This window comes from Azonexus sp. GW821-FHT04F04, from assembly GCF_059420025.1.
The window spans coordinates 1-56,926 of record NZ_JBWKSX010000011.1 but is presented as its reverse complement, the minus strand read 5'-3'; the positions used below and the strand labels follow the sequence as shown (position 1 = coordinate 56,926).

Genomic DNA, 56,926 nt, shown 5'->3' with positions numbered 1-56,926 from the left:
GTACATCAGCAGTTCATCGGCTTTCTTCAGCAGCTTGATGTAGTGAGTCTGCATCGGGGAGACCACAACAGCACGATGTTGAATCGGCTTGTTGTAGCTGGCCATGACAGCAATACCGGCGTCGAGCATGACGGCCTTGGCGGCTTCGATCTTGCGGTCCAGTGCCTTGGTGATTTCGGCGATGCGATCATAGACGTGGGTTTCGGCCAAGGAGACCTGATCTTCGCCGAGCATGATGCGGCCACGTACCGAAATGAAGAACGCGTTACGACCCAGATGGTCGAAATTGCGCTTGAACATGTGATTGACCTTGGGGCTGCCAAATTCCGGCTCCAGGACCAGTGTGGCGCCCTGGAATGATTGCAGCCATTCTTCTTTCGCGGTGGAATCCATTGAAAACTCCGATAGTTGATGGAACGGAGCCTCAACGTTACGGAGTCGTGAACGGATTTTCGCGGTGCTAAAACCCGTGAATCTGATAGATGATTTACGGGCGGTACATGTTGCCGTTGTGCTAGAGAGGGGTGATGCCGGTAGAATCGGATTCCATTTTATTTCCCTCAATTAAAGGAACACGGCATGGCTACGAGCTCAGAATTACTGGAAGTCACCAATGCGATGATCAAGAAACTGCATGGCGACATCAACCTCCTACAGGAACAGGCGTTGCGTCACTCGGCAGCCGGCGACTATGAGAAATGCGGGGATGCACTGCAAAAGCAGCGCGAGGCCATTGGTGCCCAGATTGCCATGGTGGAGGCTGCGAAGTATCTGACCAATCAGTAATGGGCGATTTTGTAAGACCCTTAACATTGGTGTTGACAGCCGATTTGGAAATCGGCACAGTAGCCACATCGCCGTTCATGACGGTGGTCGAGTAGCTGGAACTTGCGCCATTTCGAGCATATTCAGAAACGCGCCGCGACGGTGGCCGTGATCCTAGCAGGATTCTATTTAGAGCGTCGGGCCTGCCCCATTGTGAGCGCAGGCCCGCGAATCTTCCAAAAAGCCAAAGAGATTTGCCGGAGAGACGGCTGATCAGGATGTCTAGTTCAACTGGATATCGTGGTCAGACGATTTTTCTGGTGAGGCATTGTGTCTCCCGAAAAGCTGGTGCTTTGCGCACCACTGCCTCCTAAGAGGCCTGCGGTCTTGGAGCCGCCATTCAGAGAGGATCTCTTGATCCCACCGGGCCATTGGCCTGTCCTTCCTGCTCCGTGCAGTGTTCTTGAGTTGCTGTAAGACCTTGCTTGCAAGGCTTGTGATTCCGTGACCCTGCGTTAAGGGGCAATCGCGTTGCCGGTCCACGTTCCGTTTCGGAATGGCGGGTCAACTGGCCAGTGCCCCCGCTCGGCGGGGGCCAGAATTCCACACCCGTCGGGGACATCTTCCCCGGCGGGGTTGATGTCCACCGGGAGACAGGTTTTTAACGGGCTACGGCCCAACTTTCCGGAGAAACATCATGTCGCTCATTCTTATCGCTTGTATCGCCACTGGTAGCGCTGCCGCCATCCCCGCGATTGCGTGGAAGCGCCGTGTCTTTGGCTGAGCATTTGAACGACTACAGGGGTTTTCCCCTGTAGCCCTAACGGTCTCATGGGATCGTTAGGGCTGCAGGGGTACCTCCAGGTACCTCCCGCAGTGACCTAACAATCACTCAGGAGCTCACCATGCAAACCACCAACGCAACTCGTAAGGTCCATCAGATGTACTGCAAACTGCCGATGGTTGAGGCGTGCGAACTGCACGAACGCCTGATGCAGGGCAAGACCGATAACGAAACGCGCCACCGCCTGCGCAATGCTCTCCGTAAAACCGGTCTGCATCGTGCAAGGGAGTGGCAGTAAAACGATGGCGCACCGGCGGCAACGCCGGCGCTATCCAGAACCGATTGATGAGTCGTTTCTGGATAGCGGTAGCCGACAGTTCTTTTGGCAAATGACCAGCTGGGGCCGCCAAACGGGTAACCGAAATCCAGCATAGCCAAAGACCTTAACGGGTCTTTTTTCATTAAACCCCCTGGGGAACCACGTTCCCTGGAGGGGAGTGGTCCCCCAAAATTTTGGGAGAACCACCATGCCGAAATCAATTTGGCTAACAGTGGCTGAATGGCAGGGACGGAATCCGGTCCTGAATACAGCTACGATCCAGGGGCCGGGAAACCGGCGCACCTTGGTGTGGGAAACCATTGCGGGTAATGGCGTGGCAGTCATCGAGAAAATCGGTGATAGCCGCAGGGGGCGTTTCGTGGATGTCAAAATCCTCGATAAGCCCTTCAAAACCGTAGTGGCCAAGGTCAAGCGCTCCCACACGCTGGAGCGCAAACGCATTGAGAGGGAGGGACAGCTATGCTGAACCAACAACCTCGCTTGCTGGCAACGACCTACATCCCCATCAAACCGGTACTCGTAATGCCCAGGGAAGTGAAGCGTCAGCAGAGGATCGCGACGCTGCAACGGAACAAGGAAAAACGATTACGGGAACAAGCGCTCAAAGCCTTGCAGATTCCTCTGAGTACCGAGGATATGTGGGACTGGTTTGCTGAAAATCGCGAGTCCGTCGAAGTAGTCATGGAGACGGTCGGACCTGATGCCGTTGGCGTCGGGCCTGAAATCGATGAGCCGGTTGTTTGGACCAACGATGGAATTCTGCAACTTCATTCGGTGTTGCTTGAGGAAAGCCTGAAAGCCCTTGCGGCCAAGGGTAATCCGACCGAGAAGATGGACATCCTTGAATGGATGTTCGAGCCGGATTTCGTTGCTGAGATCGTGAAGCAAACGCCCAATGGGCCACGCAAAACGATTGTCTACAACGACCAGGTTGCCTTCAGCTTTGCTTTCTGCTGCAAGCTTCAAGGACATGATCCAGCCCATTACCGGGCATTCGTACGTCGTGCGATTCCGGACGTGGCCAAGCGTTTCTTGTATCTGGATGGGGAAGACACCCCCTGTCTGCAGCAGGCGCTTAGCAAGTTCAACACACCCTACTAACCCTTTCGGGACCTCTCCCGAAGGGGAGGGGTTCTCCGAGTTATTTACGGAGAATCAGAATGTGCAATTTCGATTTGAAGGCAACATTTTCCCTGCCCAGCGAGATTCCTGACGGGATCACGGTGGTCGGGAATGATCAGCCGACCGAGTTCACCCCTGCGGTGGATCCGGACTACAAGTTCCGGGTCGATCTGATCCGCGACATGATGGGTTTCTGGGTAAGTGGCGAGCGGGCAATGCTGATCATTGGTCATTCCGGGAGCGGTAAAACCTCCATGATTGAACAATGGCATGCACGGCTCAATCTGACGCTACTGACCGTGGTGGCCCATCCGCGAATGGAAATCGCCGACCTCATTGGGCACTTCGTTCCGACTGCTTCCGGTGGGATGGAATTCCACTATGGGCCGGTCGCGCGAGCTGCCAAGGAAGGCCTCTCTGTTCTGATCGATGAATACTTCGTTCTGGATCCGGGGGTGGCTACAGGCCTGAATGCCCTTTTGCAAGGCGGAATGCTCTATATCCCGGAAACGGGTGAGGCGATCCGTCCCAAAGAGGGCTTCCGTGTGTTCGCGGCAACCAATCCAGCGGATATCGGCGCCGGCTATTTTGGGCGCAATACCCAGGATGCAGCCAACCAAGATCGGTTCTACACGATCCGCGTGGGGTACCCGAAACCCGAGGAGGAAACTCCACTGGTTCAGAAGGTGCTCATGCAGCAAGGCATCGAAGATGAGGCCGTGGCTCTGATGTTTGCTGAGCGCATGGTGGATGTGGCCAATCGTGTCCGCAATCTGTACTGCGGAGAATCGGACGATGCGGGAGCGATCGATATTACGTTGTCGACTCGTTCGCTCAAGCGTTGGGCAGCCCTGTTCATGATGTTCTCGCAGGTGGAAAAGCCGGAGCACTACGCTCTGCAGCGCGCAGTAACGAATCGAGCAAGCCGCGAAACGGCCAAGGCGATTCACGATGTGGTTGACCTGGTGTTTGGGGTCGCTGCATGACTGCTATGCAGGTCGTGGCAACGGTGACAAACGAAGGGACGACAGCCGAGCAAGTCGAAGCTGTTGTCCAGCGGCTAGGCAGAGCCCTGTCGGTACAGAAGGTAGCGGGAGGTCTTGCTGTCGGGGTATCCGATGGCGACCAACCGTTGCTGACTGTGCAGACAGTGGGTGAAGCCATGACGTTCGTGGTTCGAAACCGGCACGGTGAAATCGGGCTGTGGGTGGCGGCGGCAATTGCTGCCACTCTCGGTCAGCCGGTTGTCGATATGAGTGGGCAGGCACTGCCAGCCACTTCTGCCACTGTGAGCCAAATCCTGGGACGTAGCTTCTCCGAAGAAGGCAAGGATCTCGCTGAAAAGCTAGGTCTGATCCTTCCCAGAATTCGAAGCGCCGTCAATTCGATCAAATTCTGACACCAGTCAGTTTTCGCCTGCCTTCGGGGCAGGGGAAAGCTGATTTGTCTGGAGAGCGATCTCCGCAACCGTAGCTGACATCCGGGATCATTGAGGTCGAAGTCAGCAGTTCGTTTAACCGCAGCGCGGGTGCCAGTTCCGCGAATGCGGGACATGGTGCCCATTTTTTTCGGAGGAGCATCATGTATCAAACCAAAGGCAATAATCCGCCACGCCTCGATTTCTGGGAGTGGATGATCTACGTTCTGTTTGCTGGTACCAGCTTCCTGATCGGCCTGGTGGTGTATTGCGTCGGCAAGTCATTCGCCTGGCCGGTACGTCGCCTGATTGATCGGGTACGCGGGGAGAAGGTAGAAACAGACGAAAAAACTGAGGAAGTTATTCAGGTTGCCCCGATGGCTACTCCGGAAATCAACAGCGCGAAGGCGCCGGTGGTTGACTGGGATGAGCCGGAAATCGTGGAATCTGAAATTCGTCGGATCGAGCTGAAGAAAGGCTATGTCGTTTTCCGTTTTCACGAACAGAGCGGCACGGTAAAAGGGAAACTGACGGTGACTTCCAAGGCCCTTCACAAGGCAATTGGCAAAACCGTTCTCCTGAACCTGAAACAGTGCAAATCGCTCGCGGATGCCACAAACATCATGCGTGCAAAAGCTGAAGCAATTTTTGCAGCAGCAGCGGAAAACAAGGCGACTGCATCCAAAGTGGCGAAAGCCCCGATGGTGCCTGAGCTTTTGGAAGCTGGCATTCCCGATTCAATGGAAATGCCCATCATGGAAGATATGCCCTTTGCGGACATGCCTCCTGACATGCCGGCTTTCTTTTCCGACGAAGACTATGCCTCAATGGAACGCGATATAGGCGACCCCTACGAGCAGTTTGCGCCACCTGCAGCTCCGGTGGTGGCCGATCAGCCGAAGTGGAAGAAACCCCGTGGCAAACGGGAATTCGAGGTCAAGTATCGTGGAACACTGGTCAGTTACGGACTCGAGCCGCGGGTGTTGGAAGATCCCAAAAAAGGGAAGCGTGAAATCCAGCACTTTTGCGTTCGTATTCATGACGATGAACTTCAAGCAGAACATCCGCTGTGGGGGAATGACCTGCAACGAGTCATTACGGAAGCGAATGTCCAGGTCGGCGAGCGCGTCGAATTGGGTTTCGTTGGTTGGACCACCGTAATGGTTCATGGGAAATCAGAGCGTAAAAAGCTCTGGGCAGTTTCGAAGATCTAACTCCCGTCTGTCGCGGACGTATTCATTTACCCCGTGCGCGGACAGGCAGTGCCTGATCGGGGGTTTATTTTTTGGAGAAACATAATGGCATCAGTTAACAAATGGATTGGTATTGGCAATTTGGGTCGTGATCCGGAGATGCGCTATACCGCCAGCGGCGACGCAATTTGCAATTTCAGCATTGCATGTACCGACACTTGGAAGGACAAGCAAACGGGTGAAAAGAAGGAGCAAACCGAGTGGGTGCGAATTTCCTTCTTTGGCAAGCTGGCCGAAGTGTGTGGTCAGTATCTGAAAAAAGGTTCTCAGGTCTACATCGAGGGAAGCCTGCGCACGCGCAAGTGGACCGACAAGGACGGCCAGGAGAAATACACCACGGAAATTCGTGGCGATGAAATGAAGATGCTGGGTAGCCGCAGCGGCGGCAGCAGCGGCGGTTCCGATCAGGGCGACTACGGCTACGATCAGCGGCCGGCCGGTAACTCCGGTGGTGCTGGTGGCGGTGGTGGTAATGCACCGAAGCCGAAGCCGTCGTTCGACGATCTGGGCGACGATATTCCCTTCGTGGATTGTCACCTCGACATCGACAGCGTTCATCGCCGCATCCGTCGTACCTGCTAATTCAGCGTAACTGCAATCAACCCATCCGGGGCTACTCGTCCCGGATGGGACGAGCGGGCCCCATTTCGACTAGGAGAAACACCATGTACGGAATGCCAGGTAACCGCTTCGGCAATATGATCAAAGTATCCAACCCGAACGAAATGCCCGAGTTGGTCAAGGAAGCGCAAGTCGCCGGAAAGTCGGCTCGAGCCTTCATTGTTGGAAGCAAGGAACTGTCGTTGTCCTACGACGGCATGTTCCTGGTCGATACTCGCTCGGGAGAAATCGTGGAAGAGGATGCTTTTGCAACGCGGCAAATCTTCACACCGGTTCTGTCGTGAATTCTGACGCCTCACCCCGCAAGGGGTGAGGTATCGGGACTACCGACCAGCCAGAGCATCTTCAACCTTGAGTACGCCGGCGCCATCTTTTTTGACGTGGATGGCCAGGGACAACGAATCGCCTTCGGCGGTAGTAACGACGAAATCGCAGACGGTCTTGTCAGAGCGGTCAGCACAGCCGCGGTTCTTGAACCCAACGGTACCGGCCTTCGGGTCGGCCTGCAGGCGTTCGATACTGGCAGAACGGGAAGCCCATGCCGATTCGGCTTGCGATCCGTTGCGAGCGACCTTTTTCATTGCGTCGTTGTCATGACGAATGACGCTTTCCATATAGGCCATGGCAACGCTTTCGGGCGTCGTTGCGATTGAGGAAGATCCGCCTTGGGAACAAGCCGCAAGAATCAGGGCAGACACAGCAGCAACAAGCGTTTTCATGCAATTTATCTCCGGTAGTGAGTATTGGATAACCTTGTTACAACCATAACAGACGTAGCATCGTTATCAATGCCCATTCGCCGTGTATTGGGTTCCAAAAAATATACGGGTATGATGCAAGAACTTTCGTGGCGTAAGCCTGAACCGGTAGCTGGCAGCACCGGGACCATTGTGGTCAAAGCTAGCGTTCAAGTCTTAACCCCCGCGGGGCACTCGTCCCCGCATTGGGGATGGTGCGCTCCCGCAATTCTCATAGGAGTGCATCATGCAAGCACAACAAGTTCTACAGCAAGTCGTTTGCTTTTCCCTGGAAGAGATTTCCCTGTGGGGGGCGCGAAAGAAACTCCACACGGAGGATCTGAAGCTCACCCAGGGCGACGCCCTTCCGCCCAAGGATCTGGCATCTCTCGGTTCGAAGAAGATTTTCAACCCGAAGGCGTTGGCCAAGTTCGAGGCATTGAAAAAGCGGGCACATGTGGCCTGCGGTCGTGTCGGTATTCGTTTCATGGGGGGCTACGCCGTCCCTGATTCGGCAACCGACGAACTGGCAAAGGAACTCGACAAGATTGGCGCCGAGTTCGATGTCGCGAAGGCCGACTTCATTGCCACCTACACGGGCGAACTCGAAAGCTGGATTGCAAAACATCCTGGCTGGGAGCAGTGGATTCGTGCAGCGACAATTCCGGTGGACGAGGTCAAGGATCGAATCCGCTATGGTTGGACGCCGGCGAAGATCAGCACTCCGGACGAAAACAATCCGGATAGCCGTCTGAACCAGAAAATGACCAAGGAAGCGGGAGGTCTGTCTGGCCGTCTTTTCAAGGAAATTGGAGAGATGGCACAGAAGGTCCTCGAAGACAGCCTGCTCGGCAAGACGAAAGTTAATCGCCGGGTTCTGTCTCCGATTCGCAAGATCAGGGGCAAGCTCAATGGGCTGGCCTTCCTCGACAAGCGTGTCGGACCGCTGATAACCGCAATCGACGATACGGTGAGCCAGATGCCGGGGGATGCCCCGATTGAAGGGTTGGCGTTGACGGCCCTGCACGGCTTGATTCTGACACTCAGCGACAGCGAGCGAATGAAGCAATACGGGCAGGCGATTCTGGACGGAAGTCCGGTAGCGATGACGTGGGGTGTGGCAACGCCCAAGGCGGAAGCTGTGCAAGTCGAAGTTCAAGCAACGGTTGTCGAGGAAACTCATCAGCCGAATCTGTTCGACGACACGCCGGTTGTTCCGCGCGCAGCAATGCAACCGGAACAGAAGGCCCCGGAAGTCAAAGCGGAAACCGCAGCCGAGCCTGAAGCTGTAGCCGTCAAGGCAGCAGTCAAGGTAGAGGTTTTGGTGACCGAAGCGGTCAGTGCCGAACAAGCCGAGGTGGAGACACCCGCGGCTGAAGTCAAAGCACCGATCGTTGCAACCCCGATGGTTCGTGTCGTTGAAGTGGTGAAGGAAGTGGAAGCGGCATTGCCGACCATGATTCCGCCGCCGCCGAAGTCGATGCCGTTCCAGCGAATCAGGTTCTAAGCAGTACCTGGCCAGCAATGGTCAGTCAAACAATAAACCCGCAGGGATCAGCCTTCCCTGCGGGGGCTGGTTTCCGAGCGGAAATAACCCCCAAAGGAGATCAGTATGAAAGAAAAAGACAAAAAAAGATTAGATTGGGCTTTAGACAAGCTCAATGATGTTGCTCTTGCTGGCTATGGATTGCTTGCAGGAGAGAAATGGCTCAACGTTGTGACTGTAGGGGTAACCATCCCAGACGGCGCACAGCTGGTAGCTCTCACGGTAGTTCTGGTTGTGGTCTGGACTATCATTGGTTATCTCAAAGGACTCTTGGAGGAAATCTGATGAGCCAAGCAGAGGTCATAGGAGCAATCCTGTTGATTCTGGTGTTTGCAGGTCTTGGTGTGGTTGCTTGGGTAATTCACCGCAATCGCACCAATCACCGGAATACGTAATATTTCGAGAGTTTCAGCGTTGGCTGATAACTATCACAACGCCCAAGGGGATTTCCGTCCCCTCGGGGGCGGCTCCGAAGGCATCATGAGGACACAACCATGGATGAACTCGAGCTGTTCTTTGTAGTGAAGGTCAAGAACAACCAAGTTGTTGGCGTCGAAAGTGGTCCGCACGTGGACTTTGAAGTTGCCGACCAAGAAATCGGGCAACACAAGTACTCGGCCGACAAATATCGGGTCGCAAAGGTAAAATTGCCTTTCGAACTGGTCAGCTAGCGACAGCATTTGCCTTCAAAAAGGAATGAAGTCTGCTTCCGCCTGCCTTCGGGGTAGGTGAAAGTTGATTTGCCTGGAGAGAGATCTCCGCAACCGTAGCCGGCAGCCGGGACCATCGTGGTCAAAGCCAGCATTTTCTCAACCCACAGGGGATACCGTTCCCCAGGTGGGGCATGGTATTTCCCGGACTCTCTCTGGAGGAAACCATGAAAAATCGCCTGATCGAGGGCGCATTGCCGATTACGGCAAAGCTGCTTGCCGATGACCTCGGCTTGAAGCTTCATTTTGGAGCAACAGGGTTCAAATCGTCGGTAGACAAAACTGGCGTGAAGCACCTGCATGTTCCTGATCTTCCTCTGGATGACCGCATTGCAAGCGCCTTGGCGCTTGGTGGGATCGTTCATGAAGATACGCATTTCAACTTCACCAACTTCTCTGACGCAGCCATCTCGGATCCCGTCTTGAAGAAGATGACGAACATTCTGGAAGACGTTCGTTGTGAGCAGGCTGAAATCAATCGTTACCCAGGTGCTCGCGCAGTTTTGGCACGCATGGTGGGAGCGATGGTCGAACACGGCCAGTTCAGTCCGATTTCGGAAAAGGAAGGCCTGTCCGGCGCGCTCTGGTACGTACTGTATCGCTTGCGTGCCGACGTTCTTGGACAGATCGCTCTTCGGCCTCTGGCAATTGCCGCAGCTGACATCATCAAGCCGATGATGCCGGGTGCGTCGTTCCAGCGACTGACGGCAATGATGTTCGAGGTTATGCAATGCCGTAGCACGGCTGATTGCGTGGATCTTGCACAGCAAATTCTGGTGATGCTCAAAGAGGAAGCGGAAAACCCGACTCCTCCGGAGCAAGCGCCCGACCAGGAGCAGAACCAGAAACCGGAACCGGAACAGCAGCAACCGCAGGAGCAGGAAGCCGGCGGTGGCAATGGTGACGGTGATCAAGGGGAAGGCGAGCAACAGGACCAAGCCGGTGGTAATTCAGGCGCTGGCGATCAGGATGCTGGAAACGAACAAGGGGACGCCGGCGAGCAAGCCGGTGATGGAACGGAAGCCACCCCTGGTTCTGCAGCCGCAGCTGACGCAGCCAGCGATGACAATGCCAAAGGCGAAGCCATGAAGGAATTCTTGGCTGGAACTGGAGCAGGGGAATCGTCGATGGACATGGGAGAGATGTTGGCCCAAGCCCTGGACACGATTTCAAACAAAGAGGAGACGGTACGCCTCCCTGACGCAATTCCGCTGGATCGGGAATTGGGAAATGGTGAAGATGTGCTGTCGCGTCTGCGGGCCGAAACCAACGCCGTGAGGCGCAAGCTTCAGGGCCTGCTGGAGGCGAAGGCTCGCTCAACCATCATGAATGGGCGATCTGGTAGCCGGCTCGATGTAAAGCGCCTCTGGCGTACCCGAACGGGCGATGCAAGGGTGTTCGAGAAGCGGATTGAAGGGCACAAGCAGGATACTGCCATTCAGTTGTTGATCGATCGCTCGACATCGATGCGTAGGGACATTCAGATAGCGTGTGATGCGGCACTTGCCGTAGCGCTCGCCATGGATGGCGTCCAGGGAGTGTCCACATCGGTAGCTGCATTTCCGCATGTGAGCAACAACAAGGATGATGATGTTCTGACGATATCCGATTTCGGCGAGTCGTTCCGGAAGGTAGCTGCACGCTTTCCGGCTGTCGGTGTGCAAGGCTGCACGCCGATGGCACAGGCGATTCTCTGGGGTGGTTACCATCTGCACGCGACCAGCCAGGCTCGAAAGATTCTGTTGGTAGTGACGGATGGGAAGCCCGACAGTCAGTCGGCAACGGCTGATGTCATTGCCAAACTGGAGCAGTCCGGTGTGGAAGTGATGGGGCTCGGTATCAACATCGATGTCGGGTATCTGTTCTCGAAGTCGGGACGGATTTCTTCGGTAAGTGAATTGGCTGTAGCGATTTTTGGAATGCTGCAGGAAACACTTGCCAAAGCTGCCTGATAGTTTCAAAATGCGTGCAAACGCTTCCGCCCTTCGGGGCGGCTTTTCGATGCAGATGCAGAGCGTCTGAACCGAAAAGCCGCAACACGGCAACGGAATCTTTTGTCGCTCATTGTGAGTGGCTAAAAGTGGCAAGCTGGGCCAATCAGCCTTTTTAGAGATTTTTTAACCCGAGCGGGGAACCATGTTCCCCTCCGGGGCTTGGTTTATCCGCAACTCTCAGGAGTCGCAAAATGAACCATTCTCTCGTTTCTTCCTTCAAGTCTGCTGTTCTGATCATCGCAGCCCTCCTGGGGTTGCTCGCTGTTACTCAAGCTCACGCTTGGGATGGTGATCTGGGCGGTAATCAATACGGTGCTCCCGAAGCCCGTCGTTATCAGCGCGTTCAGGTTGGCGTCGTCGAAGACATCCGCGAGGTTGTCATCACGCGCGAAAGCCAAAGCGCTGGTTATATCGGCGGTGCTGTGGGTGCCATCCTCGGCGGGGTTGCTGGCAATACAGCCGGCAACGGCAAGGGTCGCATGATTGCTTCGGCACTCGGCGGCACCCTTGGTGGCCTCGCAGGCAAAATGGCTGGCGACTATGCTGGCCGTGAAGTCAAGCGTTCTGCGGAAATCATCGTATCCATGAAAAATGGCGACGTTATTTCTGTTGTCCAGGAACTGGACGGCGAAACCGCTCAACTGCAAGCTGGCGATCGCGTACGTCTCATTGAGGGACAAGCGATTCGCGTGGTGAAGATGCGCGGTAACGTCATGTAAGTATTTTCAACCCAGACGGGGAAACATCCCCGTCTGGGGGTGTTTCTTCTCTGGGAACCTAAACCCGGCTCCCTCCCCGGGGCCCACCAAAGTGGACCCCGCTGGGCCTACTTTGGTGGGCTCCGGGTTCGGGGCATAGACAGGAGAAGCACCATGGCTGAAGTCAGAGATCTTGCCTTGAACCACTGGCCGGAAATTCTCATGGCCGCTGGTATCGAAAAGGACCACCTCCGCAACAAGCATGGGCCTTGCCCGGTATGTGGCGGTACGGACCGATTCAGGTTCGACGACTTAGAAGGTTCGGGGAGTTATTTCTGCGGAAATCCCCACCACGGCGCTGGCGACGGTTTCAAGTTGCTGATGTCGTACAAAGAATGTACGTTTGCGGAAGCTGCGCAGTTCGTCCGAGATTACTTCGGAGATCGGCCGGTTGAAGCAGTGAAACACACACCACAGCCTACCCAGAAACGGGATGAGGCCAAAATCCGGGCCAGCCTCAACAAGGTCGCCCAAGCCTGCTTCCGGGTAATGCCGGGTGACACGGTTTGTGCATACCTCAAGGGTACTCGTGGCCTGGATCTACCAGCGATTCCGAGGGCCATCAAACTTCATCCGAATCTTGGCTACTATGAGTCAAAGCGGGAGGGCGGTGAAGAGAGGATGGTCAAGGTCGGGGAGTATCCGGCCATGATTGCAGTCGTCAGTGCGCCCGATGGGCGCCCTGTATCGCTGCACCGGACATACCTAACCAAGCATGGGAAAAAAGCCCAGGTGCCTGAGCCTAAAAAGCTCATGACAGGCCTCGGGGTGAAAGGCGGAGCAATTCGTCTTTATCCTGCTGGAAAGGTGTTGGCTATTGCCGAAGGTATTGAAACCGCCCTGGCGGTCCATTGCCTGACCGGTTATCCCGTGTGGGCAACGGTGTCTGCAACGCTGATGCAAACGATGGAGGTTCCAGAGTACGTGGAACACCTGTTGATTTTTGCTGACAACGACGTGCCTGATCAAAACGGCCGGCGAGCGGGGCAAGAGGCTGCGGAGATTCTGAAATCTCGGCTGGAGAAGAAGGGCATCAAAGTAACAGTGGTGCTTCCTTCGAAACCGGGAACGGACTTCGCAGACGTGTGGAACGAACGTCTTTCAAAAGGCCAAAAAATTGCGGCCTAAGTATTGGCAGGGGGGAAACCCCCTTGCCGATATCTTTCAATTTACCCCCTTGACGGTTCTCAAGTGCGTGATAAAAACGCCTGCACTAAAACAGGAACCTCAACATGAATCTTCTAACTACTTTTTGCCGGGCTGGGGCGAGTGAGAACACTTGGGATGTGTATTGGCGCAATGGCGTCCAGATCCAAGGGTTGATTACAGTATCCATTACAGCAAGCGTCGCTGATCCAGAAATCGTTGCGGAGTTATCCGCTCTTCAGTGGATTCTGGAACACCGATCCGTGTTTGGGGTTTCCCAAGCTGGCAAAGGTCTGTGCCTGACAGTTTCGGCAGGTGCAATCAAAAAGTTGGCGAAAGCCGCTGAAAAGACTGGTGGGCTGAGGGAGAGTTCTCTTGGCAAACCACATCTATTCCCATACGCCAGGTTTCTCGGTACCCGTTTTGTTGGGGCCGATATTCAGGTCTCAAAGGACGATTCATGGATTCGTCCTCGTGCTCAGAACGACATTGAAGAACTGGCTATCGCAGCGCCATTGCCTGAAATACTCGACTTGAAAGGCGTTGGTGTAGTCGCGCTATCGGCGCACGCGCTGCAGCAGTTTGCAAAACGCCAAGCCAATGCTGACCGGGAAGATCTCTGGCGGTTTTTGCGCAAGATCGCGACAAGTGGATTGCGACCGGCCAAATTCGACGGCGAACGCGCCCAAGCAATGCTGGAGCGCTACGGCAATGCGGGACAAGTCTGGGTACACGACGAAACGAAATGGGCTTTCGTGGTTGTGACCGAAGGGCAGATGCCGATCGTCACTACCGCTTATGCCATCCGAAAAAGCGTAGCTGGGTAACGTCAACTATGGTCGAAGTTCAATTTCGCAATTACCCGTCCAAGAACGGCAATGTCTTCGGCAGTAGCGTCGTCGGCAGATTTGATCTGGGACGGTTCGATAGTTTCAGCCGGGTATCGAGAGTTCTCACACAGGACGTCGATCAATTGATCGAGACGAATGCGAAGGCGACGAACAGCCAATCGGCCTGCGATGCGCAAAACGTACACGGCACCGGAGCGCACCTCGGTGTCGGTCAAATCAAAAAACACGCGGTCATTAGGTTCTGCATAGCCGCTCATTTCCGTGCCAGGCACTCTCAGTATCCCAAGGGGGCGGGTCGGATCATCAAAGGGTAGGAATGACGAGGGGATGTTGATATCAGCATTCCCGTTTTCCGAATAATAGGTAGCTCTATTCGTTTGATCTATGTCAATGGTTTCTCGTTCAACGGGAATTCTTCCTAGCAGTTCATCTAAAGTGCATGCGAAAATGCCACATAATAGGAAAAGATCTTCGATATCCGGGACGCCCTTTGCCGAAAGCCATCGGTGGGCGGTGCTGATCGGTCTGTTGATCAAGTCGGAAAAAGCTTGAACTCGACCATGCCTGGAAGCTGGCAGGCCGTGGATATCCAGCAGCTTGTTAAGGCTCTGAGCGAAAGCTTGGCGGGCATTTAGCTGCAAGAGGTTCATGGTTCCGAGTGGTTATGAAGATGTACTAGTGGGGCAATTATAGTAGGACGGGAAACACAGATTAATTTTTACTAACTGGTGGAAAAATGCTGACGATATCTCCCGAGCGCGTAATGGACATCCATTCCCTCAACGAAGAATTTTTGCAACTTGTTGCGAACGCCGAGTGCGGCGATGGTTTTGGAATTGACGACGATACATTTAACGACATTAAGTCGTTATCGCCCGATATTTTGAAGCGTATCGCAGCCACGGACCTCCTGCTTTTTACCATTAAAGACCACGTAAGCGACGCATCGGCCGACGCTTTGTGCCAGGGTTTGCCGCTTCTTGTGGAGCGTTTGCAAATTATTGCGCGTGATTTTGCCCGAGAAGATACCGGTTTGGCCGTAAGTTATCTCGGCGTAAGCAAAGAAAAATGCACGAAATTGCTGAAAATGGGGATGACCCAGATTAGGGAAACATCGCAATCCGGAACACTCAGGATTATTCCGCTTGGGACGACCGCTTTCCGTATGTTGGGAAAACTGGCCAGCCCAGCTGAAAGGACTCAGTATGTGGCTCTTGCAGCAAACGACTGAGGGACCGGCAGCTCGACATCTTGAAGATGTCGCGCGACGCCTCCGTAGGGAAGAGGACCTGGTGCAGTTATGTGCGCGGGGCGCTCGCATCCCAACAATCAGGAATCTGATCGGGAAAGTCTCGGACAGCAAGATAAAAGAGATCAACCGTCGCTTCCATGGGGACCGTAAGGGCGCAAAAACCAGGGGCAACGATTACTTCACTGAGACTAGCGCGCGCCGGCGCGACTCATCGGTGATCATTAGCCTTCACCGTCGTTTGGTGAAGGCCGAATTGCCTATGGTTTCCATGTACGTGCAGTTGCACAACATGTACATGCGTGAGCGAGTAGCCAATCCGGCTTTTGACATCGATGAGCTGATTCGGCTGACCTGCGCCATCGACATGGGCACGCTAAAAGTCGATCGCTGCCCTGATTGTGGCGCATTGATCGTCATGCAGTGCAATGAGGTGCATCCGGAAAAGTGCTGTTTTATGTGCAATCCGAACCCGGTTTCGAAGTCCCGTGTTCGCGTCAGCACTGCTGTTCCAATTGAATTCCCGTCTGCTGAGAAAATCGACGAAGTTGTTGAAGAACTCATTGGCCCAGTGCGAACTGCTACTGAGCTGGTGATGTATGGAGCCCGGCCACAGGAAGTTGAGATCTTCGCACCTGGTCAGGAAGCATTCGCGCGCAAGATGTGGCCGCTGCTACTTGGTATGGCAGCCCCGCAGGGAAGCCTCCCGTTTACGTCGCTCTACTACATCGAAAAAATCGAACGTCGTCGCCATGCGGCCTATGTCATAAAGACGTTCCGCCGGTTGAAGAAGGCCGGTTTGCAGGGCGCCAGCCTGTTCCTATCTCTGTATCGAAACTACCTGGGTGTATTTGGTGGTTCGCCTGAAACGATGCATTTCTCCCGAATCCGGGGAATCGTTCACTTCTACCTGCAGAACGAAATGAAGCTGATCTGTTGCCGTGAGTGCAATGCCAGCTATGTGATTCTTTCCGATGAACTGCCGGGGGATCAGACATGCCCGAATTGCCGGTTGTTTGCTGAAACCCGACGTCCGGAACCGGCCGTACGAGTTGAACCCGCCAATCCTGCCGCTTCCCTTGAGCTTCCTCCGCTCCCTGGTGATTTAAAGCGCCGCCGCCTGCAAAAAAAGCCCGGCGAAAACACCCGATTTAGCACCGCGAATTAGCGAGAGCAGGGGAGGATGATTCCTCCCCATGCTCAAAACAATCTTTCGCCTATTGGGAGCGGGGGGGCCAACCCCTTCCGTTAGAACCCCTTCAACAGGGCCAATGCCTGCGGCGCCGGCAAAACCTGTTCAGGCAGGTATTCCAATCTATCCGCCGGTTGATCACGGGATTTCCTACGGCAACGCTGAAGCCGTCCTGGCAACACAGTCCGAAATGATCAGGCGATTGAAACTGTTGGCAGGCCTGCCCGCCACAGATTTCGAACGGCTATACGGCGGAGTGTTGCGCTCCCTCGCCAAACATGTCGACCTTCTGCCAGCCTCGGAATCTGGAACGCACATGGGCGCTGGTGGTTTATTTCGGCTAGCTCTCGAAATCGGATTCTTTTCCCGCCAGGCCTGCGAGGCAGTTTTATTTGCCGGTCGTGCCGGAGTGGAATTGCGTCGTGATTTGGAGCCAAGGTGGCGATATGCAACTTTTCTCGCCGGCCTGTGTTGCGAATTGCATCGTCCCCTCAGTCGGATGATCGTTGTTACAGAAAACGGTACGGAGTGGCCGGTCCACCGCATGGGTTTGTCCGAGTGGCTCGAAAGTGTTGGTGCATCGCGCTATTTCATCCGGTGGGTGAAAGAAGGCGATTCCTTTGCCGGCGGTAGTGCAACCCTCCTTGCCACGAAGATCATTCCCGAAAGCTCACTGCAGTATCTGCAGGAAGGGCACCCGAACATCATTCCAGCAATGCTTGATGCGATTGTCGCGGAAGTGTCGAAGAATAAGGATAACCAGATATCCGAGATCCTCACCCGGATTCGCAAAAAGGTTATTGAACGTGATCAGGTTCTCGCACCGCAGAACTACGGCAAATTGACCGTCGGCAGCCAGTTGGAACCGCATCTCGTAGATGCGATGCGGCAGTTGGTGGCCAGTGGTGTGTGGACGATCAACGTAAAGAAGTCGCGCCTGTGGTTCGGTAAGGATGGGCTGTATGTCGTTTGGCGTACTGCGGCAAAGGAAATCATCGAAGTACTCGAGCGTGGATCGGTAAGCGGGATCCCTCGCGATGCTACGACCATTGCCGAAGTGCTGTTGCGGGCCGGCGTGTTGGTGGGCGACAAGAACAACGATTTGTACTGGAAGATCAAAACCCCGCTGTCCGATAACGAGCTTGTCGCGGTAAAGCTGGCGAATCCGGAAACCTTGTTGGTGGCAATCGAAGAGGATGCGCCTACGGCGCTTGATCATCAGCTGGCAGTTGGAGCAAGTACAGTTGCGGCCGGCGCCGGAGTCCAGAAGCCGTTGTCTCAGCCGCTACAGCAGCCGCACCGTCAGGATTCATCGGGCGGCGGCGATGCGCCAGCGGCCCCGGCAGCTACGCCGGCACCTCCGCCTCCTGCCGCACCACCACCTCCTGCAAACGCAGCAACCGAGCAGGGGCAACCTGCACCGAAGCCGGCAAGGATCAAGCCTCTTCCTGAAGAAACGCAACCCGGCGCAATTACGCCAGTCCAGGAGAGTCAGCCTGCATCGCTACCCGAGGATGTGGCCAAGCGCATGACTACCATCGTGCGTGAGGTGGTTGCTCAAGTGCTGAAGGACTATCACGCAGGAGACCTGGCCGACACAAGTGCCGTATCGGAAGACGGTCTGGCAATCTCCTTAGAGCAGATGGGGTCCTACGGCGTCGACCTGACCAAGGTAATGGCCGAACTGCATGGGCTTGGTTGGTTGTACGTCGATCCGGCAAACCCGAAGAAAAAGATTCACATGGCGCAGATTACTGGAAAGGCTGTGCAGTCTGCTGTGTTCAAACGTCAGGTCGCGCAAGACCTTGGATTCCCCATTTAGCGGACAGCCTATGAAAGCATATGAAAATCTCTTCCGGCCGGCCTACGAAGTTATTGCGGCAGTCGGCTGGAGTGTTGCGGCATTGGCAATGCTCTATGTGACAGTTTTCTCAAAAGCTCCATCCAGTGCTTTTTGGTACATGGGGGGGCTTTCGGTTGCATTTGGTGCGTGGCGGTGGCGCCAGACGTTGAAGCTTTGGGCATTCAAGATATCGCTAGCCGGTCGGCCGTTCCTTTTCATGAAAGCTTCCGTGCTGTCGGGCCTGATGAAGCGTCAGCCATCGAAGATGTGGATGGGTTTCGGGTTTGAATGGGGCCCAGAGCATACACAACGGGTAACCGAGATCCGGCGCCGGGCAGTCAAGACCGTGATGCCGCCTGATTGGTTCATGAAGCTGAAGAAGGTAAAACCACTGGATGAGACGAAGGGGGCACCATGGATTCATGGTGTAGAGCCGGCGGAGAAGCATATCTATGTTCCGTTGGACGCTCTTGAAGGCCACGTTCTGGTGTTTGGGACAACGGGCTCGGGCAAGACCCGCCTGCTCGAAACGGTAGTCAGCCAGGCCATTGAACGGCAGGAAGTCCTAGTCATCATTGACCCGAAGGGCGACAAGGAGCTGCGAGATATTGCGCGGAAGGCTTGTGTCGCCTGTGGGCGAGCAGATGCGTTTGCTCAATTCCATCCTGCCTTTCCAACGCACTCGGTGCGGATCGACCCGCTGAAGAACTGGGGGCGTTCTACCGAACTTGCGTCGCGTATTGCTGCGCTGATGATCAGTGAAGACGCCTTTCAGGCTTTTGCATGGAGCGCTATCAACGTGGTTGCGGATGGTCTGATCTACGTCGACAAGGCGCCGACGTTGATGACGCTCCGAAAATTCATTGAGGGTGGTCCGGATCCGCTGATGGAACGCGTTCTCAAGGAATTCTTCAATCGGCATATGCCGCGTTGGGAAACGCTGGTAACCCCATTCCTCGAAAAGGCTCGCAACGGAAAACTACCGCTGAAGCTGTCGGCGGCGGCCACCCCGGAACTGCTTGCCTACATCTATTTCTACCGACACGAAGTGCCGGAAGAGAAGCGCGATCAGATCGTCGATGGCCTGCTATCGATGGTAGAGCACAGCCGTGACCACCTGTCGAAAATTCTGGCGTCACTGGTGCCGTTGTTGCGTCAACTGACCGCCGGCGAACTCGGGCCTCTTTTGTCGCCCGATGCCGAAGACATCAACGATACGCGACCCCTGCTGGATACAAAGAAATTGATCTCCGGCGGCCATGTGCTTTATCTGGGCCTCGACTCGCTTTCAGATGCGACAGTAGGTTCAGCGATAGGCTCGATCATTCTGTCGGACCTTACCGCGGTCGCCGGCGATATCTACAACTACGGCGATGCCAAGCCAAAGAAAATTCAATTGATCGTCGATGAAGCGGCAGAAGTCGTAAATGGCCCGTTGATCCAGATTCTCAACAAAGGACGGGGGGCTGGGTTCGTCACGTGGCTGCTTACCCAGACATTGCCGGACTTCATCGCTCGCATGGGAAGTGAGCCGAAGGCGCGGCAGATGCTCGGCAACTGTAACAACCTGATCGCCCTTCGTACGAAAGACCGGCAGACGCAGGACTTTATCTGCGAGACGTTCGGCAAAACGGATATTCAAGTCATAGGCCGGTCCCAGTCGATCGGCTCAAGAACGGATGATGGTGGTCTTCACTTCACCGGAAATGCATCGGAGAGCCTGCAGCAAACCTCCGTCGATCTGATCCCTCCGGAGCTGCTGGGCATGCTCCCGGATCTTCACTACATCGCCTCTGTTGCAGGCGGTCGAATCATCAAAGGGCGCTTGCCCAAAATCATTGAGGGCTGACTTAATGGAAGCTGTATCGCTGAAACGTGTGTACGACTACGAAGTGAATCGGAGCGAACTCGTCTCCCCTGAGCATTCATTGCGTGTCTCGCTGGCGCGGACCGGCAAGCGGAACTTCGCCAAATCCATTTACTTCGCATGGCCGACTTTGGAGGTTGCATCCAGGAAATTGGCAGCGCTGATAACGCACCATTATCCCAATGAAAGCGGCCAAGGCTTCTTGCTCGACAAAGCTCTGGCTGCCGCATGCAACGTGTACGAGACGTCCGTTGAAACGGACACCTTCACGCGTCGAATGGGGCTCTACCTGAAGACGATGCTGGATACCACCGCCGAGCATATTCTGCACTGGGATACGCACGGGATCCTTGCCAGTGGAGAAACCTTGGCCTGGCCGGTTGGCGGCGCACCAATCCAGGAATGGGTCAAGCGCAAGAGCGTTGAGAAGATCGTGTTCACCAAACGCTCTGAGCAACCGGGCAGCGAAGAACGAGAGGCGGCGCGGATTGCTCTTGCCTCCAGCATCATGACATTCAATGACCTGTTGCATGTCACGCGACTCGATCTGAAGGGGTAAGCCATGCAGAAGCACAGCATCCTTTGGATTGCCCTGATCGCGGTATGCATCTTGGGGCTGCCGGCAATTTCGTCGCCAAAGGACATCATGAACCGAGTGATTCGTGAGCTTGGGATGATTGAGCAAGTTCTTGGCAAAGCTGAGACCACGCGTGTAACCACATCGGCGACAACGATCTATAACGCCCTCTTTGTTGAGACCGGAGTCGTGGGGGCGACAAACAAGGCGATGGTTACGGAAGAGGAAAAGTTTCATAGCGAGGCCATGTTCGGGCAATCGGTGCGTGGAATCTCGGACCGGACCAACGATTACCTGGTGGGTTTTTCGGCGCTGTGTTTCGCCTCCCTGGTCAGAATTGTCATCTTCATGGCGTGGTTGCCGTACATCGCACCATTCTTTATTGCGGCAATCTTGGATGCCGCCGTGAGCCGGCGCATCAAGTTTTCCAGCTTCGGATATTCAAGCCCGATCAAGTTTTCAGTCGCCTCACACATGCTGATCGTGATCGTGTTTCTTCCGATTCTGTATCTCGTGGTTCCGCTACCGGTGACCCCTCTATTCATTCCGTTCTGGGCGCTGATTTCAGCCGTACCGGTGATGACAGTCATTGCAAATACCCAACGGGTTTAGTGGCAGGGCAGGGGGATCAAGCTCCAGCTGGTTTTCCCCCCCAATTTGCCCCGATTTAGCTCCGCGTCTTCCGAGGCGCATCTACATAGACTCTTTCAACTATGGACCAACAAACCCGAAATAACGCTCACGTTCTGCTCCGCAACTCACTGCGGGCGGTCGGCCATTTGCTCGAAGACCCGCATGTCCAGGAAGTCATGATCAATGGGCCGAACAACGTATGGGTCGAAAAGGCAGGACAGGGGATCATCAAGACCGAGGTGGATATCTCCGATGTCGAGATCCGTAGTTCCATCCAGTTGCTGGCCAGCCTTGAAAACAAGGAAGCCAAGGAACGAGGCAAGGAATCGATCATCGACTCTCGGCTTGATGGCTTTCGTTTTGCGGCGGCCATGAAACCCACCTCGATGCAGGGTCCTTCGATTTCAATTCGCAAGCACAACCCGGTGCATTTGAGTCTCGATGACTACGTGGCCAATGGCGCGATACCGGAAGAAATGGCCGGCGTTCTCCGGAAGATGGTTCAAGAGCGCAAGAACGTTGTGGTTGCCGGCGGAACGTCCAGCGGGAAAGCCCAGCCCCTGGACGCGCTGGTGCTGACGCCGAACGGTTTCGTTCCAATGGGGAGTCTGAAGGTTGGTGACGCGGTTACCTCTCCGGACGGAAATGTCGACCAGATCGTTGGCGTCTTCCCACAAGGCGAAAAAGAGGTTTATCGCATTACCTTCCATGATGGACGGACAGCCGAAAGCTGCGCAGAACATCTTTGGCAGGTCTGGTCTCGTACGTCAACGTATGTGAAAGGCTCTGGGCACAGCGGGAAGAAGACCCGCGGTATGGGGTGGCGGGTGCTACCGCTAAGCGAAGTAATTGATCGTTTCAAGCGCAAGAGCAATCTTTACGAGCGCTCGGCAGTTCCGCTGGTTTCCCCGTATGCAATTGAGCTGCCACATGAGGCTCATCCGATTCCCCCATACGTCCTCGGGGTGCTAATTGGCGATGGCTGCTTGGTCGATTCGACCGCAAAGGTTTCAACGGCCGATAACTTCATTCTTGCGCGGCTGGCGGCAGATCTGCCTGGGTACGAAATTACTCCGATCAAGGGGTATGACTACCGGATCGCAGCGAAGGTCAAGCGCATGAAGAGCGCAATGAAGACGTCGCTCGAAACGCTTGGGCTGCAGGGCATGAAGTCCAATGGGAAATTTATCCCTGACGTCTACAAGCGCGGCACCGCCGCCCAGCGCATGGCATTGATGCAAGGGCTCATGGATACGGATGGCTTCGTCTCCAAAGAAGGTTCGTTGAGTTATGTGACTGTGAGCAAAAGGTTAGCCGAAGATGTGCGGGAGGTTGTTGCCTCTCTCGGCGGTATTGCCACCATCACCGAGAAAAAACCCAGCTATCGCGATAAGAATGGCGACAAGCAACAAGGGCAGATTGCCTACAACGTCTGGATTACTCACCCGGTACCAGATCACCTGGTGTCGCTGCCACGTAAGCTTAAGCTGGTGAAGCCGCGGGCGCGAGACTGGCGACTGCGTATCGTCAGCATCGAACCGATCGGGAAAAAGCAAACCCAATGCATCAAGGTCGCCAGGCCGGAGGGGCTCTACGTTACAGATGGCTACGTGGTGACGCACAACACCACGTTCGTCAATGCTCTCATCGGCGAGGTAGATCCTGGTGACCGCGTGTTGACCATTGAGGACACGCAGGAACTCAAGGTCAAGGTGCCGAACTGGGTACCGCTCATTTCCAATGAACAAGAGGGTGTCACCACGCGAGATCTCGTACGTCTCTCGCTGCGTTTCCGCCCCGATCGAATCATCGTCGGTGAGGTTCGCGGTGGTGAGGCCTTTGACCTGCTGGATGCCGCAAACACCGGTCACGATGGCTGTTTGGCGACCCTGCACGCTAACAACTGTGCGGGCGCGTTGAGCCGTTTTGAGTCCCTTGTTCTTCGGGCCGGCATCAACTGGCCGCACGAAGCAATCAAAGCACAAATCGCCGACACCTTTGACTTTGTGGTTTTTATGGCCCGGGTGAAGACCGGGCGAAAGCTCGCCGAAATCATGGCGATCAACGGATTCGATTTCGACAGCAAGCGATACATCACCGAAGAGGTGTATCGCTTGCATGAGAAGCACTGAGCAATTTCATCAACTCAAGGAGGTCACTCATGAACGCAACTGCATCTTACCAACTGAACATTAACCAACTGTGGGTCGAACGCTTCTTGGCATTTTTGCCGTTGCTGATTGGCCTGTTCATGCTCGCAGTGATGTTTGCCGAACCGGCAATGGCTCAAGCAATGCCTTGGGAAGGCCCGCTGTGCAAGGTTGCCATGTCGCTCAAGGGGCCTGTGGCTAAGGCTGTTGCGGTCATCGCGATCGTTGTGTGCGGTCTGATGCTCGCCGTCGGCGAAGTCAGCGGTATCTTCAAGACCATGCTGGGTCTGCTGGCCGGTATCTCCATGGCGCTGCTGGCTTCCAACTGGCTTGGCTTCATCGATAGCGCTGCCGGTAGCTTTAGCTGCTCGACCTACTGATGAGCTACGAACCGCGCGCCTCCGCGGTCCACAAGTCCCTGCTCGAGATCAAGACGCTCGGTGGGGTTGAGAAGCGGATGGCAATTGCCAACGGCACGTTGGCAGCCGCTTTGACCATGGGAACCAACCAACCCATGTTTCTGGCGCTGGCAGTTGTCGTCCACTTCTTCCTTATGTGGCTCACGAAGAAGGATCCATTCACGATCAAGGTGTACATGCGCTATGCCTTGATGGGCGATATCTACGATCCGTGGCCCAAGCGCACCATCAAGCGCAATCCACGGCCGGAGGGGTTCGGCAAGAACCTCCTATGTTGAAAAGGCACGCATGCTGAACGTTAAGAAAATCGCGAAAAACTATGAAGCCTCCGCTCGCTCGTATGCGGAGCTGGTCCCCTTCATGGCGCAGATCGCCCCGGGCATGGTGATCAACAAAGACGGGTCATTGCTGGTGAGCTATGCAATGACCGGCGTTGACCAGGAAGGCCTGCCGCAGTCCGAAGTCGACCGTTACGCGAATCTCGTTGAGCATGCGTTTCGGGGTTTCACTGAACGGTTCACCGTCTGGTTTACGGTTGACCGCCGGCGCATCGAGGAATACCCCGAGTCGCAGTTCTCTGACCCTGTGTCCGCATGGGTCAATGAGCATTGGCAACATCAGTTCACGACTCGTGGCCAATTCCAGAATTTCCTTTACCTGTCGGTGCTCTATACGCCACCCGGGGGCGCCGACGGCTATATGGAAAAAGTCGCGCATTTCGTGAAGAACGATGGTGCATCTTTGCTGACTGCCCTGGGCAAGGCTGCGATCACTTCGATCAGTAAGCAGCGGACGTTCGACTTTGAAGCCAATCAGTTGATCGCGTTTATCGCTGACTTCGAAGAAAAGCTATCGACATTCGAGCAAACGGTCCTGGATGTTGATCTCCAGCGGCTTCAAGATAGCGAACTCCTCGGGTTTATGCACCGTCGGTGTTCTCCGACAAGTTATCAGGAGCGCGTCAAGGTTCCGGAAATTCCGGCTTATCTTGACAGCTACCTGCCAGGCGATCAACTGATTAGCCGCGGTGACACGCTCCGTTTCCGTGGTTCCGAGGGGGACAAGCACATCGCTGCGATGAGCCTCAAAGATTGGCCGGATTGGACCCACCCTGGGATTCTGGATGACCTTCTGGCTATTCCCGGGGAACTGACCATTTCTCAGGTTTATCGGTTTGCCGACAACATCAAGGCCAAGAGCTTCATCGAGGGCGTGGAAAAGCATAACCGAGCGATGCAGAAGACGCTGTTCGGGTATCTGAAAGAAGCAATTACCCACGAGGAGAGCAACCAGATCAACCACGGCCGCGTGTTGCTTGCGCAGGATGCCTCAGATGCGTTAACTGAGATGACCTCTCTGAATCGATCCTACGGTCACTACAACCTCACGGTCGTTACCTATGGCGATGACGCCACCGAAGCCGAGACCACATTACGGATCGTTAACCAGGTTCTCCAGCGCCGTGGATACATCACGGTTCGGGAAACAATGCACCTGCTCTCCGCCTTCGTCGGGACCATTCCTGGCCAGTGGGGCGAGATCGTTCGCTGGTATTTTGTCTCTTCGGCAAACATCTCCGATCTTGCTCCGGTTCGGACGCTGGGAATCGGGAAAAAAACCAACGACTACTTCCGTGATCAGCGAGGTGATGGTGTTGATCAACCGGCCTTGACCGTTTTGGCGACTGAATTCAACACACCATACTTCTTCAACTTTCACCAGGCGGATTTGGCACATACGGTCTGCATCGGACCGTCGCGAACAGGGAAGTCGAGTTTCATGAACTTCCTGATCAGCCAATTCCAGAAGTACGAGCCGTGCAACACGATTATTTTCGACAAGGACTATTCGTGCCGGATCCCGACCTTGATGCAGGGCGGCGATCACGTGGACCTGGGCCTGAACTCGGATACGCCGGTCTCGCTTAACCCGATGCGCTTGCTGGGTGAGCCGCACAGCCGGGCGTGGCTGACGAACTGGCTGGAAATGCTTCTGACGTCCAAGGGCTATCAGATGCGTTCTGCTGATCTGGACAATCTGAAGAACGCCTTGGATCAGGTTGCTGCCCAACCGCCAGAGTTCTGGCGTCTGCAATCACTGGCGCCGTTCCTCTCTCGCGAATTGAAGGAAGAACTCCATCCATGGGTGTCGTCTGGCTCCTACGCTCGGTACTTCGACAATGCCGATGACACCTTCGATCTCGGCAGCAAGACGTGTGTGGAAATGGGTGGCTTGTTCCATAACCCGACCATCGCAACTCTCTTTATCGATTACGCGTTCTATTGCATCCAGAAGAAACTCGATGGCCGGCCGACGCTGATCTATATCGAAGAAGCGTGGTTCATGCTGGCGAACGAGCAATTCGCAAAGGGTATCGATAACTGGCTGCGTACCCTGGCCAAGAAGAATGCGTTCCTGATTATGGCAACCCAGTCTCTTCAGGAAATTGCAAAGAGTCCGATCTTCGCCACGATTATCGACAACATTCCCAACCGAATTTTCTTGCCCAACGCGCAAGCGATGACTCATGCGGACATGTATCGCGACCTGTTCCAATTGAACGACGAACAGATCAACCGGATCCGCAATGCGATGCCAAAGCGGAACTATTACATCGTCACGCCGAAGCTTTCGCGAATGGTCGACGTGGCCCTGCCGCCGGAGATTATGGCGGTTGTTCGTTCGGATTCCCGTGCCCAAAAGGTGTTCGTCAAGAACTACCAATCGGGTGAAGAAGATTGGCGCAACAACTATCTGAAGGAGATTCTCAATGCGTAAGATCATTTTGGCTTTTGCCGCATCGCTGATGCTCAGCACTTCCGCTCACGCACAGTGGATGACGCTCGATATTGCAAACCTGGTTCAAAGCATTATGTCAGTCCTCTCGAGCTACGAGCAGGAGGCGACTCAAGCCGAGCAACTGATGAATCAGTACCAGCAACTGGAAAACGAGTATCGCCAGTTGAAATCAATCGGCAGCGGTGACGTGTCCGGCTTGTTTGGTACTGTAAGGACAGCTTACGCGAACGAGCAAAACTATTACAACGCCGTGCGCGGGATGTATGGCGATTTGTCGAACGCCAAGACGGTCGCTACGGATCTGTACAGTCGCATGGGTGCGTCAGGTTTGTCGCAAGAGGACTGGATGAAGCGTGAGGCTGAGCGTAACCGGGCACGTCAGGAAGGCAACGGCTTTCTGACAGACTATCAGGCGAACGTGTTGAGCCAGGTTGGAAAGCGTTACGAGGTCGTCCGGGACCTGCAGGGGCAGATCACTTCGACCGAAGGGACGCACGAGTCCATGCAGCTGATGAATTCACAGATGAATGTCCTTCTTGCGACGACCAATCAGGTGCTGGAACAAAACACAGCACTTGCCCAACGCACGACCACTAAGGACATTGAGGATGCCGGGCGAGCCAAGGCGCTCGACGATAGTCGAGGTGCGTTTTCTGAAGTTCGGCGTGATAGCCTGAAGACCAGTACGGACATGATCGGCGGGATGAGGTCGAGCAAATGAGAAATCATCGCAGCAGCCTCATCGTAGCGCTGCTTTTGCTCACACTTCCGGGGATCGCGCTAGCCGCCACAACCGGAAGTGATGCTGTAGGCCAGATACTCGGGGATCTGCTGAACAAGTTCAATTCGACATTGTCGCAACAGCCTTTCATGCAGGCGGGCACAAAGCTGCTTCAGATGTTGCTAGTGATTCTGATTGCCTGGAAGGGGTTGCGCCTTACCCTGGACACTGGATCGTTCAGTATGGTGGTTGCTGAAATAGTTAACATCATCATCATGGTGGGAATCGTGAAGTTCTTCATGAATCCGACTGTCCAGCAGCAACTAGTGTCAGGATTTGATGACCTTGCCAAAACAGCCGCGAACGCAACTGGGTCAATCATGGATACCGCAAACCCAGCTGCAGCCATTACCGATGCGCTAGGTCGCCTCATGGATGCCGCAATGAAGCTCTATAACGGTACTCCAACTGATCCCCCGCCAAATGCGGACGCAGGTATGTGGGCGAGAGCAACGAGTTGGCTCAATTCAACCGTCAGTTCAATTGCAAGTGGCGACCTGTTGTTTGCGCTTACGAATGTTCTTTTTCGGGTGTTCCTGACCATACTTGTTCTTGTTGTTGGGCTTATTTATGCAGTAACGATCATTTGGACCCAGATTACGATCAATATTGCCCTAATTGTTGCTCCGTTCTTCGTACCATGGTTGCTTTGGGATTCGATGGCATTTCTTTTCCATTCGTGGTTGAAAGTCCTTATCACGTGCGGTGTTCAGAAGGTTGTCGGTGCCTTGATGTTTGGGATCACTGCAAGCCTGATCGACAATGTGACAACGCTCGCAACCAAAGCAAATGCGACGCCTGTTGAGAATTTCTACTATTACGCAGCCACGTTTTTACTCGTAGCTATCATGGCATTGATGATGGTTCAGGTTGTTGCGTTAGCGAACAGCTTGGTTTCTGGTATGCCAAATTCAACGTTCAAGCCGACTGGAATGATGAATCCCGCGGGCGCAGCTACTCGTGGCGGAGGTGCTATGCAAAAGGGTGCTTCTCAAGCAGCCGCCGGGGCGGCTGCGGGTGGTCGAGCAGCGAAGGGGGCGTACCAAGGCTTCAAGGCAGGAATGCAAAACGGAGGCGGTGCTCGCAACGTTGCAAAATCGACGGCACAAGGGGCATGGACAGCGATGAAGGGAGGTGGTGGTTCAAAGGCACCAACTCCTCCTGCGTTGCCAAAAAGTACCGCGAAAGGGGGTGAATGATGCTCAGAATGCGTCCCAATCTACGTGCCCGGTTCCGTGGTGTGACTGAAGAGGAGTACGCGGCCCTGTCAATGGCAGCGGATGAACGGAAAAATCTGCTTCCGGAAGAGCGTGGATATTTCGAACCCCCAGAAGAAGCTGATGCATCGATTGTGGGAGCAATCCTGTGGTCATCATTTGTGCTGATGCAAGATCGGCCGATGTTCCTTTTCTGTGGTATTGCCGGTGGCTTGATCGCGATGGGATGCCGGGTGCTTGAAATGATCCGGTAGGTAGGAGTTCTACGTGCTCATTAAGAAGCCTGGATAGTCTTGTGGTTGTCCAGGCTTCTTGTCATTTAGGGGGCATGCAGACAATAGTCGGAATTGATCATGCATCAACTTTCAAATCAGTAGCAATCACGAAGCCAAAACACATATGAACTTGTTCGCAAAACTCTTTAATCGCCAACAAAAAACAACCTTGCCGCCCATGCCCATTTCGGTCAGCGATATCGCTAACTACGAGTCGGCCTTTGAGCAAGCCGTACAGTTCTCGAAATCCCAGGGCTTCGACGTTGATTTTTTCGATTGGAAAACTGATGATTTGTTGGATCCGGCGGGAACGTTTCTCGCGCCGATTTATCGCCAGGCCGGCGTTACAGATCCGTCAAAAGCAGCATTTCAGTGCCTCAAGTGGAGTCACTTTCTGGCACCATACTTTGCCGACGGGCTAGGCTGTCGTGCGTGGCCGACGATCGGACAGCTTTGGTTTGATGGTCGCACCGTATTCAATCCATCGTGGTCGGATTTGTATAGATGGGGATCGTCAGGAATCCAACTTGACGAGTTGGAGGGAAAGAAAGGGATCAATCTGCATGCGTGGATCACCCTCGAAACAGGTGAAATCATCGAGCCATCGATGCTGAATTCGCTGGCGACTATGAACCCCGAGGCCTACGGAGACTATCTGGGTGCCACTGTATGGGGGCGAGACCCCCACGTTCTGAACAAGCATCGATATTTCCCGATGGCTGTCGGGGCACAGTTTGCTGAATCAATTGGGCGTAGGTCCTGCTTACCGCTGATCGCCGACAACGCAACGGATCTACACGAGGTCCAAGCTCTCCTAGTTGCGAAGTTTGGCTAGCGAAATATGGATATGGGGAGACATGTCCGTTCGTCGGTACGGACATGTCCCGAGGGCTAAATAGTTCTTCAGCGTGGGCAGATGACCTTACTCGCTGCCCCTTCCAGAGTACTTTAAGTCCGTGTCATCCTTAGCCTCGTCTGAGAGACGAGGCTACCTGTGGGCGGTTCAACGCATTACAGCCTGTGCAAGTGCAGCCAGGTTGCTCGATTGCTGAGCTCCTTCGTAGAAGGTGGCTGCCAACAGTCCGGCGGTCTTCGAACTTATGACCGAAAGCTGGTCATGAACACTGCCGGTGGTTGTTTTTCCGTAAAGGTGCTTGCTGTCGAGGATTTGCATCAGACCAGTAGTGTCTGTATACGATTTGGATGCAAGTAAGCCATCGATACGAGCTGCTTGGGCTGCTTTAGTCAGCCCACTTCGGAGACTGCCAAGTCCCGCGATACCTTGAGCGCAGTCCAGCGCGTTGCCAATGGACGAACCGTCTTCTTGGTCAGGATTGAAATTCACAAATTTCCGGACGTCAGCATTTACGTCTCGACTGCTATACGCGCTGGTCAGTTTGTACACGATGGAATCAAATCCGGCGCACTTCACAGCAGCGTCAACATTACCTATTAGCGGTAGAAACGCCGCGGCCGCTTCCGCGATCTTGCCCTGGGTATGCGCGTTCTTCAGTGCTTCGGCGTATTGCTTATCTTTCAGCAGGGAATCCCACGATTGGCTAATCATGGAGTTGCCAACTACGTATGTTTGCGAGTACGTAACGACATTGTTCCGGTCACGGCAAGAGTAAGTGACATACTCCAACGCTTCGCCGTGATGGCGCTTGTACACGACACCAGAACTGCAGTTCCTGCGGAAAGAAGTCCAGATCGGGTCAGACTGGAAATCTTTCTCGGAAGTCCAGTCAACCGCGAGCTTGAACGACGGGCTGCTCGAGTAAAGGCTACGGGTTGCTGGTACCTCGGTAGGCGAGTAACCCCCTTGGGATGTGAGATACCCGATACCGTTACCGAGTTGCACTTTGTTGGGGGGGAGGGTGAAGCGGCCGAGGCCGATATTGGAGGTCCCCTTTGCGCGGTCCAGGTCCGACTCAAGGACGTTCTCGATGTTGTTGAGGATCTTCGCAGCCTCAGTCCGATACGGAGCTGGTGCCTCAGGTACTGGAAGAGCGTTGAGTTGGTTGAGATCGATCTTCGTAGGCGCTCCGTCGGGGTTGTGCAGAATGATGCCGTCAGCGACTTTCTCGACGATGTACTTGTTCCCATTCGAGTCACGAACAGAGTAAGCGGAGCCTACCGCCATTTCATTCGTAGCAGCCCCGGTTTGGCGCGGACTGCCATTTGACCCAAGCGGCTGGCTGATAATCCCCTTGAGCGCATCCCCAAGCGCTGCGACCTTGATGCCGGCAGACCAATCCATTCCGGGGGTATTTTCCAGTGCAACATCGTTCAGGAAATCAGAAAGCGACACCCGCTTGCTGTTGGCAGCTTTGGCGTCGTAGAGGCGGTTGGACAAAAAGACGCGAGCGCCGCCAGGGAGAGATGCTGTACCGTTTTTCGCACTGGTCAGGCTGTTCATGAAAAGTTCGGTGCTAAGAGCTTGTTCGAGGCGTGCCTTGCTCACCAGCTTGCCGAGATGCCAGGCTACAGCGAACAGTTCGGCATCGCCTTTGGCAATACCTTCCGCTGCTTTGCGCGTGTAAAACTTGGTCAGATCATCAAGGGCGACGGCATCGCTGCGGCTTTTTACAGACAAGCGCGTTACGCCAGGCCCAAAGGTGTCCGCCTGGAGTTCGGATATCTGCAGACCATTCATGCGGAAATTATTGCCAGTGCCGTAAAACACATTTTGATTCGGGCCAGTTGTTGCGCAGCCAGCAAGAACTGCCAGCACACATGCTGTTACAAGAGACCGACGGAATGGAACGAATTTAGATGTCATGTTTTAGAGAAAAGAAGTTAGCGACAACTAGATTGTCGTCTTCGGCGGGTGGATTACCAGTGCCCAAAACGTAGGAATTATGCTGTGAAATTGCGAGGCTTGTGTCTCGTGATCCATTTTTTATTGCTACGGACTATTGCATTTTTGAATCGTCATCGGCTAAGATTTGAGCACGGTAGCTGGCATAACCGGTCACACAAGCCAGCCTAAAGTCGCAGCTTACTGCATCGGCCATCACCGAAACTCCAAAGTAATTAGCCATTCGAAGAGAGTCCTCTCCAGAGGTAGTTCTGGATTCTGGACAGGATTTTTCGTTGCCATTGTGGCAATGGAATGGCAGCTGGTTGCGCCTGGACATTGTGTCCAATACCAGCATTACTAACCGCCCCACGGGTTCTCTCCCGTTCGGGTGGGACTCCGGGCAATGCTCAGGAGTGTGATATGAAAACCGTTATTGCGGCGATGTTTGACATCGTGAAATTCAATACTGAAATCCGGATTCTGTCTTCTGCCATTGTCGCGAAGCATGAACTCGGACTGGATGCAGAGTCGGATCGCCAAAAACGTTCAAGCCTTCAGTACGAAGGCCCCACGGTGGTGGCATCGATGAGCATTGTTGGCTGGGAACTGGAACCGATGTCCGATGATGGATCTGTCGAAGGATACTTCGATCGGCCATTGAGTAAGACGGTCAGCATCCTTCCCCAGTCTCTTTCGGCAGCAAAATCAACTATCCAGATGCAGCATCTTCTGGATGCCTGGTTTGAGTGCGATGGGTTCAAGCTGGACAAACAGGATACGGAAGAAGAACTTGGTTCCGGATTCTCGAGTGTTCGGCTGTTGGACAACCTCGGTAATGTAGTTGCCGAAGGCGAAGCATTTTTTCTAGGTGGTGAAATTTCGTGGAAGCAGGTCACCCATCTGGGTGAGACCGAAATCGCGAAAAAACTTCAGCAGGCGCGCGAGTTGGACGACGAAGCATCGGAAGAAGCTCGTTGGGATAACTTTGACACTGCACGTAATCTTCGTGAACGAGCTGGTTCGCTCCGTCGTGAAATTGCGATTGGCAACAATTGTCTGCGTCTGGCCAGCTAGGCGGATTGCAGTAATCAACTTAAGTCGTTAGTTCGACCACAAACACCCCGGAGGGAACCACCTCTGGGTGGTCCTCCGTTTTACTACTGGAGGCCATTGTGAAATCCAAACAACAACGTCAAGAGTCTGTTTCCCGCATCCTTTGCAGGATGATAGGCATTCGTATTGGTGCGCCTTTGGACGATACCGACAAGGACGTCTATCTGTGCGGGATTGAAGCTTTGAAAGAGATGTACGACGACGATGCTCGTCTGGTCTGCCGAATTGCCGACCGTGCCACTACTCCGATGCGAAAGCGTTGGGCTCTGGTCCGGATCAAGCAATTTCTCACGTACATTCTCCTTGATCTCCGTGCTTCAGTTGATCAACGAAATGTAGATCGACTGGCACGAGTCCTGGTTGCTGCGTGAGCGGAAATCGTCCGAATTCACTTTTTTAAATTCAGACTTTGGATCTCCCGGGCCAGTGCATTGCACTGACTCGGGACTTCCGACCAAGTTATCAGCGAGAAGAGCGAGGGCGCAGGATTACGGCGCTCGCCACCTTCATCTCCTTGGTCTGCACCTGTATGGACATAGGCCATCCGTCCTGATTGCCGTAGGTAAGAATCAACTCACAGACGGTGGTCGATGCATTCTTCTCGAAACAGAGCTTGTTTCGGAAGCCGAGCTTGGCACCCGGCGCCGCATTTTCCATGCGAGCAACAGCGGCTGAGTGACTTCCCCAGTCGCTTTCGGCCTGGCTGCCGGCAAGCACCAGACGGCGCGCAGAGCCCTCATCGTGTCGGATCAGCGCTGTCATATAGGCTTCAGCGGTCTCAACAGCAGGCGAGGCAGCACTGGCGCCGAAGGACGCGACCAGGGAAAGCCCCAGAAATAAGCTACGAAATTGCATTTGGATGTGCATAAGGCTGGTTCTCCATAGAAGTAATTGCCAGTCCAATATATCAGGCCGCGCGCGTCAAGCTAGCGGGCAAATGTCTAGATTCGATAAGTATGTGAGAACCCTTTCCAGAGACAGTTTCTGGACAGGATTTTCGTTGCCATTGTGGCAAAGAAAAGGAAGCTGGTATCGCCAGGGTATTGCACCCAACACCAGCATTGCTAACTGCCCGACGGGTTCTCATCCGTCAGGGTGGAACTTCCTGAGGGAATCGATGGGAGATTGACATGGAAAACTTGGTAAGCCTTATCTATCGTGCATTCTTGTTCTTTCGAGAGCATGGAGCCTTGGCCGATTGTGACCGTACTCATGACGGAGATATCACGCTGTTTCTTTGCGCCGGTGTCGCCGTAGCGGTAATCAAAACGGACTCGGGCCTTGTTAGCGGCTGGAGCAACGTCGATACAATCAAGAAGGCTCGGGAGTTTGCATGGCAGCTGGCGACGAAGTTCGATCGTACAACGCCACAACTCGCCGTCCGAGCCTGAGATGGTGGTGCACAATAGAGAGGTGAAAATGAAGGATGAGTTCGAAGAAGCGGCACGGCCTGTTGCAAGGCTACTGGGGCATTCGCTGGCAGCGGTTCTTGGCTTTGTCGGGATTGCGTTGATTTCACTGATTCCGATCGGTGTCTTGAAGTTGGTGTTGGCGCTCGGTGTTGATGAACTGGCCAGTCCGTTGCGGGTTCTCGAAGTCATGTTGCTGGTTGCGGACATGCTGTTGTTTGCTGTAGTCTTTCTGACAGGTGTAGTTGTCTTTGCGGCCGAAACTTTGGCAAGCGCAAAGAGTCAGATTAGCAAGGCATGGAAGGATGGCAGACATGATTGATACGTTGAAACAGGACTTCCTCTCGGGCTTCAGAGAAGGTTGGGCAATGTTCTGGACTCCCTTCACGGGTTTGTATCGTGCGATTGTGGTTAGCTGGCGTTCCCATGTGGGCGGTACCAACCAAAATCACCGTCATGCCTGATTAACCGGCGCGTGCTCCACCAGGAGCCTCGCCCAAAAGAATGCCCCCGTACCGTTATGCGGTCGGGGGCATTGTCTTTTGGGGGCTTGTACCGCCACACCCCTCCTGTAGACTCTGTTCATATAGGAGAAAGTCATGAAAGCCAGACCCAAAGAAATCGCCATCTACCTCACTGCAGCGGTCATGTTGATCAGTGCCGGCGCATATCACCTGCGCAAGTGGGATAACCCTCCGCTTTCCATTTCCCAAAGCGACCTGGACAGCGTTTGTCAGTCGGTGCCTGGATGCAAAACTGTGAAGCTTGGTTGGGTGGCAGAAAAGGGTTCGTGGTCAACGTCCGTGAAGATACTGATTGTTGCCTCAAAGAAGGCCAAGAACCCTGGCATCGAGACATCAATAGGAACCGCTGTACGTCAGCTGGTGGAGAACAAGAGTCACTGGCTTGAGGCAGGCGTGACGAATCAGAAGGTCGAGGTGCGTTATGAATAATATTGTCAAGAACATGGGAACCGCTGTTGCCGCCATGGTGCTTTTGCTGACGTTGCCGGCAAGTATCGTCCTGATTGCAGCCTCGTTTGTTGGCGACCGGATGCCCGGTGACGCTGGTTTCATCACATTTGTGCAAATCTTTGGGATCTGGTTCTATGTGAACAGTGCATTTGTTGCATTGGTAGCGCTGGATCGCGCCAGGTTCAACGAGCGGACTTCCCTGTACTTTTGGATGTTTGCGCAGAGTTTGGCGATGCTTTTCCGAGTAGGGCCTTCTGCCAATTTGTTCCCCGAGATATGGATTGCCCTGAGTTCCAATTGCATCTTGGCAGTTCTCAATATGCTGAATCCGAAGACGAACTCGACAATGGCTGTTCAAGTCCCAGGTAGCGATTCGCAACAAGCCACGGCGGTAGAAGTCGCGATTCGCTACAAAGCCGTCAAGCCGCGCTTCACGTTTGGCGATGTCGTAGGAATGAAGGACGTCAAGGCCCGATTGATTGCTGCTGGCAAGGAAGTAGTCGCCAGCCAGAAGGTAGGTGCACAGGCTCGTAATGGCGTGCTGATGACCGGCAAGCCTGGTAACGGCAAGACGTTTATGGCTGAAGCGCTTGCCGGTGAATTGAAGCTGCCGTTTCTGTCCGTCTCCTACGGCGATGTGGCCTCGAAATACATTAACGACACGCCTGAAAACGTCGTAAAGGTATTCCGTGATGCCGCCAAGCAGGCGCCTTGTGTCCTGTTTATCGACGAGGTTGATAGCCTTATTGCCTCCCGCAATCACAATTCGGGTTACGAAGAAAGCGCCCGCATTACGAACGTATTGCTGACCGAGTTGGTGAACATCCGTCGTGCTGGTGTGGTGGTAGTGGCTGCCTCGAACTTTGTTGATCGTCTGGACCCGGCCGCCATTCGGGAAGGCCGCTTTGACTTCAAGATCGAGATTACTGCTCCGGACTCGGTTGCCCGTCGTCACATGATCGTCAGCAAGTGCAAGATTGCGATCAGCGAAGAGACCATCGAAACCGCCGTGCGGCGCTGGGATGGCTTCTCGGTCGCCCGCATCACTGCCGTGATGGAAGAGGCTAATCGCATGAGCCAGCAAAGCGGATTGATCACCTTCCAGCTGTTGCAGTCCGCCCTGCGGAACATTCAAGGGCGCAAGGGCAACATTCCGGAAGATACGCCCACGGTCGACCAGCTGACGATGGATACCGAGAGCAAGCAACGCCTGATGGCACTGGCTCGCCGTATGGACAAGATCATGGAGATCGAGGCAATGGGTGGTTCGGTTCCCCGTGGTGTGCTTTTCTATGGCCCCCCGGGCACCGGCAAAACGCTGACGGCACGTGCGTTGGCTAAGACGGCAAACTGGGCGTTCCTGTCGGTCAGCGGTATGGACCTGATTTCCGATCCGAAGCGGATTGACGCCCTGGTCGAGGAAGCCAGCGAACTCCGCCCGTGCGTTGTGTTCATCGATGAGGCCGACGATGTGTTCAAGGATCGCCGCTACAGCAACACGGCGACGGTGACCAACAAATTGCTGGCCGCGATGGACGGCGCTGGCGGTAAGGTTCCCGATATTCTGTTCGTCGCAGCAACCAACCATCCGGACCAAATGGATGAAGCTGCAATGCGTGGTGGACGCTTTACGGAGAAGGTCGAGTTTGGCCTACCGAATGTTGAAACGCTTGTTGGGTTCCTGCAGAAGTGGAAAGAGGGCACCAAAGCAAAACTGGCGCCGACATTCTCTCTGGATGGGGCTGCTCGCTACCTTGTCGGCAATTCGATGGCGAATGTTCGGGAGATTCTGCAGATGGCCATTAATAACGCGATTAGCAGGCTCGAACCGGATGAGGATGTGGCTGTAGTGGACATGAAAGATCTCGAAGTTGCCGTTGAGTCTGTCCAAGGGAACATCGGCCGTATCTAGCAATGCTTGCCCTTGTTGCGCGAACTAGTGAAGGGAAAGCTGGGAAAGCAACGTGGTCAGTTTGGCATGTTGCTAAAGCCCCCAATTTATGAAACTGGATTGTTGTGGCACTAATTTGCACGTGACATACTAAAAAATTCGAAGCTTCTGGTGGTGGTTGGATTGAAACTCGGGACGGTCGTCAGTATCAATTATGAAAGTGGGTTCGGGGTCATCGTAGGCAAGGATGACACTACGCGCAGGAATTTCGACCTAAAGAGGGATGTCACCGGCGAATGCCCGTGGTCTAGGGCACAAGTTACCTATGCCGAAAGCGGCTCGGCAAAAAAGCCTCGTGCGACTCGCGTAACCCTCATCCCGTCGCGAACCATTCCCCAGGAAAAGCAGCCGATAGCCGAAAAAATCATGAAGGCAACCAGAACGCTGGCGGAACTACAAGAAGGTCGTCAGCACATCAGGGATGGTGTCGGCTTTGGTAACGCCCATTGGAAGCTTGGTCTGATCTTGGCCGATATGTGGGGTCGCGGGTGCGCCGGCGATGATCCAATGTCGGTTGTTAAAGGGGCGGCATACCTACTCTTTCGTCACCCAGAACAGGCTCGTGGGCAAAATGTGAGCGATAAAATGATTGGTGTCTTTCTGCCCTATGCAGAGCAACGCAAGGAGTATTTGAGCACTGTCAGGGATCGAGCAAGCAACTTAGCTGGCAAGTGGGTGCGGTGGAAATTGTTTGAGGACAACGGGACCTATTTACAACTTACCGCTAGCTCGGGGGCCTCTTGGCACGCGATTGAAAGCGCTGCACGTTACCTTGGGCTGCTGGTATCTCAGGAGCCGGGCGGAATCGTCTTGCGAGTCGAAGAAGCGATGCTGCCTCGCCTCATGCAATTCGCGGCTACCTCTGAAGGCTTGCGACTCCGTGGGTGCATGGAGGTCGGTAGAAAAAAGTTGTTCGATCAACTATCGGAGCGATTCCCCCGTAATTTGACCGTTCAGTATGATATTTCTGATGCAAGAGTTGTTTCTCACCCGATCTTTGGCATTGGGCAGGCCCTGCGGCTAGAAGGAGAAGGGCGTGGCGCTAAATTGCATGTGGAATTCAGCAATGGAAGCCATAAATGGCTTCGGGCATGTGACGCAATAGTTTTAAAAAATACCGAGCAAGCTTCTCCTTCTACGGGCATTGGAAGAAATGAGCCAATTCCAGCCACAGTTGCATCAATTAATGGCCGCAATGATAAATCCAGTCAAGCGATCACGCCCGAAAGACGACAGGGTAATATCCAGGTCGCTCAAGAAACCCTAGATTGCGCTAATCAAAACCCCTGCGTGGCAAACGAAAAAACGTTCTTTTCGCGCGTACGTAACTGGGCACGAGAGGCAATAGCCAAGATGATGGGTTGATCTGGGTGGCTTAAAGTTGCTCCTTTTGCGGATGCACAAGGGCGGTGTGTCTCCCCCGCAAGCTAGCTAGATACTTGTGAAAACCACGGAAAGGGGAGTTCTCCCCATCCATTCAGGCTGCGAGTACAAGCCCGCCGCGAGGTAGCAGTTACCCGACACCTCTGCCGACTGATAGATTACAGCGGCAAGCTTGTTCGGCAGCACGCGCCAGCCATCGTTGGACAGTCGTTGGCCATATCCGTCGGCAGATAGCCCGAAGACGATCCCTCGCTCGTTAAGCCAAGCAGCACAGCCCCGGAAAATCCCCCCGGGGCTTTTTTTACCCCTGTATTTCCCCGTTTTAGACAGTCGCGCCGCAATGGCGTGACAGGGTGTAATCGCCCAGTCCGTCATTATGGGATTGCAGGAATGTTCAACTCCGTCAAGAAACCGGCCGCCGCGTCGGGAAAGCAAGGGAAGTCATCGAATGGTGGCGACCCGATCGGTAATAGCCCGCTTACCGCCTACGAAAAGGGTAAGCGGGAATGGTTCGAACGCATGGGTTCGCCCGTGGTCGAGCGTGATCGCTATTTTGTGATCGCAGGCCTCTTTGGCTTGGCGTTTGCCGGGCTTGTCCTGACCCTGATGAACATGATGCCGCTCACTCGGGTTGAACCCTACGTGGTCCAGGTGGACAAGATCACGGGCCAAGTGGCAGCTACCCGAGCAGCCGCTCAAGCCTACAAGCCGGGCGCTCCGGAAAAGCAGTACTTCATCATCAAATGGGTACGTGGCCTTCTCGAGCTCGATCCGAATACCACGGAGCGTGCCCTGGCCGAAGTGTACGAAAACACGCGTGGCAAGGGGATCGACGAATTCACCGATTTTGTGACCAAGACCAAGCCCATTGTTCGGGTTCGTACTGAGGCTGGCCTGACCAGAACCGTCGAGATCAAAAGCTTTTCTCCGTTGAATGATCAAAGCGCCTTGGTGCGTCTGGTTACGGAAGAACGTTCGCTTAATAAAGGCGCGGTTCGTCGTTCGTATGCCATCACGATCCACTACGCCATCGATCCACCGGAAACCGAGGGGCAAATCATGAAGAACCCCATCGGGCTTTTTGTAACCCATTTCGCGATTAACGAGGATCTGTCATGAAGAACAAGTTGTCTCTGCTGCGAGCAGCCTTGCTCGCCCTGGGCGTGATGAGCGCGGTGATCCCGGCCCATGCAGAAATCAAACCGATTCCGATGCCGGCCGATGCCAAGTTGGTCGAATTTCCCTATGAGCCGAACGATACGTTTGTCGTGCTCGCCCGGCCGAAGGCAATCACCGACATTGTTCTCCATCCGGATGAAGAAGTCATTGGCCTAGCCTTGGGGGACACTTTCCAGTGGCAGGTAAAGGATGCCAAGGGGCATATCTTCGTCAAGCCTCTGCGGCCGAACATTTCAACCTCGGTCACGTTGGTCACTTCTGTCCGGACCTACCAGTTCACGCTGCAGTCGTCACCGGAAGATGGTGTCTGGTATCAGCGAGTCAGTTTTACCTACCCGCAACTTCTGGTGATCGAACGGGAGCGGCAAGTTGCCGCAAAGCGCACCCAAGATGCCGAAACGGCCCGTCTTGATGCACAGGTGGCAAGCCCGCGCCTGTCACCGGAAAATCTGAACTTCGAATATGCAATCAGCGGTGAAGCAAGTTTCCGTCCGACACAGGTCTTCGACGATGGCAAGTTTACGTGGGTTCGAATGCCGAAAACTCAGGACATGCCTGCATTCTTCATGGTTGCTGAAGATGGCGGAATTGAGCTCATCAACACCCATTTGAGAGGCGACTACGTGGTCGTCCAGCGCCTGGTCAACAAGCTTCTGCTGAAGCTCGGGAAGACCGAAGTCAAGGTTGAGCGGAACAAGGGAGGATGGTCCCTGTTTCGCTGATGGGGGCTTGATACAGCAATGAGCACACAAGTTGAACAACCCCCTTTGGAAGCGCCAATCGAACCCGATCTTGGCCGGTGGAAGGTCAAGCGGAATCTCCATTATTGGGTACTCGGAATTGTCGTAACGGTTCTTGCCGTTTTCATGCTCGGCGAAGCCATGAAATCTGAACATCCCGACGACGCTACTGTTGCCGAGCAGAAGAAGCTGAAGGAAAAGCAGAACGCGGCTCTCAACAAGACCGAACAGGCTCCGGCACGTGAAGATCTTGAACAAACCCTGGCCAAACAACAGAAGGAAGCGCAAGAACGACTTGCTGAGGCTGCCAAGGCTCCGCAAGCGGCAGCTTTGCCGCAAAGTGCGCAGTTGCCCGGAAATCTGGTGCCGCCAGGAGTTCAGCCAAGCGGTCCGTTGAATCTTCCCCCGCTGCCACAGGGCAAGCCACGGCCGGATGCTGGTCTTCCCAGCCCGGAGTCAATGCAGTCCGCACAGAGCCAAGAAGCGCAGATGGCGATTAAACGGGAGGAGCAGGTACTGGCCAGCCCGATCATGGCGATCGACAACACGTCGAAACTTTCGCTGATGGCGGGAAAGGCCAACAAGCCGGGCGGAAGTTCAACTCTGGAACGGGCTTCGCAGGATTTGGCTGAAGAACGGGAGCGGCGCTTGGCGGAGTCAAAGGCTGACCGCGATCAGATGTTCAATAAAGCGCTGAATGCATCCACCAGTTTGATGGGGGGCGGGGCGGCTGGCCAAGGTCGCGGAGCAGCCGGAAGTCAGCAGAACTTTTACGAAAATCTTGCCAGCCAAGAAACGGGCAACGACGTGCTCCGGCCAATTGCGTCACGTGGGAAGTATTCGCTGATGCAGGGCGCATCAATTCCGGCGGTACTGATAACTGAGGTCCGTTCAGATTTGCCCGGTGACATCAAGGCTGCGACCACGATGGATGTGTACGACAGCGTTAATGGTGCAGCTCTGCTGATTCCAAAGGGCACGATCCTCGTTGGTAAATACAACAACGAGGTGAAGGTCGGTCAGGAGAAGGTCATGGCGGGCTTCACCAGGATGATCTACCCGTCTGGGGCCTCCGTGGATCTGGGGGGAATGAAAGCGGCCGAGGGGTCGGGTGAAGGCGGGCTCTCCGATGACGTAGATAACCACTTCTGGAAAATGTTCGGCACCAATTTCCTGATCGCCGGCTTGGCTCAAATTTTCCAGAAGGATCAGGGGAGCGTCACGGTTGTGAACAACGGAGCTGGAGGCGCAAATCAACTTTCAAATACTGCGGGCCAAATTCTCGCGGACACCGTGCGGGTGATCAACGAAAGAAATCGAGCTATTCCGCCCACGATTTACGTTTATCGCGGCCATAAATTCAACGTCATGGTGAACAAGGACATGGTTTTGCCGCCATATCAAACGGGGGTGCGCCAATGACCGCCAAAAATCATCGTTTTAGTTCCGAGACTGGGACTCTGGCGCTGAGGAAAATCAGTCTCATGCGTACTCGTGCCATATCCGCTTCGTTCGCTGTAGCCCTAGCCATTACAGCGCTTTCCGGTTCTGTATCCGCCGCTGATTCCCCATTGGATTTTTCCTACAAGGTAACCGGTGCATCGGATGTTCGGCCGCTATTGGTTTTTAACGACGGAGCGGATACGTTTATTCAGCCACAAGACCCGACCGATAAGTCCATGCTTGTAAATGGTGCGTCCCCCGTCAGGCAGGGCCCGTATTTTGTAGTTCGTGGCGTTGGGGGTGAAATCACTCTTTCCTTGGGCAACAAAGCATCGGCCAGGATTGCCTACACCAAAGCCGCGGCGGGGAAGTCGCAAGCCATCTCTATGCCGGCCTCCGAAACTCGGACTTCGACAACTGCACCAGTCCAGCCGAAGGTCAGCGAGGCCAAGGTTCAATCGGCGAAGGCGGGTCCAAAGGAAGCTGAACAAGCGGGCGCCGATACCAAGCCGGTCCAGAAGCCATCGATCTGTCAGCCTCGCCGCGAGCAGCGCGATTCTGCATTCGTGGCCACCTTCAAGGCGGGCACAAGCGTGCTTTCCGATCTTGCAAAGGCCGAGGTCAATAAATTCGTTGGCGATACCTCTTCGATAACCGGGGTGGATGTCATCGGCGAGGGGGCAGGGAAGGTTCCCGGGCAAAAGCGAGCGGAAGCAATCAAAGGCGTGCTTGTTGGCGCTGGCATCGATGCCGGCAAGATCAGTTTGGATGTTCGTTCATCCACGGGCATTGGCTCTGAAATTCACATTCACCGTACGACCGAGATTCCCTGCGGCTCTGCCTTAGTGCGGATACCTGCCAGGAAGGGGATCGTCAGCATCATTTGGGATCGTGATGCCAAAGAACTGGCGGAGCGTATCGCTTCGGAGTTGAAGGTGAAGCTCACCGTCACAGGAACGGCACGTCCGCTTCCGGTCCGTCTCGCTGTGGTCGATACGCCTTTCGGCGAAGCAATGCAGCAGGTAGGGCAAGCCCTCGACGAAGGAGCGGACCTGATTCTCCGCGCCAATGAACTGGTTTTGAGTTTTAAGGAAAAGCAATGAAAAAGTCGCATGCAATTGGTGCCCTGCTTGTCGCTCTGATCGGTGCGACTGCTGTTCCGTGTTACGCAGGATTTGTAAATGAGGGTGGCTCGGGGGAACTCCGGATCATCGGCAAATTGGCCCAGGAAGAAAAAGCTGCCGGAATGGGGCGCAACGTGACGATTCGGGAAGCCGTGCGCCAGGTCGTACCTTCCGATTTCTCTGTTCGTTTCGGTCTTGGCGCTGACAGCCTGGTGGACAAGCGAGTGTCGTGGAAAGGCGGACGGCCTTGGACAGAAGTGTTCTCCGATCTCGTAGCCAGCGCACCGGACCTGTCCGCAGAGATTGATGTGCCAGCGAAGTTGGTAACGCTTTCTGCAACACAAACGTCACGCATCGAGCAAAGCGGCGCGGCAGTTGCCGCTCAGTCGGTATGGCGTATTCGCAATGGCGACAAGCTGTCGGAGACGCTGGCAGCGTGGGGTCGGGAAGCTGGCTGGCAGGGTGTCTTCTGGGAAGCGCCCGATCTGGTATCGGAAATCGATGTTGCGTTCACCGGCGGCTTTGAAGAAGCGATTACCCAGACCATCGAAGCGCTGGCTCGCCACGGCGTCCAGCTGCGGGTCATTTTCTATGGCGGCAACAAGGTCGTCCGCATCGTGGAGAGCAAATAATGAAGAAGTCGAATCTTGTTCTTACGCCTATGGCACTGCTGGTTGCCAGTGTTTTGGCTGGTTGTTCGGTCGCCGCAATTGCGCCGATCAAGGATGACGCGGATAAAGGCGCTGCCACCGCTGCTGAACATCTGAATTCGATCCGTAACTCCAGGAAAGTCGAAGCCGCGGCTCCGAAGCCCGTTGCTCAGCACCTGGATACCGATGTCTATATTCCTGTTCGGAAGATGGCTTCATCGAAGTTGGCCAAGGCCGCTCAAGACCCGGCGCTTGCACGTCAAATTACAGTCAATCGGACATTTGTATCGGCACAAGAACTGGCCGAACGCATTACCGCTTTGTCAGGCGTTCCGGTAATAGTTTCGCCTGATGTGACGGCAATGCAACCTGGTCAGACGGCCGGGCAGTTGGGTGTTGCTGCGGGGGTTCCGGGAATGCAAGGGCAGGCGATGACTGGCCTTCCGTCGCTCCCGCCGTTGCCTACGGCTGGTTCCATTCCAGGCTCGAACGGTATGGTTTCACCGTTCGGTACCGCCTATGGCGCGGTGATGCAGCCAGGTGGGTTCCCGGTGAATCTGTCATACACCGGCTCGTTGTCGGGTTTTCTCGATGTCACCAGTTCTCGTATCGGTATTTCCTGGGAACTGCTTGATGGACAGATTCGCTTGTTCCGCTACGTCTCCAAGACCTTCCGCCTCTCGGCGTTGCCCGGCGATACCAGTATGGACGCGAAGGTCGGTACAACGAGCAGTTCTGGCGGTGCAGGCGCTGCCGGGAGCAGCGGATCGTCTCAATCTTCGTCGTCTGCGCAGAATTCGGGTGTGAACTTCTCGGGGCTTTCGGTATGGAAAGGCATTGAAGATTCGGTAAAGGCCATGCTGACGCCGGCCGGCAAGATCGTAGTTGCGTCGTCACTTGGAACGATCACGGTAACGGACACGCCGGCAATTGTCTCTGCCGTCGAGAAATTCATTGAGCAGCAAAACGTTGCGCTCTCTCGGCAGGTCGTGGTCAATGTGCGTGTCCTTTCGATAGACATGAATACCAGTGACAGCTACGGCATCAACTGGGATGTGGTCTATACAGCGCTCTCCAACAACTTCGGACTCGGTTTCAACAGCGGTGTCGCGGCAATCCAAGGCGCAGGAAACCTCGCTCTCAGCGTGTTGAGCACCGCTGGGCAAAACACCAACTCGTCAATCAAGTCTTGGGCGGGTTCGAAAGCCATCATCGAGGCACTGGGAACCCAAGGCAAGGTATCAACCGTTACGTCGGCAAGCGTCACGACTCTCAACAATCAGCCGGCACCGATCCAGGTTGGCCGTCAAACTTCATACGTTGCATCGTCCTCGACCTCGATCACAACGGGGGTCGCAACGACCAGCATGACAGCGGGGATGGTCAACAGCGGATTTTCGATGAGCCTGCTTCCCCACATCATCGATGGCAACCGAATGCTGCTGCAGTACGCAGTCGATATGTCTTCGCTGCTGTCGCTGAACACAGTGACCTCGGGAACCTCAATCATGCAGACCCCGGATCTCGATACGAGAAACTCGCTGCAGCGAATCATGGTGAACAGCGGCGACACCATCGTCGTTGCCGGATTCGAGAACAGTGAGGTCAATGCCAAGAGCCAAGGTGTTGCAGGCGCGGAAAATCCATCCCTCGGCGGCTCGGTGGTCGGCAAGCGCAGCAAAAACATCATTGTCATTCTGCTGCAGCCGGTGATTTCTGAATAACATGGAAAACAGCTTTGAACTCGAGCGGGGCCGGGTATTCGTAGGCGGCCTTCACTGGCAGGCCCTCAGTGCAGGCCCGTCAGAAGCCAAGAATGAAGCTCAGCAACTCGCAAAGCAGCTGAGTTTCGATCTCGCCGTATCCCGGACCACCGGAGCGCACCAAATTGGTTTCGCGTCGACGGCAGACGGTTATAAGCCCGGGATGATGTCTGCCGCGGCTGTCGTGTCGAAGACAATCGAGATCGAATCGGGCGAGCGCGATTTCCTTTGTGCAACCGAACTTCCAGACGGCCGCTTCCTCTATGTTGCCCAGGCCGATGGAGTCATTCCGCCTGAGGGCGACTTCATCGCCAGCGCAGAGACCGTACGTTCGCGCATGTTGGAAGACATGTCGATCGGAAAAGCGTGGAATATGGTTATCGCCCCGATGATGTGGGGGATGCCGGATTCTGTTGAGCGGGCCTTTGAAGATTTCATCCCGCGCAAGGGCGGAAAGCTTGATTTCAAGCACAACTGGTGGGCGCTGAAGCCGGTCAAACCGAGCATTACTTCGCTGGCGAAATCTGCGCTCCCATTCGTTGTTGTTGGGCTATTGATCGCGCTGGGCGCCATTGGTTACAAGCAATGGCAGCAGGAGCAGGCGGCTAAGGAGGCTGCCCAGTTGGCTGCCATGCAGTCCAACGAGCCCGTCAAGGAAATGCCCCATCCATGGAAAGACAAGCCGAGAGCGCAAATCGCAGTTGCCGCTTGTGCAACCGGCTTCGACAGCATTGCAACTCTCTGGCCTGGCAACTGGAAGCCCGAAACAGTTCTTTGCTCGCCTGCGGCAGGCTCGATGACCGTTACGTGGAAACGTGGCGAATTCGGATGGATAAAGCATCTGCTTGAGGTTGAGCCGAAGGCCAATGTTTCCGGCGACGGCTCGATGGCAACCCTCGTAGTGCCGGTGAGCGTTTCCGGTGCGGAGGATGAAACGCTGGTCGATGAGCGAACCCGGTCTCTGCAGATGCAGATGGTCGCTCAGCAATATGGGTTGATGATCAATTTGGCAGCACCACCGGCTCCGCCAACTATGCCTGGTGCGCAGCCAAACGACCAATTGCTTCCGAAGTGGCGCGAGTTGGCATGGGCGATCAAGGGAAGTGCATTGCCGCCTGAGAACGTGGTGGCAAGCCTAGACGGTGCCGGGTTTCGCGTTGGCAGCGTAACCGCGCGTTTTAGTGATGGACTTATCAAGTGGGATTTGGAGGGTTCGCAATATGTTTTGCCTTAACAAACGAACGATCGCTGTTGCATTGATCGGTATTGGTCTGTCGGTTGGTGCGCAGGCCCAGTCGCCGGCGGAACGCGTGCGCCAGATCAACGAGGATATCGCCGTATTGAGTGCTCAGCTTCAGAAGCTCGAGCTGGAAGCAAAGATCGCCGGCAAGGAATCGGAAAAGCAGCGTTCCAGCGCTGCCGGTGTTCCTGGGTTTGCCAATCAAGCGACGGATGAGATGCCGGTCGTGCGGGCGATTGATGGCATGGATGGAAAGCTGGTTGCCACGCTCGCCATGCGTGGCGGTGTCGTTCAAACCGTACGAGAAGGGGAGAAATTCGGTGCTTGGACTACTAAAACAATCACTGTCAATTCGGTCACTCTTGCCCGAGGGAAAGAAACCATCAGGGTCCCCTTTGGTAATGAGCCGCCCGGTGCCACCAACCAAACCGGTGGTCTCGGAGCCCCAATGGTCGGCGGAGCAATCCAACCCCCCAACTTCCCTCGGTAAGCCAATGTTAAGAGCACTCGCTTCTGGCGGCAAAGCAGCGTCCGCGTCGGCTATTACGCCTGTAGGCGATATGCCGTCTGCGGTGGCCTATAAGGATGTCCTGGATCAACTATCGGAGGAAGCACGGCAGTACCTGTGCTACCACAAAGATGGGCGCCTGTTTGTGTCGAAGACACACCGTTTCCATCCGCTCGTTACCAGCTTCCAAGGCCGACTGAAACGCCTGCAATTACCTTTCTACCCACAGTATGTGGAACTGTCGGTGATTTCGCAGATGCGTGAGTCGATCGACTCGGCGACCAATGATCGCGATGCATCCGATATGCAGCGCTATGCCAAAGCGCTTTTCGAGAAAGCGGTGAAGTTGCGCGCCTCGGACATCCATATCCGCTGCAGCGAGGTGACCAACACCAGCATCCACATGCGGATTCACGGTGATATCGAATTCGTTGAAGAGCATCCGTACGAGTGGGGTAGCCAGCTGTGCACCACGATCTATCAAGCAATGGCCGATGTCTCGGATTCGAGTTTCGAACCGTTGTCTCGGCAGGATGCGCGAATTGCAGATCGGGCCAAGATCCCGACCGGCCTGGACGGTATCCGTATCGCCACAACTCCGCAGGTTGACGGCTACGTGATGGTTCTCCGAATGCTTTACAACGATACCGTCGACAGCTTCGATTTGGGCCTTCTGGGCTATCTCAAGGATCAATGCAACGCCGTCGAATTGATGAAGCGGCGGCCGACAGGGATCAACATCATCGCGGGGCCGACCGGCTCCGGGAAATCAACCACTCTGCAGCGGGTTCTGGGTTCGATCATCAAGGATACCGGAGGCCGGAAGCACGTGATTACGGTCGAAGATCCACCCGAATATCCGATTCCTGGTTCCGTTCAGACTCCGGTTACCAACGCCGATACTGAAGAAGAGCGAAGCCGGGCGTTTCAGGCTGCAATCAAGGCCGCGATGCGTCTTGACCCTGACGTAATAATGATCGGTGAAATTCGTGATGCTCCGTCGGCAACATTGGCGGTGCGCGCTGCTATGACCGGCCACCAGGTCTGGTCTACGCTGCATTCAAACAGCGCATTCGGCACGCTGGATCGCCTCATGGATCTGGGGGTGCCGCTCGAAATGCTCACGGATCACACGATTATTACTGGCCTCACGTGCCAGCGATTGGTGAAGCTGTTGTGTCCCCATTGCAAGGTGCCATTCAGCAAGGCGCTGGAGCGCTATACGGAAGCAGACGTTCGACGCGTCATGTCAGTAGTCGACATCGAGCATGTCTATGTGGTCGGGGAAGGCTGCGAACATTGCCGGAACACCGGCACGGCCGGCCGTACGGTTGTTGCCGAAACGGTGATTACCGATGCAACGATGATGGTGCACATCCGCAATCGCGACCGGATCAAGGCGATGGAATATTGGAAGCGCGATCAACAGGGCAAAACGATGCTTGCCCATGCTATCGAGAACATTCGCAGTGGCTTGATCGATCCGTTCGCGGCCGAGGATATCGTTGGCCCGCTCAACATGGACGTCATCGAAGCAGACCATCGAATCAATCCTGCGGAGGTGCTCAGTGCTGTCGCGTAATTCGCTGGAAATCGGCTTCGCCAAGTGGTGGTTCAAAAACATGGATAGCGGTGGCCGCCGCCGTCTGTGGATGAAACTTTCCAAGTTGATCGGGAATAGCGTGCCTATCCTCCAAGGCTTGGAATCCATGTGCACCCGGCGGAAGGCCATTCGGGGAGCCAGCGACCCGCAGGTGATTGCCCTCAGTCACTGGATTGAAGGCATGAATAACGGCAAGAGGCTGTCCCAAATGCTTGATGGTTGGGTCGGTCCGGTCGAACGCATGCTGATCGCAGCCGGTGAAGCATCCGGAACGATGGAGGCCTCGCTGCAGGCCGCTACAAGGGTGATGGTGGCGCGCAAGGATATCAATGGTGCTGTGATCAAGGGTCTAGCCTATCCGTTGATTCTGGTGATGGTGGCGTTTGCTGTTCTCTATATGTTCGGCTTCAAGGTCGTCCCTGAATTCACGAAGATCGTTCCGGCTGACCGCTTCCATGGCCTCGCCGCGGTGCTGATTGGGTTATCTGATTTTGCTCGAGGATGGATCTTGGTGACTGGAGCGGCGGTGATTGCGCTTGTGGTCGCTTTCTTCATTTCTCTATCACGCTGGGACGGTCGATATCGAGTGATGCTCGATCGCTACCCGCCATACAGCATCTACCGGATCGTTCAGGGGTCCACCTGGCTCATCGGCTTGTCGTCAATGTTGGAGGCTGGCGTGCGCTTGGAAACGGCGCTGCAGCAACTTTCCGAGATGGCCGACAAGTGGTTGGCGAACCGGATCAACTCAGCAATTCGTGGGATGAGGGCAGGTTTGCAACTTGGCGATGCGCTAAACCGCAGCGGATATGAGTTTCCTGACCGCGAAATCATCGATGACCTGGGTGTGTATTCAAGCCTCTCCGGTTTCGACGAAGCGCTATCGATTCTTGGGCGTGAGTGGTTGAACGAATCAGTCGAGCAGATCAAAGCGCGCATGAATGTTGTGTTTGGCGTTGCCCTGCTGTCGGTAGCGGTGCTGGTAGGAACGATGGTCGGCGGAATGATGACGATGCAGTTGCAGATGTCACAAATCATTCAGCAGCGATCCAGATAAGGCGATTTTGCCCTCTTGATAGTCGGAAGGCTTTTGAGAAGCTGATTGAGCAGTAATTGAAGTGTCGTAGCAAATCTTTTCTTTTAAAAGGAGCAGGAAATGAAGAAGCAACTGAAGCAACTGAAGAAGCAAGCTGGTATCACTCTGATGGAAGTTATCGCAGGCCTGCTGATCATTGGCTTGGTCGTGGCAGGGGCGCTGTCGCTGTTCGGCAGTGCCGACTCGTCCCAGAAGGGCAATCAGATGTTGTCCGACATTACGGCGCTTCGTTCGGCAGTGAAGGGCATGTACGCTGGTCAGGGTGGCTACGGCACCTCTAACCTCAACGGCGTCCTGAAGACTGCGAATCGCATTCCGGCCACGATGACGGCCGACAACTCGACCCCGCCGGTGATTACTCATTCGATGAACGGTACGACGACTGTCAGCGGCACCGGCGGTGGCGCACAGTTCTCGATCGCCATTACCAACATCCCGACGGCGGTCTGCGTGCAACTTCTGAGCAACTCCAGCTCGGGCTGGGCATCCGTCCAGGTCGGTGCGGCAACCGCAATCACTGCGTTCCCGATTTCTCCGGCGACGGCTGCTTCCGCGACCAACTGCGCCGCTGCAGCAACCAATACCATCACCTTCGTCGGTGCGTAAGCAAGTGTCAAAGGGAAGGGGGCGAGGGAGCCCCCTTTTTTTGTAGCCGAACACGGACAAGAAAGATGCTTAAAAGCCTGACGTTTAGCGACCTGTACCTTGGCCAGGAAAATTGTTGGTTATCAGGGGTGCCAAAAACTTGTGATCCCATCCCGGCTCCTCCGGAGTGCGCACAGGAACTCAAGGAACTGCGTGACTTGTGTACCAAGGTGTCAGCGACGACATCAAGGCAGGAATTTTCAGTCAAACACAAGGATATTGCGTACCGGGCCTCATTGCTGAAGAGCCTGTCGGAAGATGTCTATGTACTGCGTCGCTTCCCGGAAACTGTTCCCGAGATTACTGACCTTGGCGTTCATCCGCGTTACGTCGAACTGCTGATGAAACCACGGCTGACGGGATTAATCGTTGTCGCCGGCGCCTTCGGGCAAGGCAAGACCACCACCGCATCGGCGATCATCGCGGGACGAATTTCCCATTTCGGTGGCGTAGCCGTTTGTATTGAAGACCCTCCTGAAATGCCGCTCGAAGGACGCCGTGGCGAGGGAGTCATTTATCAGCGCTGGGTCGAGCAGGGCGGTTTCGCGCAGGAGTGTCGTCAGGCAGCCAGATGGGCGCCCTCGATTATCTTTGTCGGCGAAGTTCGTGATGCGGAGACAGCGACGGAAGCGTTGCGCGCTTCCATCAATGGACGGTTGGTGATTTGTACGATCCACTCGGATAGCGCTCGCACTGCGGTTGATCGTCTGTATGCACTGGCCAACGGTGTTGCCGGATCCAGTGATGACGTGGCGAACCTGATGGCCATCGGCCTGCGGGCGATTGTTCACCAAAGTCTTGAGGGGGATCCCAAGCGGCCTCGAATTGAATTCCTATGGTTGGACGGGGAAGACGCCGTTGGTGCTCAAAACACAATCCGGCAGAAGAAGTTCAATCAACTGGACAACGAAATCATCCTGCAGCGGAACAAGATGCTGATGCAGGGCCGCCGAGTAGGAGAGTAGCCATGTTGCAACTGTTGGTTGCCGTGATGGGGATATGGCTCACCGTTTCCTATGTCGTCCTCGATGAGCGCGCCCAGACCGCGCAGTTCGTCATAGCGAAGGGCGATGTCGCCGCGACCAATTTTCTTTCGTACCGCAGCGCAGTAGTCCAGTACAGAACCGCAAATCCCAGCGCGACAGGGACCATAGCAGACGCTTCGCTTACGTGGCAGTCAGGGTTCATCCGAGATACGCGCTGGACCAATGTGATTTCTGGTGGCGAGTTGTATGTCTATTCGACAGCGGTGGCAGATCCGGCTGTATTGCAAGCTGCGTATGCCAAGGCCGGCAATTACGTCATGGTCGGTACCAAAAACGCTGGCGGCAATCTTGTGAATGCTGCTGGAGCAATCATTTCAATTTCGCTGCCAGGGTCTATCCCTGTCGGCGCACTCGTTTACGTAGGGGGATAGCCTAACCATGGAAACACGCGATTTCATCAGCGAACTGACTCAACTGGCGAATGCCGAAGGGCCGTTTACCGACATTCGCTTGGAGCAAGACGCTCCGATCGCCGTGCGGATGCCAAACGGTTGGACGGAAGTCGAGGATATTTTCCCTCCCAATGTTGATGATCTAGGCAAAGTTCTCAAGGCGATCGATACCGACTGGGACAAGAAGATTGAACAGGCCTCCATCAACCGACCGTTCGAATTGATGGGGTGGCGCCTGCGGATTAACGCATATCTCGCGGGTGGCGGCGAGAAACTCATGATGTCGATTCGTCGGATTCCACGGACCCCGCCGACCCTGAAAACCGTCGGGTTGCCGCCGACTGTGCGTCTCATGCTTTCGGCTCCACGAGGCTTGATTCTTATCTCCGGGGCAACCAGGTCTGGTAAGTCAACTTCGGCAGCTGCAATGATCGATGCGATCAATGAGGCAAGGGCGGCGCACATCATCACGATCGAGGATCCGATCGAGTACGTTTTCGAGAAGAAGAAGGCAGTCTTCTCTCAACGCGAAGTTGGTGTCGACACAAAGACCTTTGACAAAGGGCTGGAAGATGCCATGCGCCAGTGTCCGGACGTGATCCTGGTAGGGGAGATTCGCAACAGGGAAACCGCGGAGACCGCATTGCTTGCCGGCGAGTCTGGTCACCTGGTTATTGGGACGATGCACGCCAATACCGGTATCGGCGCTGTTCAAAAACTACTTGGTTGGTTCAACGACAACGAGCGAAACAGCAAAGTTCAGTCGTTGGCGGGTTCCCTGGTAGGGGTTGTCAATCAGCTGCTCTTGCCCAAGGCCGATGGCTCTGGTTACGCCCTCGCCACGGAGATCCTGAACAACTATGAGCAGGATTTCTCCGGTGCGCTTGGTGACGTCGCCAAGATGCAGAGCGTCTTGGAGCGGCCGGACAAGAAAGGCTCTGTCCTGCTCGCGGAAAGCCTCGCCGAACTCGCAAACGGCGGAGTGGTTACAAAACCGGAAGCAGTCCGGGCTGTTGCGGGAATGCCTGCCGTTCAGGAAAAACTCAGGCAATTGTTGAAGTAAGGCCACGGATTTACCCCCCCGGATGCCGGGTTTTAACACCGCGCTGTCCGGTGGGGATTTTCATACCCTTACGGAAATGACCGGAGACGCCTCCGGTATCGAACTGTCAGCGTCATCAGCAACCGAATCGAAAGGCAAAACATGACTTCGCTCCGCTCTCGGCAACGCGGTATTACCCTGTTGGAAATCCTAGCCTCGCTCGGGATCATGGCAGCAGTGATTACCGGCGTAGCGAAACTGGCGGACCAGTACGTTGCTGACACGAAGACTGCCTTAACGGCCCAGCAAATGGTCACCGTTGGCAACGCTGCTCAGGCCTACATCAAGGACAACTACACTACGGTGATGGCCAACGCCACGGCAACGACGCCAGCGTTGATCACTGTTCCGATGCTCACCGGTGCGGGTTATCTGCAGAGTGGGTTTTCGACGAAGAATAACTTCGGACAGGACGTTTGCGTCCTTGTTCTTGAACCGACGGCGAACAACCTCAACGCACTGGTGATCGCCGAGGGTGGAACCGCGATTGATGACCTATCGCTTGGCACCGTCGCGGTTGGAATTGGTGCTGCAGGTGGTGGTGTCTATTCTTCTGCCGCAACAACGCTTCGCGGTGCAATGGGTGGATGGTCAGTGGCGGTCGGCAACTATGCGAACGCGAACAACATGACGCAGAAGTGCGATGGCACTGCAGGCACGCCAACAATCGCTGCCGGCCATCCGATCATGGCGCTTTGGTTCTCTAATGGTGATGTGACTTCTGGGTTCCTCTATCGGAATTCTGTTCCGGGACGGCCAGAGTTGAACACGATGAATACCCCCATCGTGATGAACTCAGTGCAAACAGCCAACAGCGCTTGCACAACGACTGGTGCGATTGCGCGGGACACCAACGGCGCAATCCTTTCCTGTCAGGCAGGAACGTGGCGCTCGCAAGGGTCGTCGTACTGGAAAGATCCCGTGGCGAACTACGCTGCGCTGCCGGCCTCGGGAGATCCTGTTGGTGCGGTACGGATGACGCTGGACAACGGTCGGGCATTCATGTGGACAGGTGGCGCGTGGAGCGCGCTTGCCGTTGATCAGAACGGAAATCTTACCGTCCCTGGAACACTTACCGCAGCTGGCGGAAAGGTGATTGCTTGGAATGCCGTCGGCGAGGGGGGGGTATTGCAGCTTGTCGGTGCGAATGGCACCAGCATGTACCTCGAAAGTAACAATGGGAAGTTTCGCTTGGTGAATAGCCCGTGGTCTGCGGAAGTCTTCTCTGTGGATCAGAGCGGCAACGTAGTGGCCAATGGCCGTCTAACGACGAATGAGTACGTGCAGATCAACGGGACCGCTACGGAAGGCGCAGCATGCTCACCAAATGGCCTCGTCGGGAGGGACGGAACAGGCTTGCTACTTTCTTGCCAATCCGGGGTGTGGCGCATCGCGAATCTCCAAGGCACTCATTGCGGATTCACGCTTTACTACAATGGCTCGTTTTACCCGGCATATTCCTCTACTTGCGCCGGCCTCTATCCACAGTATCAAGGGTGTCCTAGCGGGTTCAGCAGTACCTTTATTGATTCTTTCTACGATGGCGGTATGAACCTACGGATGCATTACACATGTGCACGAACATAGGAAACACTCTTGCCAATCCGGAGTTTGGAATAAAAACAGCTCAGCCGGCTCGCTAAGCTGCTACTACGTTGCCTGGGGCACTTGGGGAGGAAATGGCAATGGTCTGTGTGGATGGGTACCAGGTTATCAATATATTGGTCCAAATGCAGCATATTTACATGGCGGATTTTGTTGCAGAATAAATTAGCTCCGAATAGTCGGACCTTCCATAGATGGGATATCGAAGGCGACAATAACCTTATTTAGATCGATATTCACAGTTATCGAATTAATTAGACACAACTAGACAAAATAGCGATCTCTCTTTGAATAATAGCTTCCGATCTTGGCTCAGGAGAGATATGTACCCACGTACCTAAGCACAAAACCAAACCTGACCGGCTGAGTTAATCCAACGCCAGTAATTTGCTTCAGCAGTGGCAATTGCCATGCCTGAAGCCGAAATCGTTCCAAGAAACGAGGTTCCGGACGGGCATGAGGCAAATGGGTACAAAGCACTATCCCGCATGACCATTCCTGATATTACTTTTGACCATGCACCCCACCCAACGCCAGCGCTCACTGATTGTTGGGAACGAACCCATACCTGACCAGCGGAAGAGCCTGTCATTCCAACAGCACGTTGGGAAACAAAATAATTCCCAGAATTAACGTGGCGCGTATATTCAATAAAAAACCACTCGGCACTGGGGGCATTCCCCAGTCCATTACCATTAATACACCCCGATTGCCCTGCTGTTCCCTCCAACCAGTTTAAATCGCCGGTCCAATATGGACACTCGCGTCCGAGCTTTATCCACACCCCGGATTGGCAACGCTGTCACTTGTAGCATTGATAGATGCTCCAAGTTCCATTTCCTAAGAGCAAGCCGTAGGCAAAGTAGCTTGTATATCCCGCTGGACACGAACATCCGCCGGTAATTGGGTTAATGGTGTAACACCCGCCTGCTGCACCGGACCAGTAAAACCAGGAACCGCCCCAAAGTCGTCCAGGATAAGTGCTACGCCACACCCCGGATTGGCAAATCAGCACGCCCAAGTTGAAGTTATCGGGAGATTCAAGACTGATTGTGGGCTATAAAACAGCCCCGATGCAGTCGTGTTTGTTGAACCGTTGAGCGTACAAATTCCGTTTTCGCACCAAATAATTCCTGAAAATCTGCCGGCGGAAACGGTACCAACCCCACGCCAATTTCCATTGACTAAGGCGCCGTAGGAAACCCCATTGGACCCCCAAAATGTTCCAGTGGTATTCGCAAAGTTATAACAGGCAACGGCCGATCCTCCTCCCTGTTTTTTCCACACCCCGGATTGGCAAACTTACGGAAAGAAGATGCCAGATGAGCACGCCAACATTGCAGCTCGATACGCGACCCAACCAGACCATGATGAGCCGTTCCAGACGACTACCATCGCAGGGCCGTAAGCCGTATTGCAAAATCCGGCTGCCGACCATCCAACAGCAGCGCCGCATCCTGATCCCACGGGACAATACATACCTGGCCCGCGACCGATCGCTATCCCGCGGGATAGCGACCACACCCCGGATTGGCAAGATCATCCAGCGCCGCATGGCACCAACCCAGAAGTTGCTCCACCTTCAACAAACACGGGCTCGTAACCGTAATACTGGCCCAAATACACGTTGTAATTTGAATACTGAACGGTCCAAAGTCCCCAAAAATTGCCGGCGCTGTCGATCTTGCCAAGGCCTTGCCCACTTCGCATCCCATAGCTAGAGACAACGACTGAGCCGCAGTAGTAATGGACGGTTCCCTGTTGCTGCTTCCACACCCCGGATTGGCAAGCTAGTTGAACCTGTAGATAGCGTTGGTCGGATTTAGGGTGGCAGCAGAGCAATTAAACCCAACCCCTGCACTTTGCCACATGCACCATATCGTTGTTGAATTAATGACGTTCACTGGATACGCCACACCTCCAGATACCATCAAATAATAACCAGCCCCCCAAGTCGAATAGAGGGCGGCATATGAATAATTTGAGGCGCCACTCCAAACGAGCCCCCACCGAGAAGAACTTGATTTCGCCCAAACACCGGATTGGCAAAATGGCCACTAACGCAATTCGAGCCAGTAGAGCAAGATGGAGCCGCCATTCTCGACCAAGTA

Annotated in this window: 57 protein-coding genes (1 of these 57 cut by a window edge); 52 read left to right on the top strand and 5 right to left on the bottom strand. The window is 54.7% G+C overall.

Going from position 1 to position 56,926, the window contains the following annotated elements:
- Positions 1–393 carry the 5' portion of a hypothetical protein gene (locus AC07TV_RS18495; protein ID WP_494649842.1) on the bottom strand. The gene continues 261 nt to the left of window position 1, outside the view, so the window shows 393 of its 654 coding nt (coding positions 1–393); the start codon lies at positions 391–393; its stop codon lies off the left edge, out of view.
- 186 nt (positions 394–579) lie between these two features.
- On the opposite strand from AC07TV_RS18495, the gene AC07TV_RS18490 reads away from it, so the two are divergent.
- From AC07TV_RS18490 to AC07TV_RS18450, 9 genes are all read left to right on the top strand, one after another.
- Positions 580–786: a hypothetical protein gene (locus tag AC07TV_RS18490; protein ID WP_494649841.1), complete on the top strand. Its 207-nt coding sequence runs from the start codon at positions 580–582 to the stop codon at positions 784–786.
- An 884-nt stretch (positions 787–1,670) separates the two neighbouring features.
- Positions 1,671–1,847 carry a hypothetical protein gene (locus AC07TV_RS18485; RefSeq protein WP_494649840.1) on the top strand — a complete coding sequence of 59 codons (177 nt, stop codon included), beginning with the start codon at positions 1,671–1,673 and terminating at the stop codon, positions 1,845–1,847.
- Positions 1,848–2,076: 229 nt separating this feature from the next.
- Positions 2,077–2,355, top strand: coding sequence for a hypothetical protein (locus tag AC07TV_RS18480; RefSeq protein WP_494649839.1), 279 nt, complete (start codon positions 2,077–2,079; stop codon positions 2,353–2,355).
- Positions 2,349–2,990 (top strand): hypothetical protein, encoded by a 642-nt coding sequence (locus AC07TV_RS18475; protein WP_494649838.1) that lies wholly within the window; start codon positions 2,349–2,351, stop codon positions 2,988–2,990. Before AC07TV_RS18480 ends, AC07TV_RS18475 begins: the two co-directional genes overlap by 7 nt.
- Before the next feature lie 59 nt (positions 2,991–3,049).
- Positions 3,050–3,997 carry an AAA family ATPase gene (locus AC07TV_RS18470; protein WP_494649837.1) on the top strand — a complete coding sequence of 316 codons (948 nt, stop codon included), beginning with the start codon at positions 3,050–3,052 and terminating at the stop codon, positions 3,995–3,997.
- Positions 3,994–4,410 carry a hypothetical protein gene (locus tag AC07TV_RS18465; RefSeq protein WP_494649836.1) on the top strand — a complete coding sequence of 139 codons (417 nt, stop codon included), beginning with the start codon at positions 3,994–3,996 and terminating at the stop codon, positions 4,408–4,410. Before AC07TV_RS18470 ends, AC07TV_RS18465 begins: the two co-directional genes overlap by 4 nt.
- Before the next feature lie 182 nt (positions 4,411–4,592).
- Entirely contained in the window at positions 4,593–5,642 is a 1,050-nt protein-coding gene (locus AC07TV_RS18460; protein WP_494649835.1) for a hypothetical protein, read from the top strand.
- An 84-nt stretch (positions 5,643–5,726) separates the two neighbouring features.
- A complete protein-coding gene (gene ssb / locus AC07TV_RS18455) occupies positions 5,727–6,263 on the top strand; it encodes a single-stranded DNA-binding protein (RefSeq protein ID WP_494649834.1) in 537 nt (178 codons plus the stop codon).
- Positions 6,264–6,346: 83 nt separating this feature from the next.
- Positions 6,347–6,586, top strand: coding sequence for a hypothetical protein (locus AC07TV_RS18450; protein ID WP_494649833.1), 240 nt, complete (start codon positions 6,347–6,349; stop codon positions 6,584–6,586).
- 39 nt (positions 6,587–6,625) lie between these two features.
- Here the strand turns inward: AC07TV_RS18450 and AC07TV_RS18445 are convergent, their stop codons facing one another.
- Complete coding sequence (locus tag AC07TV_RS18445; RefSeq protein WP_494649832.1) at positions 6,626–7,021, bottom strand: hypothetical protein; 396 nt, start codon at positions 7,019–7,021, stop codon at positions 6,626–6,628.
- Between the two features lie 265 nt (positions 7,022–7,286).
- Between AC07TV_RS18445 and AC07TV_RS18440 the strand changes: the two genes are divergently transcribed.
- From AC07TV_RS18440 to AC07TV_RS18410, 7 genes are all read left to right on the top strand, one after another.
- Positions 7,287–8,546, top strand: coding sequence for a DUF3150 domain-containing protein (locus tag AC07TV_RS18440; RefSeq protein WP_494649831.1), 1,260 nt, complete (start codon positions 7,287–7,289; stop codon positions 8,544–8,546).
- A 105-nt stretch (positions 8,547–8,651) separates the two neighbouring features.
- A complete protein-coding gene (locus AC07TV_RS18435) occupies positions 8,652–8,870 on the top strand; it encodes a hypothetical protein (RefSeq protein WP_494649830.1) in 219 nt (72 codons plus the stop codon).
- Positions 8,871–9,079: 209 nt separating this feature from the next.
- The gene (locus AC07TV_RS18430; RefSeq protein WP_494649829.1) at positions 9,080–9,256 is read left to right on the top strand and encodes a hypothetical protein; all 177 of its coding nucleotides are present in this window, start codon (positions 9,080–9,082) and stop codon (positions 9,254–9,256) included.
- Positions 9,257–9,462: 206 nt separating this feature from the next.
- Positions 9,463–11,247, top strand: a complete 1,785-nt coding sequence (locus tag AC07TV_RS18425) for a vWA domain-containing protein (RefSeq protein ID WP_494649828.1) — start codon at positions 9,463–9,465, stop codon at positions 11,245–11,247.
- Between the two features lie 233 nt (positions 11,248–11,480).
- Entirely contained in the window at positions 11,481–12,008 is a 528-nt protein-coding gene (locus tag AC07TV_RS18420) for an outer membrane lipoprotein (RefSeq protein ID WP_494649827.1), read from the top strand.
- Positions 12,009–12,161: 153 nt separating this feature from the next.
- Positions 12,162–13,175, top strand: coding sequence for a toprim domain-containing protein (locus AC07TV_RS18415; protein WP_494649826.1), 1,014 nt, complete (start codon positions 12,162–12,164; stop codon positions 13,173–13,175).
- Positions 13,176–13,279: 104 nt separating this feature from the next.
- Positions 13,280–14,020, top strand: a complete 741-nt coding sequence (locus tag AC07TV_RS18410) for a hypothetical protein (protein WP_494649825.1) — start codon at positions 13,280–13,282, stop codon at positions 14,018–14,020.
- A gap of 2 nt (positions 14,021–14,022) precedes the next feature.
- Here the strand turns inward: AC07TV_RS18410 and AC07TV_RS18405 are convergent, their stop codons facing one another.
- On the bottom strand, positions 14,023–14,694 hold the full coding sequence (locus AC07TV_RS18405) for a S24 family peptidase (RefSeq protein ID WP_494649824.1): 672 nt from the start codon (positions 14,692–14,694) through the stop codon (positions 14,023–14,025).
- Between the two features lie 113 nt (positions 14,695–14,807).
- Between AC07TV_RS18405 and AC07TV_RS18400 the strand changes: the two genes are divergently transcribed.
- From AC07TV_RS18400 to AC07TV_RS18335, 14 genes are all read left to right on the top strand, one after another.
- The gene (locus tag AC07TV_RS18400) at positions 14,808–15,275 is read left to right on the top strand and encodes a hypothetical protein (RefSeq protein ID WP_494649823.1); all 468 of its coding nucleotides are present in this window, start codon (positions 14,808–14,810) and stop codon (positions 15,273–15,275) included.
- Positions 15,250–16,461 (top strand): FlhC family transcriptional regulator, encoded by a 1,212-nt coding sequence (locus AC07TV_RS18395; protein ID WP_494649822.1) that lies wholly within the window; start codon positions 15,250–15,252, stop codon positions 16,459–16,461. The genes AC07TV_RS18400 and AC07TV_RS18395 overlap by 26 nt, the downstream gene beginning before the upstream one ends.
- A gap of 103 nt (positions 16,462–16,564) precedes the next feature.
- Positions 16,565–18,307, top strand: a complete 1,743-nt coding sequence (mobH, locus tag AC07TV_RS18390) for a MobH family relaxase (RefSeq protein WP_494649821.1) — start codon at positions 16,565–16,567, stop codon at positions 18,305–18,307.
- A gap of 10 nt (positions 18,308–18,317) precedes the next feature.
- Positions 18,318–20,177, top strand: a complete 1,860-nt coding sequence (gene traD / locus AC07TV_RS18385) for a conjugative transfer system coupling protein TraD (RefSeq protein WP_494649820.1) — start codon at positions 18,318–18,320, stop codon at positions 20,175–20,177.
- A 4-nt stretch (positions 20,178–20,181) separates the two neighbouring features.
- The gene (locus AC07TV_RS18380) at positions 20,182–20,754 is read left to right on the top strand and encodes a hypothetical protein (RefSeq protein ID WP_494649819.1); all 573 of its coding nucleotides are present in this window, start codon (positions 20,182–20,184) and stop codon (positions 20,752–20,754) included.
- Between the two features lie 3 nt (positions 20,755–20,757).
- Positions 20,758–21,384, top strand: a complete 627-nt coding sequence (locus AC07TV_RS18375; RefSeq protein ID WP_494649818.1) for an IncC plasmid conjugative DNA transfer DtrJ family protein — start codon at positions 20,758–20,760, stop codon at positions 21,382–21,384.
- Positions 21,385–21,485: 101 nt separating this feature from the next.
- Complete coding sequence (locus tag AC07TV_RS18370) at positions 21,486–23,537, top strand: ATPase, T2SS/T4P/T4SS family (protein WP_494649817.1); 2,052 nt, start codon at positions 21,486–21,488, stop codon at positions 23,535–23,537.
- Positions 23,538–23,566: 29 nt separating this feature from the next.
- A complete protein-coding gene (locus AC07TV_RS18365) occupies positions 23,567–23,935 on the top strand; it encodes a TrbC/VirB2 family type IV secretion system protein (protein ID WP_494649816.1) in 369 nt (122 codons plus the stop codon).
- A complete protein-coding gene (locus AC07TV_RS18360) occupies positions 23,935–24,252 on the top strand; it encodes a VirB3 family type IV secretion system protein (protein ID WP_494649815.1) in 318 nt (105 codons plus the stop codon). The genes AC07TV_RS18365 and AC07TV_RS18360 overlap by 1 nt, the downstream gene beginning before the upstream one ends.
- A gap of 10 nt (positions 24,253–24,262) precedes the next feature.
- On the top strand, positions 24,263–26,752 hold the full coding sequence (locus AC07TV_RS18355) for a VirB4 family type IV secretion/conjugal transfer ATPase (RefSeq protein ID WP_494649814.1): 2,490 nt from the start codon (positions 24,263–24,265) through the stop codon (positions 26,750–26,752).
- Positions 26,745–27,494 carry a TrbJ/VirB5 family protein gene (locus AC07TV_RS18350; RefSeq protein WP_494649813.1) on the top strand — a complete coding sequence of 250 codons (750 nt, stop codon included), beginning with the start codon at positions 26,745–26,747 and terminating at the stop codon, positions 27,492–27,494. Before AC07TV_RS18355 ends, AC07TV_RS18350 begins: the two co-directional genes overlap by 8 nt.
- A complete protein-coding gene (locus AC07TV_RS18345; RefSeq protein WP_494649812.1) occupies positions 27,491–28,753 on the top strand; it encodes a TrbL/VirB6 family protein in 1,263 nt (420 codons plus the stop codon). The genes AC07TV_RS18350 and AC07TV_RS18345 overlap by 4 nt, the downstream gene beginning before the upstream one ends.
- The gene (locus AC07TV_RS18340) at positions 28,750–29,025 is read left to right on the top strand and encodes a hypothetical protein (protein ID WP_494649811.1); all 276 of its coding nucleotides are present in this window, start codon (positions 28,750–28,752) and stop codon (positions 29,023–29,025) included. Before AC07TV_RS18345 ends, AC07TV_RS18340 begins: the two co-directional genes overlap by 4 nt.
- A gap of 145 nt (positions 29,026–29,170) precedes the next feature.
- A complete protein-coding gene (locus AC07TV_RS18335) occupies positions 29,171–29,881 on the top strand; it encodes a hypothetical protein (protein ID WP_494649810.1) in 711 nt (236 codons plus the stop codon).
- 168 nt (positions 29,882–30,049) lie between these two features.
- Here the strand turns inward: AC07TV_RS18335 and AC07TV_RS18330 are convergent, their stop codons facing one another.
- Positions 30,050–31,828, bottom strand: coding sequence for a hypothetical protein (locus AC07TV_RS18330; protein WP_494649809.1), 1,779 nt, complete (start codon positions 31,826–31,828; stop codon positions 30,050–30,052).
- Between the two features lie 441 nt (positions 31,829–32,269).
- On the opposite strand from AC07TV_RS18330, the gene AC07TV_RS18325 reads away from it, so the two are divergent.
- Together AC07TV_RS18325 and AC07TV_RS18320 are read left to right on the top strand one after the other, a co-directional pair.
- Positions 32,270–32,923, top strand: coding sequence for a hypothetical protein (locus tag AC07TV_RS18325; protein ID WP_494649808.1), 654 nt, complete (start codon positions 32,270–32,272; stop codon positions 32,921–32,923).
- 98 nt (positions 32,924–33,021) lie between these two features.
- Positions 33,022–33,333 (top strand): hypothetical protein, encoded by a 312-nt coding sequence (locus tag AC07TV_RS18320; protein ID WP_494649807.1) that lies wholly within the window; start codon positions 33,022–33,024, stop codon positions 33,331–33,333.
- Between the two features lie 91 nt (positions 33,334–33,424).
- On the opposite strand, the gene AC07TV_RS18315 is transcribed toward AC07TV_RS18320, so the two are convergent.
- Positions 33,425–33,829 (bottom strand): hypothetical protein, encoded by a 405-nt coding sequence (locus AC07TV_RS18315; RefSeq protein ID WP_494649806.1) that lies wholly within the window; start codon positions 33,827–33,829, stop codon positions 33,425–33,427.
- 263 nt (positions 33,830–34,092) lie between these two features.
- Between AC07TV_RS18315 and AC07TV_RS18310 the strand changes: the two genes are divergently transcribed.
- The 20 genes from AC07TV_RS18310 to pilV all read left to right on the top strand — a co-directional run bounded on the left by AC07TV_RS18310 (position 34,093) and on the right by pilV (position 54,797).
- Positions 34,093–34,353, top strand: coding sequence for a hypothetical protein (locus tag AC07TV_RS18310; RefSeq protein WP_494649805.1), 261 nt, complete (start codon positions 34,093–34,095; stop codon positions 34,351–34,353).
- Positions 34,354–34,381: 28 nt separating this feature from the next.
- Positions 34,382–34,693 (top strand): hypothetical protein, encoded by a 312-nt coding sequence (locus tag AC07TV_RS18305; protein WP_494649804.1) that lies wholly within the window; start codon positions 34,382–34,384, stop codon positions 34,691–34,693.
- Positions 34,694–34,970: 277 nt separating this feature from the next.
- Positions 34,971–35,324 (top strand): hypothetical protein, encoded by a 354-nt coding sequence (locus AC07TV_RS18300; RefSeq protein ID WP_494649803.1) that lies wholly within the window; start codon positions 34,971–34,973, stop codon positions 35,322–35,324.
- Positions 35,317–37,257: an AAA family ATPase gene (locus AC07TV_RS18295; protein WP_494649802.1), complete on the top strand. Its 1,941-nt coding sequence runs from the start codon at positions 35,317–35,319 to the stop codon at positions 37,255–37,257. The genes AC07TV_RS18300 and AC07TV_RS18295 overlap by 8 nt, the downstream gene beginning before the upstream one ends.
- A gap of 162 nt (positions 37,258–37,419) precedes the next feature.
- Positions 37,420–38,661, top strand: coding sequence for a hypothetical protein (locus AC07TV_RS18290; RefSeq protein WP_494649801.1), 1,242 nt, complete (start codon positions 37,420–37,422; stop codon positions 38,659–38,661).
- Between the two features lie 408 nt (positions 38,662–39,069).
- A complete protein-coding gene (locus AC07TV_RS18285; protein ID WP_494649800.1) occupies positions 39,070–39,798 on the top strand; it encodes a VirB8/TrbF family protein in 729 nt (242 codons plus the stop codon).
- Between the two features lie 29 nt (positions 39,799–39,827).
- On the top strand, positions 39,828–40,580 hold the full coding sequence (locus tag AC07TV_RS18280) for a TrbG/VirB9 family P-type conjugative transfer protein (protein WP_494649799.1): 753 nt from the start codon (positions 39,828–39,830) through the stop codon (positions 40,578–40,580).
- Positions 40,581–40,598: 18 nt separating this feature from the next.
- The gene (locus AC07TV_RS18275; RefSeq protein WP_494649798.1) at positions 40,599–42,020 is read left to right on the top strand and encodes a TraB/TrbI/VirB10 family type IV secretion system protein; all 1,422 of its coding nucleotides are present in this window, start codon (positions 40,599–40,601) and stop codon (positions 42,018–42,020) included.
- 62 nt (positions 42,021–42,082) lie between these two features.
- Positions 42,083–43,144, top strand: a complete 1,062-nt coding sequence (locus tag AC07TV_RS18270) for a TrbG/VirB9 family P-type conjugative transfer protein (protein ID WP_494649797.1) — start codon at positions 42,083–42,085, stop codon at positions 43,142–43,144.
- Positions 43,141–43,797: a TcpQ domain-containing protein gene (locus AC07TV_RS18265; RefSeq protein WP_494649796.1), complete on the top strand. Its 657-nt coding sequence runs from the start codon at positions 43,141–43,143 to the stop codon at positions 43,795–43,797. Before AC07TV_RS18270 ends, AC07TV_RS18265 begins: the two co-directional genes overlap by 4 nt.
- Complete coding sequence (pilN, locus tag AC07TV_RS18260) at positions 43,797–45,539, top strand: PilN family type IVB pilus formation outer membrane protein (RefSeq protein ID WP_494649795.1); 1,743 nt, start codon at positions 43,797–43,799, stop codon at positions 45,537–45,539. The genes AC07TV_RS18265 and pilN overlap by 1 nt, the downstream gene beginning before the upstream one ends.
- Before the next feature lies 1 nt (position 45,540).
- Positions 45,541–46,812: a type 4b pilus protein PilO2 gene (pilO2, locus tag AC07TV_RS18255; RefSeq protein WP_494649794.1), complete on the top strand. Its 1,272-nt coding sequence runs from the start codon at positions 45,541–45,543 to the stop codon at positions 46,810–46,812.
- Positions 46,799–47,308, top strand: a complete 510-nt coding sequence (pilP, locus tag AC07TV_RS18250) for a type IV pilus biogenesis protein PilP (RefSeq protein WP_494649793.1) — start codon at positions 46,799–46,801, stop codon at positions 47,306–47,308. The genes pilO2 and pilP overlap by 14 nt, the downstream gene beginning before the upstream one ends.
- 4 nt (positions 47,309–47,312) lie before the next feature.
- Positions 47,313–48,908, top strand: coding sequence for a GspE/PulE family protein (locus AC07TV_RS18245; protein WP_494649792.1), 1,596 nt, complete (start codon positions 47,313–47,315; stop codon positions 48,906–48,908).
- A complete protein-coding gene (locus tag AC07TV_RS18240; protein WP_494649791.1) occupies positions 48,895–49,986 on the top strand; it encodes a type II secretion system F family protein in 1,092 nt (363 codons plus the stop codon). The genes AC07TV_RS18245 and AC07TV_RS18240 overlap by 14 nt, the downstream gene beginning before the upstream one ends.
- Positions 49,987–50,085: 99 nt before the next feature.
- Entirely contained in the window at positions 50,086–50,631 is a 546-nt protein-coding gene (locus AC07TV_RS18235) for a type 4 pilus major pilin (RefSeq protein WP_494649790.1), read from the top strand.
- A 65-nt stretch (positions 50,632–50,696) separates the two neighbouring features.
- Positions 50,697–51,635, top strand: coding sequence for an ATPase, T2SS/T4P/T4SS family (locus AC07TV_RS18230; RefSeq protein ID WP_494649789.1), 939 nt, complete (start codon positions 50,697–50,699; stop codon positions 51,633–51,635).
- Between the two features lie 2 nt (positions 51,636–51,637).
- Positions 51,638–52,087, top strand: a complete 450-nt coding sequence (gene pilM / locus AC07TV_RS18225) for a type IV pilus biogenesis protein PilM (RefSeq protein WP_494649788.1) — start codon at positions 51,638–51,640, stop codon at positions 52,085–52,087.
- 7 nt (positions 52,088–52,094) lie between these two features.
- On the top strand, positions 52,095–53,171 hold the full coding sequence (locus AC07TV_RS18220; protein ID WP_494649787.1) for a type IV pilus twitching motility protein PilT: 1,077 nt from the start codon (positions 52,095–52,097) through the stop codon (positions 53,169–53,171).
- Positions 53,172–53,312: 141 nt separating this feature from the next.
- The gene (gene pilV, locus AC07TV_RS18215; RefSeq protein WP_494649786.1) at positions 53,313–54,797 is read left to right on the top strand and encodes a shufflon system plasmid conjugative transfer pilus tip adhesin PilV; all 1,485 of its coding nucleotides are present in this window, start codon (positions 53,313–53,315) and stop codon (positions 54,795–54,797) included.
- The last annotated feature ends 2,129 nt before the right edge of the window (positions 54,798–56,926 follow it).

Excerpts from the sequence above, each read along its gene's own strand:
- AC07TV_RS18410 (WP_494649825.1), top strand. The coding sequence starts at position 13,280 with ATGAATCTTCTAACTACTTTTTGCCGGGCTGGGGCGAGTGAGAACACT.
- AC07TV_RS18435 (WP_494649830.1), top strand. The coding sequence starts at position 8,652 with ATGAAAGAAAAAGACAAAAAAAGATTAGATTGGGCTTTAGACAAGCTC.
- AC07TV_RS18335 (WP_494649810.1), top strand. The coding sequence starts at position 29,171 with ATGAACTTGTTCGCAAAACTCTTTAATCGCCAACAAAAAACAACCTTG.
- AC07TV_RS18425 (WP_494649828.1), top strand. The coding sequence starts at position 9,463 with ATGAAAAATCGCCTGATCGAGGGCGCATTGCCGATTACGGCAAAGCTG.
- AC07TV_RS18230 (WP_494649789.1), top strand. The coding sequence starts at position 50,697 with ATGCTTAAAAGCCTGACGTTTAGCGACCTGTACCTTGGCCAGGAAAAT.
- AC07TV_RS18245 (WP_494649792.1), top strand. The coding sequence starts at position 47,313 with ATGTTAAGAGCACTCGCTTCTGGCGGCAAAGCAGCGTCCGCGTCGGCT.
- AC07TV_RS18285 (WP_494649800.1), top strand. The coding sequence starts at position 39,070 with ATGTTCAACTCCGTCAAGAAACCGGCCGCCGCGTCGGGAAAGCAAGGG.
- AC07TV_RS18430 (WP_494649829.1), top strand. The coding sequence starts at position 9,080 with ATGGATGAACTCGAGCTGTTCTTTGTAGTGAAGGTCAAGAACAACCAA.
- AC07TV_RS18350 (WP_494649813.1), top strand. The coding sequence starts at position 26,745 with ATGCGTAAGATCATTTTGGCTTTTGCCGCATCGCTGATGCTCAGCACT.
- pilN (WP_494649795.1), top strand. The coding sequence starts at position 43,797 with ATGAAGAAGTCGAATCTTGTTCTTACGCCTATGGCACTGCTGGTTGCC.
- AC07TV_RS18265 (WP_494649796.1), top strand. The coding sequence starts at position 43,141 with ATGAAAAAGTCGCATGCAATTGGTGCCCTGCTTGTCGCTCTGATCGGT.
- AC07TV_RS18375 (WP_494649818.1), top strand. The coding sequence starts at position 20,758 with ATGCAGAAGCACAGCATCCTTTGGATTGCCCTGATCGCGGTATGCATC.
- AC07TV_RS18355 (WP_494649814.1), top strand. The coding sequence starts at position 24,263 with ATGCTGAACGTTAAGAAAATCGCGAAAAACTATGAAGCCTCCGCTCGC.
- AC07TV_RS18275 (WP_494649798.1), top strand. The coding sequence starts at position 40,599 with ATGAGCACACAAGTTGAACAACCCCCTTTGGAAGCGCCAATCGAACCC.
- pilM (WP_494649788.1), top strand. The coding sequence starts at position 51,638 with ATGTTGCAACTGTTGGTTGCCGTGATGGGGATATGGCTCACCGTTTCC.
- AC07TV_RS18465 (WP_494649836.1), top strand. The coding sequence starts at position 3,994 with ATGACTGCTATGCAGGTCGTGGCAACGGTGACAAACGAAGGGACGACA.
- AC07TV_RS18360 (WP_494649815.1), top strand. The coding sequence starts at position 23,935 with ATGAGCTACGAACCGCGCGCCTCCGCGGTCCACAAGTCCCTGCTCGAG.
- AC07TV_RS18405 (WP_494649824.1), bottom strand. The coding sequence starts at position 14,694 with ATGAACCTCTTGCAGCTAAATGCCCGCCAAGCTTTCGCTCAGAGCCTT.
- traD (WP_494649820.1), top strand. The coding sequence starts at position 18,318 with ATGAAAGCATATGAAAATCTCTTCCGGCCGGCCTACGAAGTTATTGCG.
- ssb (WP_494649834.1), top strand. The coding sequence starts at position 5,727 with ATGGCATCAGTTAACAAATGGATTGGTATTGGCAATTTGGGTCGTGAT.
- AC07TV_RS18490 (WP_494649841.1), top strand. The coding sequence starts at position 580 with ATGGCTACGAGCTCAGAATTACTGGAAGTCACCAATGCGATGATCAAG.
- AC07TV_RS18475 (WP_494649838.1), top strand. The coding sequence starts at position 2,349 with ATGCTGAACCAACAACCTCGCTTGCTGGCAACGACCTACATCCCCATC.
- AC07TV_RS18270 (WP_494649797.1), top strand. The coding sequence starts at position 42,083 with ATGCGTACTCGTGCCATATCCGCTTCGTTCGCTGTAGCCCTAGCCATT.
- AC07TV_RS18235 (WP_494649790.1), top strand. The coding sequence starts at position 50,086 with ATGAAGAAGCAACTGAAGCAACTGAAGAAGCAAGCTGGTATCACTCTG.
- AC07TV_RS18485 (WP_494649840.1), top strand. The coding sequence starts at position 1,671 with ATGCAAACCACCAACGCAACTCGTAAGGTCCATCAGATGTACTGCAAA.
- AC07TV_RS18395 (WP_494649822.1), top strand. The coding sequence starts at position 15,250 with ATGTGGCTCTTGCAGCAAACGACTGAGGGACCGGCAGCTCGACATCTT.
- AC07TV_RS18330 (WP_494649809.1), bottom strand. The coding sequence starts at position 31,828 with ATGACATCTAAATTCGTTCCATTCCGTCGGTCTCTTGTAACAGCATGT.
- AC07TV_RS18310 (WP_494649805.1), top strand. The coding sequence starts at position 34,093 with ATGGAAAACTTGGTAAGCCTTATCTATCGTGCATTCTTGTTCTTTCGA.
- AC07TV_RS18295 (WP_494649802.1), top strand. The coding sequence starts at position 35,317 with ATGAATAATATTGTCAAGAACATGGGAACCGCTGTTGCCGCCATGGTG.
- AC07TV_RS18315 (WP_494649806.1), bottom strand. The coding sequence starts at position 33,829 with ATGCACATCCAAATGCAATTTCGTAGCTTATTTCTGGGGCTTTCCCTG.
- AC07TV_RS18220 (WP_494649787.1), top strand. The coding sequence starts at position 52,095 with ATGGAAACACGCGATTTCATCAGCGAACTGACTCAACTGGCGAATGCC.
- AC07TV_RS18460 (WP_494649835.1), top strand. The coding sequence starts at position 4,593 with ATGTATCAAACCAAAGGCAATAATCCGCCACGCCTCGATTTCTGGGAG.
- AC07TV_RS18305 (WP_494649804.1), top strand. The coding sequence starts at position 34,382 with ATGAAGGATGAGTTCGAAGAAGCGGCACGGCCTGTTGCAAGGCTACTG.
- AC07TV_RS18340 (WP_494649811.1), top strand. The coding sequence starts at position 28,750 with ATGATGCTCAGAATGCGTCCCAATCTACGTGCCCGGTTCCGTGGTGTG.
- pilV (WP_494649786.1), top strand. The coding sequence starts at position 53,313 with ATGACTTCGCTCCGCTCTCGGCAACGCGGTATTACCCTGTTGGAAATC.
- AC07TV_RS18365 (WP_494649816.1), top strand. The coding sequence starts at position 23,567 with ATGAACGCAACTGCATCTTACCAACTGAACATTAACCAACTGTGGGTC.
- AC07TV_RS18450 (WP_494649833.1), top strand. The coding sequence starts at position 6,347 with ATGTACGGAATGCCAGGTAACCGCTTCGGCAATATGATCAAAGTATCC.
- AC07TV_RS18445 (WP_494649832.1), bottom strand. The coding sequence starts at position 7,021 with ATGAAAACGCTTGTTGCTGCTGTGTCTGCCCTGATTCTTGCGGCTTGT.
- AC07TV_RS18380 (WP_494649819.1), top strand. The coding sequence starts at position 20,182 with ATGGAAGCTGTATCGCTGAAACGTGTGTACGACTACGAAGTGAATCGG.
- pilO2 (WP_494649794.1), top strand. The coding sequence starts at position 45,541 with ATGGAAAACAGCTTTGAACTCGAGCGGGGCCGGGTATTCGTAGGCGGC.
- AC07TV_RS18420 (WP_494649827.1), top strand. The coding sequence starts at position 11,481 with ATGAACCATTCTCTCGTTTCTTCCTTCAAGTCTGCTGTTCTGATCATC.
- AC07TV_RS18345 (WP_494649812.1), top strand. The coding sequence starts at position 27,491 with ATGAGAAATCATCGCAGCAGCCTCATCGTAGCGCTGCTTTTGCTCACA.
- mobH (WP_494649821.1), top strand. The coding sequence starts at position 16,565 with ATGCCTGCGGCGCCGGCAAAACCTGTTCAGGCAGGTATTCCAATCTAT.
- AC07TV_RS18325 (WP_494649808.1), top strand. The coding sequence starts at position 32,270 with ATGAAAACCGTTATTGCGGCGATGTTTGACATCGTGAAATTCAATACT.
- AC07TV_RS18415 (WP_494649826.1), top strand. The coding sequence starts at position 12,162 with ATGGCTGAAGTCAGAGATCTTGCCTTGAACCACTGGCCGGAAATTCTC.
- pilP (WP_494649793.1), top strand. The coding sequence starts at position 46,799 with ATGTTTTGCCTTAACAAACGAACGATCGCTGTTGCATTGATCGGTATT.
- AC07TV_RS18300 (WP_494649803.1), top strand. The coding sequence starts at position 34,971 with ATGAAAGCCAGACCCAAAGAAATCGCCATCTACCTCACTGCAGCGGTC.
- AC07TV_RS18440 (WP_494649831.1), top strand. The coding sequence starts at position 7,287 with ATGCAAGCACAACAAGTTCTACAGCAAGTCGTTTGCTTTTCCCTGGAA.
- AC07TV_RS18370 (WP_494649817.1), top strand. The coding sequence starts at position 21,486 with ATGGACCAACAAACCCGAAATAACGCTCACGTTCTGCTCCGCAACTCA.
- AC07TV_RS18470 (WP_494649837.1), top strand. The coding sequence starts at position 3,050 with ATGTGCAATTTCGATTTGAAGGCAACATTTTCCCTGCCCAGCGAGATT.
- AC07TV_RS18480 (WP_494649839.1), top strand. The coding sequence starts at position 2,077 with ATGCCGAAATCAATTTGGCTAACAGTGGCTGAATGGCAGGGACGGAAT.
- AC07TV_RS18400 (WP_494649823.1), top strand. The coding sequence starts at position 14,808 with ATGGACATCCATTCCCTCAACGAAGAATTTTTGCAACTTGTTGCGAAC.